This window comes from Bradyrhizobium glycinis (assembly GCF_016031655.1).
GTDB lineage: Bacteria > Pseudomonadota > Alphaproteobacteria > Rhizobiales > Xanthobacteraceae > Bradyrhizobium > Bradyrhizobium glycinis.
Genome location: NZ_JACCHQ010000010.1, coordinates 169146 through 211668 on the forward strand (window position 1 = coordinate 169146; position 42523 = coordinate 211668).

Here is a 42523-nt window from a genome sequence, read left to right on the forward strand (position 1 = left end):
GCGGCGCTCGCCAACGTCGTCGAATATTCGCCGTGGATCGCCGAGCAGCTCGCGGCAAAGCGGCCGTTCGCCGGCATCAACGAGCTGCACGCCGCGCTGATGGCGGCGATCCAGAGTGCCGAGCCTGACGTGCAGCTGGCGCTGATCCGGGCGCATCCCGATCTCGCCAACAAGACGCAGCGCGCCGCCGGCCTCACCGCGGAATCGACCGACGAGCAGAACAGCGCCGGCCTCGACCGGCTGTCGGATGCCGAATACGCCGCGTTCGAGCGGGCCAACAACGCTTATCGCGACAAGTTCGGCTTTCCTTATATCGTCTGCGTGCGCCGTCACACCAAGGATTCCGTGCTGCGCGATTTCGAGGCGCGGCTGCTCAACATCGCCAAGTCCGAGATTAGGCGTGCGATCGAGGAGATCGGCCGCATCTCCGCGCTGCGCCTCGACCAGCTCGTCGTCGCTGACGACAGGCTGAAGGTGCACGGGCGGCTCTCGACCCATGTGCTGGACAACCAGATTGGCAAACCCGCGCCGGGCATCCCGATTGAGCTCGTGGAGCTCGCGAGCCTTGGCGAGAACCGCGTCATCGCGCGCGCGCTGACCAATGTCGACGGCCGCACCGACCAGCCGCTGATCGGCGGCCGTCCGCTGCCGATCGGCCGCTACGAGCTGCGCTTCAGCGTTGCCAAATATTACGCCGCGCGCAACGTGCCGTTGTCCGATCCGCCATTCCTCGACGAGATCCCGCTGCGCTTTGCGATCAGCGAGCCGGAAAGCCATTACCACGTGCCGCTGCTGGTCACGCCCTGGAGCTACTCGACTTATCGCGGCAGCTAGAGCATGATCCGGAAAAGTGCGTAGCGGTTTTCCGATAAGATCATGCACAAACAATAACCTAAAGCGCGATGACGATTCATCCTAGTCGCATCGCGCTTTAGACATGTTGCGCCGATGCGGCGGCTGACGCTGCGTCAGCTTCCGCGCTAGCGCCACCGCTCACGCCGTTGAAGAAGGCATTGAGCAGCACGGACACAACCTCGCAGAGCAGTATGCCGGACTCCAGCAGCGGGTGCAGATCGTGCGGCAGATTACGAAAAAAGCCGGGAGCAACGAGCGGGATCAGTCCAAAGCCGATCGAGATCGCGACAATGAAGAGATTGTAGCGGTTGTTGCGGAAATCGACCGAGGTGAGGATGCGTGCGCCGGTGGCCGCCACCATGCCGAACATCACGAGGCCGGCGCCGCCGAGCACGACCAGCGGCACCGCCTCCACCAGCGCGGCGAGCTTCGGCAAGAGCCCGAGCACGAGCATGATGCAGCCGCCCGTCACCGTCACCCAGCGCGAACACACGGCCGTGACCGAGACGAGGCCGACATTCTGCGAAAACGAGGTATAGGGAAACGTGTTGAAGATGCCGCCGAGCAGCGTGCCGAGGCCGTCGGCGCGCAAGCCCCGGCTCAGGGCTTCGCGGTCAACGGCCTTGCCGGTGATCTCGCCGAGCGCCAGGAACATACCGAGCGATTCGATCATCACCACGATCATGACGATGCACATGGTGATGACAGGCACCAGGTGGAATTGCGGCAAGCCGAAGCGGAAGGGAATCACGAGCGCGCCCCAGGAGGCGGCGGCGACCTTGTCGAAATGCATGACGCCCAGAATGCTTGCGAGCACCGCGCCGGCGATGATGCCGAGCAGCACGGAGACGTTGGCGAGAAACCCGCTGCCCCATTTGATCAGGCCGAGGATGAAGAGCAGCACGAACAGCGAGATGCCGAGCCCCTGCAATTGCCCATAGGCCGGATTGGGAAAGCTGCCGGGAACGCCGTCGACCACCTTCGTCAACGTCGGCAGGCCGCCGCCGGCCCAGTTGATGCCGACCCGCATCAGGGAGATGCCGATGATGAGAATGATGGTGCCGGTGACGACGGGAGGAAATAACGGCAGCAGCCGGCTGACGAACGGCGCAACGACGATGCCGAACAGGCCGGCGGCGATCACGGAGCCGTAGATGCCGAGCAGGCCGATGTCGGGTGCAGCCGCCATCGACAGCATCGGGCCGACCGACGCAAAGGTCACACCCATCATCACGGGCAGGCGGATACCGACGCCGGGGAAGCCGACGCACTGGACCAGCGTCGCAAGTCCGCAGGCGAACAGGTCGGCGCTGATCAGGAAGGCGACGTCCTCCGGCGGCAGCTTCAGCGCGCGGCCGATGATGAGGGGGACCGCGACCGCGCCGGCATACATCACCAGCACGTGCTGGAGCCCCAGCGCGAGCAGGCGCGGGACCAGCAGGACCTGGTCGACGGGATGGACGTCGTTGCTCATGGATGTATCCCCCGAAACATGCATCTAGCCAAATTTATCATGGAGCGCCGGAAACAGCCGGTCCGGCTTGAAGGGCGGCGCGGTGAAGCGAATGCCGGTGGCATCCGCGATCGCGTTGCCGAGCGCGGCGGCGACCGGATTGTAGGGGCTCTCGCTCATCGACTTCGCGCCCAGCGGGCCGATCGTGTCGGACGTCTCGGCGAAGAAGACCTCCGTCCGCGGCACGTCGGCGAAAGAGGGCAGGTGGTAGTCGCGGAACTTCGGATTGGTGACGCGGCCGCTCGCGTCGATCACCATCTCCTCGTAGAGCGCAGCGCCGAGCGCCTGCGCCACGCCGCCTTCGACCTGACCCCGGCACTGCATGGGATTGGCGACGACGCCCGCGTCCGCGGCGTGCACGCTCCTGAGAATCCGGAGTTCGCCGGTGCCCCTGTTCACCGCGACGCGAAAGCCCTGCACGTTGAACCCGACCGATCGCGGCGTGCCGCCGGACGTGCCGCTGCCTGCGAACGGCCGGCCGCGCTCGCGGGCGAGCTTCGCCAGCTCCGCAAAAGGCATGCGGCGGACGCCGCTGACGACGGTGTCCGCATCGAGCGCGCAAGTCTCTACATCGCACAGCCAGGCGCCGGCGGCCGCCGCCTTCAGCTCGCTCGCAAGCTGCATGGCTGCCGCATGCGTCGCCTTGCCGGCGACGAAGGTACCGGCGCTGCCATAGGCGCCGGTGTCGTGGCCGCCATGGGCGGTGTCGGACTGGCGCAGATGGATCCTGTCGACGGTCGTCGCCAGCGTGGTCGCCGCGATCTGGCGATGCACAGTGCTGGTGCCGTTGCCGAACTCGGCGGTGCCGACGGTGAGGTCGAAGCCGCCGCCGTCGTTGAGCGCGATCGTCGCGTCCGCGAAGTGGCCGGCCGGCGGCACGGTGTCGATCATGGTCAGCGCGATGCCGTCGCCGACCAGCCAATCCGGCGACAGCTCCGGCTGTGGGGCATCGGCCTGCATCGCGCGCTCGACGAGATCGAGGCACTGGTCGAGCCCGTAGGAGCCGTAGAGCACGTCGTGATATTCGGACGGCGGCGGCGACAGCATGGGATCGCCGGGCCTCACGATATTGCGCCGGCGCATCTCGTAGGGACTGATGCCGAGCTGCCTCGCCAGTTCGTCGATCGCCGCTTCCACCGCGATCAGCGCCTGCGGCAAGCCATAGCCGCGAAATGCCCCTGCCGGCACAGTGTTGGTGTAGACGGCGACGCCGTCGACCCGCTTGTTCGGGCAATTGTAGACGGCAATGGACTCCGCCAGCGCGTGGAACATCACGGGGCCGGCGTGATTGCCGTAGGCGCCGGTGTTGGAGAGCACGTCGAGCTGGAGCGCGGTGAGCTTGCCGTCGCTGTCCGCGCCCGCCTTGACGTGGATTCGCATCGGATGCCGCGTCGAGGTCGCGATGAACTGCTCCTCGCGTGTCAGCTCAAGTTTGACCGGCCGCCCGGTCTTCAGCGCGGCAAGCGCCAGGATATCCTCGACGAACATCTCCTGCTTGCCGCCAAAGCCGCCGCCGACGCGTTCGCAGAACACGCGGACCTTGTCCATGGGAAGCTGAAAGATGTCCGACAGCGCACGCCGGGTCAGGAACGGCACCTGCGTCGAGGTGCGGACGTTGAGCATGCCGGAATCATCGAGCCAGGCGAGGCCGCCATGGGTCTCCAGTGCGGCATGCTGCACACGGTGACTGTGAAAGGTGGCCTCGTAGGTAGCGGCGGATGTGGCGAGCGCCGCCGTGACATCGCCGAGCTCGCCATGCGTCTCCGCGACCAGGTTGCTCTTTGCATCGGCAACGCGGTTCGCAGTGGTGCGGTCGGGATGAACGACCGGCGCACCCGGTGCCATCGCCTGCTCGGGATCGATCAGCGCCGGCAGGATCTCGTAACTGACTTTCAGCTCGCGGCACGCCGCCTCGGCAGCGGCTTCGGTGTCGGCGACGACGGCGGCAACCTTCTGGCCGATGAAACGAACGACGTCATCCAGGACGCGGGTATCCTCCGGGTCCATCCAGTCCTTCTCGTGCCGCGCCGTCGACATCAGGACGGATGGTGCATCCTCGTGAGTCAGCACGGCGTGAACGCCGGGGATGCTCAACGCGTCCGACGTGTCGATCGCGACGATCCTGGCGTGCGCGTGCGGCGAGCGCAGCAGCTTGATGTGCAGCAGGCCATCGATTGCGGTGTCGAAGGTGTAGCGTGCCGTGCCGCGGACCACGTCGGGGCCTGCGGGGGCCGGCAGACTCCGTCCGAAGGCGGCGCCGGCCTCGACGCTCGCCTCGACATTGGTCTTGCCGAGGATCGCATCCTCGATCGACCGATAGCCGGTGCAGCGGCAGATATTGCCTTTCAGCGCTGTGCCGAGATCAGTGCGCTGTGCCTGGTTCAGCGAAGCGCAGGTCAGGATCATGCCGGCGGTGCAGAATCCGCATTGAAAGGCCTGCGCATCGAGGAAGGCCTGCTGCATCGGGTGCGTGCCGTGATCACCGCCAAGGCCTTCGATCGTAGTCACGGTGCGCCCTTCGGCCCGGAACGCCGGAATCAGGCAGCTGTGCACAGGCTCGCCGTCGAGCAGCACCGTGCAGGCGCCGCAATCGCCGGCATCGCAGCCTTTCTTCACGCCGAAATGGCCGAGCTCGCGCAGGAACGTGCGCAGGCACTGGCCGGCGCGCGGCTCCTGGGAGAACGCCTTGCCGTTGACCTCCAGGCTCATGCGGGTGTCGCTCCGAGCAGCTCGCCGCGAATTTCCTCGGCCAGGCGCAGCGTCATGTGCTTGCGCCAGAGTGGCGCGCCATGGATGTCCGTGTGGTACAGATCATCGGCAATCTCCTGCATGAGCGCGGCGCGCAGCGCGCTTGCGTCCGGCGCTTTGCGGAAGCGCAGCTGGATCGGCCGCACCGTCGACGCGGTGACTGTGACTGTCAGCATGCCGTCGGCTTCGAGGCTGCCGATCAGCAGCGCCGCCGAGCGGCCGACCGGCGCCAGCGAGATCTGGCGGAAGGCTGTACGGCGCTTCAGTGCGGCGATCGGAATGTCGATCTGCCGAAGAAGATCGCCTGGCGTCAGGCGATTGCGCTGGTTGCCGGTGACGAATTCGGCGACCGGAAGCCTCTGTTCACCGCCGCCGGCCTTCCAGATGGTGCAGACGCCGTCGAGTGCCGACGTCAGCGAGATCATCGGTCCCGCCGGCAGCGACATGCAGAGATTGCCGCCGACGGTCGCGGTCTTCCAGATCTTGAACGACGCAAGGAAGGCCCGGCAGCACTGGTTGATCAGCGGCGCTGCGAGCCAATCGGACGGGCAGGCGAGTCCATCGAGCTCTGCGATGGTGCAGGTGGCGGCGATCGAGAGGTGGCTCGCGGTGATCGTCAGCGCCGGCCATTTCAAATCGGTGAGATCGATCAGTCGCGTCAGATGCGTTTGAGGCTCCGAGAACAGCCAGGTGCCGCCCGCGAGCCAAGCATCACCTGCCGTCCAAACGGGCAGCTGCGCGCGCGTTTGCGGATGGACGACGGCTGTGATGGTATTCAAGTCCATGGCTGCGCCAACGCTTCCGACGGTTGAATGGTCCGAGCGAAGTGTTGCAAGACGGGAGCCAAGTGGCAACAACAAGTCGAAGCAAGGGCGCGATCGTCCTCGGCCTTGCAGGCCCGCCGTCAGCGTGGGTGAGGAGAAGCAGGATCATGAGTGAGGCAAGTTCGACCTGGATCAGGGATCCCCTGGCCATCCTCGCCGACGGGGCCGAGCGCGGCATTGTCGTGAAGGGCGGCCGGATCGTCGAGCTCGTGCCGGCGGGCGGTGTGCCTGCAACCGCGGATGTCGCAGTGTTCGATGCGGGCGAACACGTCGTGCTCCCGGGCCTGATCAATACCCATCATCACTTCTACCAGACGCTGACGCGGGCGCTGCCGGCCGCGATGGACCGCGAGTTGTTCCCATGGCTCCAGGCGCTCTATCCGGTGTGGGCGAGGCTGACGCCGGAAGCGCTCGAGCTCGGCGTCACCGTGGCGATGTCCGAGCTTTTGCTCTCCGGCTGCACCACCACGACGGATCACCACTACGTCTTCCCGGCCGGACTCGAAGACGCCGTCGATATCGAGGTGGCGGTGGCGGAGCGCCTCGGTGTGCGCGTGCTGCTCACGCGTGGCTCGATGAACCTGTCGCAGCGCGACGGCGGCCTGCCGCCCGACAGCGTCGTGCAGGACGAGGACACCATTCTCGCCGATAGCGCCCGCGTGGTCGCCAAGCATCACCAGCGCGGGGCGGATGCGATGGTGCAGATCGCGCTGGCGCCATGCTCGCCGTTCTCGGTGACGACGTCGCTGATGCGCGCCACCGCCGATCTCGCTGCCAAGCTCGATTTGCGCCTGCACACCCATCTCGCCGAGACCGAGGACGAGAACAGATTCTGTCAGCAGATGTATGGCTGCCGTCCGCTCGACTATCTCGAGCAATGCGGCTGGCTCAACGCGCGGACCTGGCTCGCCCATGGAATCTTCTTCAATCCGGACGAGATGAGACGGCTCGGAAAGGCCGGCACGACCATCAGCCATTGTGCTTGCAGCAACCAGCTGCTTGCGTCCGGCTGTTGCCCGGTGTGCGATATGGAAGAGGCCGGCGTCGGGATCGGTATTGGTGTCGACGGCTCGGCATCCAACGACGGGTCCAACCTGATGCAGGAGGTCAGGGCCGCGTTCCTGCTGCAACGGGCGCGCTATGGCGTCACCAAGGTCAGCCACAAGGATGCGCTGCGCTGGGCGACCAAGGGCTCGGCGGCGTGTGTCGGCCGGCCGGAACTCGGCGACATCGCCGTCGGCCAGGCCGCCGATCTTGCGCTGTTCAGGCTCGACGAGCTGCGCTTCTCCGGCCACGGCGATCCGCTGGCTGCGCTCGTGCTGTGCGGGGCGCATCGCGCCGACCGGGTGATGGTGGCTGGAAAATGGGCGGTGATCGATGGTGCGATCCCCGGCCTCGATGTGGCAGACCTCATCCGCCGCCACAGTTCGGCGGCGCGGGCGATGCAGGCTGGTTAGTCGGGCGAAATAGAAAGAGGGGGCAGCCACAAGTGCCGGGTGCTTCTGGCCACCCCCTCCGAACCTCCTCCGGGAGGAGCAGGTGATTTGGTCAATGCAAGAAGCGTGCTACTTGCCCGGCAGCTTGTCGTCGATGCCTTTCACGTAGAAATTCATGCCGAGGATCTGGCCGTCATCCAGGTGATCGCCGCCCTTGCACTCGACCGGCTTACCGTCCTGCCCAACGATCGGGCATTTGAACGGATGCAGCTTGCCCGCGGTGATCGCGGCCTGGGCATCCTCGGCCATTTTTTTCACATCGTCGGGCATGTTCGTGTAGGGCGCCATCGTGAACATGTGGCTGTCGAGGCCTCCCCACGTGTCCTCGGACTTCCAGGTGCCGGCGAGCTCGGCCTTGACGCGCTCGATGTAGTAGGGGCCCCAGGTGTCGAGGATCGAGGTCAGCTGGGTCTTGGGCCCGAACTTGATCATTTCGGAATCCTGGCCGAAGGCCAGCTTGCCGCGTTCGCTGGCGATCTGCATCGGGGCGGGCGAATCCGTGTGCTGCATGATGACGTCGGCGCCCTGGTCGATCAGCGCCTTGGCGGCGTCGGCCTCCTTGCCGGGGTCGAACCAGGTGTTGGCCCAGATGATCTTGACCTTGATGTTCGGATTGATGGTCTGCGCCGCCAGTATCGTCGCGTTGATGCCGGAGACGACCTCCGGAATCGGGAACGAGCCGATATAGCCGAGCACGCCCGACTTCGACATCTTGGCCGCTATCAGGCCTTGAATGTAGCGGCCCTGATACCATTTCGCCGAATAGGTCGACATGTTCGGGTTACGCTTGTAACCGGTGGCGTGCTCGAAATGCACGTTCGGATATTTCTTGGCGACCTTCAGCGTCGGATCCATGTAGCCGAACGACGTGGTGAAGATCAGCTTGTTGCCGGCGCGGACAAGCTGCTCGATCGAGCGCTCGGCGTCCGGGCCCTCGGGCACGTTCTCGAGATAGGTGGTCTCGATCTTGTCGCCCAACTCCTTCACCAGCGCCTGGCGACCGAGGTCGTGCTGATAGGTCCAGCCGAGGTCTCCGATCGGACCAAGATAAACGAAGCCGACTTTCAGCTTGTCGGCGGCGGAGGCCGCACTGACGCTCCCGGCGAGCAAGAGCCCGGCAGCCAGTGCAAGAAGTGATTTCCTCATGATCAATCTCCAAACATCGGGGAAAGCCACAATCCGCCACATGCGCGCCCCATCGTGCACACGGCAGAAACGAAATTCAACGGTCGGGCACGAACACCGTGCCGAGCGCGGCCGGTGCCGTCGAGCCGCCCGTGCGCGCGCGGGAGAGCAGGACCAGCACGATGACGGTCGCGAGATAAGGCAGCGCCGACATGAATTGCGATGGAATGCCGACGCCCCATCCCTGCGCATGCAGTTGCAGAATCGTCACCGCCCCGAACAGGTAGGCGCCGACGACGAGCCGGCCCGGCCGCCAGGACGAGAACACCACCAGCGCCAGCGCGATCCAACCACGGCCGGCGGTCATACCCGGAATGAAGAACGGCGTATAGGCGAGCGGCAGATAGGCCCCCGCAAGGCCCGCGCAGGCGCCGCCGAACATCACGGCGAAGGTGCGGATGCGCAGGACGGGATAGCCGAGCGCATGCGCGGAAACGTGATTGTCGCCGCAGGCGCGCAGGATCAATCCCGCCCGTGTGCGGTACAGGAACCACCACACCGCGACGATCAGCGCGATCGAGAAATACACGAAGCCGTTCTCGCCGAACAGCACGCGGCCGATAAGGGGGACATTAGTGAGACCGGGAATGGCGAGGTGCACGGCCGGCGTGATGCGTTCGCCGACGAAGCCGGCGCCGATCAGGCCCGAGAGCCCAACGCCGAGGATGGTCAGTGCGAGGCCTGTTGCGACTTGGTTGACGGCAAGCCCAAGCGCCATCAGCGCGAAGACGAGCGACATCAACGTGCCCGCGAGGATGCCCAACAGCGCGCCGATCAAGATCGATCCGGTCAGCCACGCGCCGGCAAAGCCGCAGGCCGCGCCGACGATCATCATGCCCTCGACCCCGAGATTGAGCACGCCGGAACGCTCGGCCACGAGCTCACCCGTCGCCGCAATCAACAGCGGCGTCGACGCGGCGAGCACTGCCAGGATGATGGCCTCAACCAGCTCCACGGGCCACCTGTCGATTCGGGAACTCCAGCCTGAAGCGGTAGAGAATGAGGGAGTCGCAAGCGAGCACGTAGAACAGCAGAATGCCCTGAAAGACCTTGGTGACATCCAAGGGAATCTTCATCGCGATCTGCGCCTGCTCGCCGCCGATAAAGGTCAATGCGAGGAAGAGGCCTGCGATTAATATTCCAAGCGGGTTCAGCCGGCCGAGGAAAGCGACGATGATCGCGGTAAAGCCGTAGCCGGGCGAGATGCCGGGCTGGAGATGCCCGACCGGACCCGCCACCTCGATGATGCCGGCAAGCCCGGCCAGCGCTCCGGAGACGGCGAAGGTCAGGATGATCAGCTGGTTGGCGTTGAAGCCGCCGAACCGCGCTGCACGCGGCGCGGCGCCGACCACGCGGATCTCGAAACCCTTGATGGTGCGCCCGAGCAGGATCGCGGCTGCCGCGACGACGAGCAGGGCGATGATCGAGCCGAGATGCAGCCTGCCGCCTTCGATCAGCAACGGCACGGTCGCGACCGGATCGAACTCGGCCGTGGTCGGGAAATTGAAGCCGTGCGGATCGCGCCAGGGGCCGCGCACGAGATAGTCGAGGAAAAGATCGGCGACATAGACCAGCATCAGGCTGGTCAGGATCTCGCTGGCGCCGAATTTCACCTTGCAGATCGCCGGGATCAGCGCATAGAGCGCGCCTGAGGCGGCGGCGAGGCCGAGCATAGCCGGCAGCACCCAGGCGCCGGCATCGGTACCTTGCGTCTTCACCGCGATCCAGCTTCCCGCAACTGCGCCGATCAGGAATTGCCCTTCGGCACCGATGTTCCAGGCGTTTGCGAGATAGCAGAGCGACAGGCCAATCGCGATCATCACCAGCGGCGTCGCCTTCACCGCGATCTCCTGGAGCGAATAGCCGTCGGTGAGGGGCGCAATGAAATAGGCGTGCAGGGCAAGCAACGGATTCTTGCCCAGGATCGCGAACAGAATGACCATGGTGACGATCGTGAGGCCAATCGCGATCAGGGGCGAGACCAGCGCGATCGTATCGGAGCGCTCGGCACGCTTCTCAAGCACCAGCTGCATGCGCGATCTCCTTTGGCTCAAGGCTGCTGCCTCCCATCAGAAGGCCCAGCTTCTCGCGGCTTGCGTCGCGTGCCGAGAGCGGAGCCGACAGCTTGCCGTGGAACATCACAGCGATGCGGTCGGCAATCTCGGCGAGCTCGTCGAGATCCTGGCTGGTCACGAGCACCGCGGCGCCTGCGGTGGCAAGATCAAGCAGCGCCTGACGTATGACCGCGGCGGCGCCGGCATCGACGCCCCAGGTCGGCTGGCTCACCACCAGCACCGCGGGATTGCGCAGGATCTCGCGTCCCACGATGAACTTCTGCAGGTTGCCGCCGGACAGGCTCGCGGCCTCGGGATCGCGCTTGGCCTTGCGGACGTCGAAGGTTTCGGTCGCGCGGTCGACCGTTCTCAGCGTGGCCGCCGTATCGATGAAGCCGCGATGGACCATGCCGCTGGCGGCGTGGCCGGTGAGCAGCGCGTTCTCCGACAGCTTCATCCGCGGCGCGGTGCCGTGGCCGAGCCGCTCCTCGGGAACGAAGGCCGCGCCCAGCTTGCGCCGCTGGGTGATCGAAAGGTGACCGGCAGCGATGCCTTCTATCAGCACCGTTCCGGGGTCCTTCGCGAGGCGCTCGCCGGAGAGCGCGGCGAACAATTCGTCCTGGCCGTTGCCGGCGACACCGGCGATGCCGAAGATCTCGCCGCCCTTCAGTTCGAATGAGATGTGCTCGAGCCGCACGCCATGCGCCTCGGCGGGGGCGAGCGAGAGATCGTTGACGACGAGCCGCGGCACGGTGGTCTTGCGGCCGGATGCGGCCTTCACCTCCTTGACCTCGCCGCCGACCATCATCCGCGCAAGTGAGGCGGCAGTTTCGAGCCGAGGGTTACAGGTCTCGACCTTCCTGCCGCCGCGCAGGATCGTCGCCGTATCGCACAGCCGCTTCACCTCCTCCAGCTTGTGGCTGATATAGAGGATGGCGCGGCCCTCGGCCTTGAGGCGCTCCAGCACGATGAAGAGCTGGTCGGCTTCCTGCGGCGTCAGCACCGCGGTGGGCTCGTCCAGGATGAGGAATTTCGGATCCTGCATCAAGGCGCGGACGATCTCGATGCGCTGACGCTCGCCGACGGAGAGTTGCCACACCTCACGCCTGGGATTGAGCGGCAGACCGTAGGTCTTCGATACCTGTTCCAGCCGGGCCGACATGTCCTTGAACGATTCCTTGCCATCGAGGCCGAGCGCGACGTTCTCGGCAACGGTGAGATTGTCGAACAGTGAGAAGTGCTGGAACACCATGCCGATGCCGCGGCTGCGCGCCTCGGACGGGCCGGACAGCGCGATTCGGTGGCCTTGCCAATGAATCTCGCCGGCGCTGGGCTGGATCAGTCCGTAGATCGCCTTGACCAGCGTTGACTTGCCGGCGCCGTTCTCGCCCAGCAGGGCGTGAATTTCCCTCGGCCAGATCTCGATATCGATGCAATCGTTGGCGATGAAATCGCCATAACGTTTGGTGAGGCCGATGGTCCTCAGGAGCGGGGACTTGCCGGAATGCTGGCCGTTGGGCGTCGGATCTAACATTCGCTGATGCGCTTGCATGGGTGAAGTGCCTCAATACTGGGCCAGTTTGAACCGCGGCGTAAGATGTGAAAAAGCATCATCCCTTGCTCAACGCTTCGGCAGGCGCTCGGCCCAGCGCTCGTCGTCGATTCCGAACGATCAAACCCGGCAAACAGCACCTGGACAGCGGCGGCGATTTGCGTCTGCGGGTGGGTCCCTGTTGCAAATTTGTGACGGTTCAAGGCAAATCGGAACCCGCTGTGCAGGCCTGACGCCATGTTGAGCAATGGACGCGTCGGTCGTCCGTCGCACGCAGTGCAGTGGCGCCGACAGCTGCGTCACTGCGGCACTGCGTTCGGGCGCGATCAGAAAATCCGAACAGAAACAATCGGGAATGTTCGGCAGCGGTGCCCCTCGCCTTGCGTGTTCGTGCCACCTCGGGGCGCTGCAATTCTTCCGTCGTCCGTCGCGTGCTGCTGCAGCATGCGGCACGCCATGTGAAAAGTTGAGGCTTCTCGGTCCGGGAGATCGGCGCAAATGTCGCACCCAGGGGCGCGCGTTTTTGCTTGCCCAAACGAGGGGGTATTCAGGATGTCGTTTCGTTACTCGGCAATGGCAGCAGCGGCGCTGGCACTTGCTACGCTGGCCACCGGTGGCCCAGCTCAGGCGGCGGATCTGCCGGTCAAGGCGGCGAACAAGGCTCCAGACCTTCCATTCTTCCTGGTGATCGATAACCGCGTCACGTTCTCGTACATCTTCAACGCTGCGCAACCCGGCGCGTGGTCATTCCGGCCAGATGGGTCGATCGACAGCAAGACAACCAAGCAGGTCTATTCGTTCACGCATTTCGACCTCTGGGCGTACGGCACGAACTTCTTCACTATCTCGATGTTCAAGTCGGATCACAATGATCCGGCCGGGCCGTGCACCAATGCTGGGACAATCTTCGGTACGCCGGCCACCTGCGCAGGTGCGACCGAAATCTACGGCCTGTTCCGCTCGACCTTCGGCTGGAACGAGCTCTTCAACACCAAGGCGTTCAGCGCGGGCCCGCTGCACAACATCTCGTTCGAAGTCGGCATGGATGCCAATACCGAGAACCGGTATTTCGGGGCTGCCAAGCGCGACGTCGTCGGCGGTCTGCAATTTGCATTCGACCTGCCCTACAAGGGGTACATCAACGTCGCGCCGCTGGTCTATTGGGAGTTCGCCAACCACAATTCCTTCAGCCAGTGCGGGCTGTTTGGTCCGGGCCTTCCCGGCGTCACCTGTCTTGCGGACGGCAACACCTCGTTCAAGCCGACCTGGGCTGTCGAGGTCAATTACTACATGGACCTCGGCTTCCTGCCGCCGAACATGCAGTATTTCTCGATCAGCGGCCGCGCCGGCTGGTACGGCAAGAAGGGCACGGACACTGAGCCACTCCCCTACAGCCCGGCCAATGGTGTTTACAATACTGCAGTCGAGTTGAATTCGGAGCCCATCCGTCTGACCCTCGATGCTTCGAAGGCGGCCTGGGGCGACAAGTACTCGCACTTCGTGGACGTTTGGGTTGCCTACCGCTACTGGCAGAACAAGTTCGGCCTCGATCACAACCTCGCGGTCGGCTGTACCACGCCGGTCGGTGGCGCCAGGGTGAGCACCGGAGCGTGCACGGAGTCCTCGCTCTACTCCGGTATCACCGTGAAGTTCTGATCGCCTGATGCTCTGCAGGTGAAGGACGATGGCGCCGCGTCAAACCTCCGCGGCGTCATCTCCTTTGGGATTTGCTGCTACTTGGTCCAAACGCTGTCGTGCAGAGCTTCGGCTTCGTCTTCGAGCAGCGGCCCGACGACTTCCGTCGGCCGCTGGCCGCTGGCAAAGACCTTGCGGCATGGCAGGTTGAGGGTCGGATTGTCCGGATGGTTGCCGGTGATGCCGCGCAGGCGATGCTCGCTGAGGCCGTAGACGACGCGGCCGATGCCGGCCCAGTAGATCGCGCCCGCACACATCGCGCAGGGTTCGGCGGAGGAATAGAGGGTGGCTTTCGCCAGCACCTCGCGATCGAGCGTGCGGCAGGCCTGGGTGGCTGCGAGGCGCTCGGCATGCGCGGTGCCGTCGCGATCCGGCATGTAGCCGTTCTCGGTCTCGATCAGGACCTTGCCGTCCGCATCGACGACGATGCAGCCGAAGGGATGGTTGCCATGAGTGAGGGAACGGCGGGCGACCGCGAAGGACAGGCGCAGGAAGTGCTCGTCGCGCCCTGATGCGTCGTCCATCGATCCTCCGTTCAGTGCCCTGCCATATGCCGGCCGACCACGGTGAGGTCGGCCTCGCTGGTCCGTGCTTCATACACGAATTCGCCGTGGAACATCACCACCAGCCTATCCGACAATTCGAGCAGTTCGTCGAGGTCCTCGCTGACGAGCAGGACTGCGGCGCCGCGGTTGCGCGCGGCCATGATCTCGGCGTGGATCTGCGCCACCGCCGCAAAATCGAGGCCGAAGCAGGGGTTAGCGGCGATCAGCACCTCGACGTCGCCGCCGAGCTCGCGGGCCAACACAGCGCGCTGCACGTTGCCGCCCGACAGTGCCGAGATCGGCGTGTCCGGCGTGCGGGTCTTGATCTTGTACCGCGCGATCCTCGTCCTCGCGTCGTCGCGAAAAGCGCGTGGATTGAGCCACCAGCCACGAGCGAAGGGCGCGCGGTCGAAATCACGGAAGGCGATGTTGTCGGCGACGCTCATGCCGCCGACGCAGGCGTTCTTCAATGGCTCCTCGGGCAAGAGAGACATCTTGTGGCGCCGCATCTCCTCACGGCTGGCGCGGTAGGGATCGCCGGCGACACGGATCTCGCCGCTTTCGGCCTCGCGCTGGCCGGCCAGCACCTCGACCAGCTGGCGCTGGCCGTTACCGGAGACACCGGCGATGCCGACGATCTCGCCGGCACGGACGGTGAGCGAAACATCATGCACGGCGACCGCGCCGGTATCGTCGAGCGCGCGGAGCTTTTGCAGCTCGAGCCTGGCTTGGCCAGGCTTGCCAGTGCGCGGCGGCTGCACCGTCAACTCCTCGGCACCGATCATGGTGCGGGCCATCGCGTCCGGCGTCAGCTCGGAAACCTTGCCGGCACCGGCGAGCTTGCCGCGGCGCAGGATCGTGACGTCATCGGCAAACGCCATGACCTCGCGAAACTTGTGCGTGATCATCAGGATCGTCAGCTCGCCCCTGACCACCATCTCGCGGAGCATGCCGAGCACCTCGTCGGCTTCCGCCGGCGTCAGCACCGAGGTCGGCTCGTCCAGGATCAGGAAGCGGCGCTTCAGGTAGAGCTGCTTGAGGATCTCGCACTTCTGCCGTTCGCCGGCAGAAATGTCCGAAACTTTCGCGCCGAGCGGCACCCTGAATGGCATGCGGCCCAAGAACGCCTCGAGTTCCTTCATCTCCTTCGGCCAGTTCACCACGGCCGGCACGTCGTCGCGCGCCAGCACGAGGTTTTCGGCAACTGTCATCGCCGGCACCAGCGTAAAATGCTGGTAGACCATGCCGAGGCCGAGCGCGTGGGCGTTCTTCGGGTTGGCGATCGCCTGCTCGCGGCCGCCGACGATGATGTCGCCTTCGGTCGCGTGGTAGTATCCCATAATGCATTTGACCAGGGTGGACTTACCGGCGCCGTTCTCGCCGAGCAGGGCGTGGAACGAGCCCGGCCGCACCTTCAGCTCGACATTGTCCAACGCCAGGAAATCGCCGAAGCGCATGGTCATGGCGACGGCGTCGACGCCGAAGGCGCCAGAGGGCGGCGGTGTTTCGCCGATGATCACGAAATCGCTCCGATGAAGGCATCAGAGGTCGAGACTGCGCCGAATACGCCGCCCTGCATCTTGATCATCTTCAGCGCATGGTCGTGGTTGCTTTTGTCGGTCGCGCCGCAACAATCGTGCAGCAGGATGCATTCGAAGCCGCGGTCGTTGGCCTCGCGCATCGTGGTGTGGACGCAGACGTCGGTCGTGATCCCTGTCAGCACGATGTTCTCGATGCCGCGCACGCGCAGGATCAGCTCCAGGTCGGTCGCGCAGAACGAGCCCTTGCCGGGCTTGTCGATGATCGGCTCGCCCGGCAGCGGCGCCAATTCGGGAATGATGTCCCAGCCGGGCTCTCCGCGCACCAGGATGCGGCCGCACGGACCGGGATCGCCGATACCGGCGCCGATCTGGCGCGAGCGCCAGCGCTTGTTGGCGGGCAGGTCGGAGAGATCGGGGCGGTGGCCCTCGCGGGTATGGATGATATGGAAGCCTTGCTTGCGCATCGCTGCGAGCAGCCGCTTGATCGGCTCGATCGGCGCCCGCGTCAGCGAGAGGTCATAGCCCATCTTGTCGACATAGCCGCCGACGCCGCAGAAATCGGTCTGCATGTCGATGATGATCAGTGCCGTATTCTCGGGGCGGAGATCACCATTGTAGGGCCAGGCATAGGGCTCGGATTTGATGTAGCGCTCGGGCTCGGGCATGGACGACCTCGTGCGTGTTACCGTGTGATCGAGAGTTCGGCGGGCGCGCCGGTCAGCGTCCGCTTCGGCGAGCAGGTGATGATCATGATCGCCAGCGTCAGGATGTAGGGCGCAGCGTTGAAGAGGTGATAGCCGGAGGTGATGCCGACTGATTGCAGCGCCGGACCCAGTGCCGCCGCGCCGCCGAAGGCGAGCGAGGCCCACAGGCAGAGCAGGGGATCCCAGCGCGCGAAGATCACGAGCGCCACTGCGGTGATGCCCTGGCCCGAGGAAAGGCCCTCGTTCCAGCTTCCGGGATAGAACAGCGACAGGAACGAGCCGCCGATGCCGGCGAGGAAACCGCCGGCCATGGTGGCGCGCAGGCGGATCAGCAGCACGGAATGGCCCATCGCGCGTGCGGCATCCGAGCTCTCGCCGGCGGTGCGGATGAGAAGGCCCCAGCGGGTGGTGCGGAATGCCCAATACAGGATTGGCGCCAGCACCACGCCAATCAGGAACAGCACGTTGATGCGCAGCGCTGCCCGGACTTGCGGGATGTCGCTCCACCAGCCGAAGTCGATGGCGGGCAGCCGCGGCGCTGTCGGCTCGATCAAGGGCTTGCCGAGATAGAACGCAAGGCCGGTGCCGAACAGCATCAAGGCGATGCCGACGGCAACGTCGTTGACACGCGGCAGCGAGCAGATGCCGGCATGCAGCGCACCCAGCAGCGCGCCGGTGATGCCGGCGGCAAGTACGCCGAGCCACGGAGAGCCGGTGAGATAGGAGATGCCATAGGCGCTCATCGCGCCCACCACCAGCGTGCCTTCGAGGCCGAGATTGATACGGCCCGCACGCTCGGTGATGCATTCGCCCAGGCTCACGAACAGGAATGGGGTGGAGACGCGAATGGCGCCGCCGAGGACGGCGAGCGGGACGGTCCAGAGGCCGATCGATCCGTCTGCCATCTCAGGATTTTCCCTTCAGGAATCCGATGCGGCCGTAGAGCGCATCGCTGGCGAGTACGAAAACGAAGATGATGCCCTGCAGCACCAGCACGGACGCATCGGGCAGCCCCAAGCGACGTTGCAGCAGGCCGCCGCTGGCGCTGATGCCGCCGAGCAGGATCGCGACCGGGATGATGGCGAGCGGATTTTGCCGCGCCAGAAAGGCGACGAGGATGCCGGTGAAGCCGTAACCGGCGGCGAGATTGGCGTTGGTGCGTCCCTGCACGGCGGCGACCTCGACCATGCCGGCGAGGCCAGCCGCGCCGCCGGCAAGGAAGCAGACGGTCAGGATCAGCTTGTCGACGCCGAGACCGACGATCTTCGCAGCGCGGATGTTGCCGCCGGCCACGCGCGCGGCGAAGCCGAACACGGTGTGATAGATCAGGATGTAAGAGGCGATCGCGGCGATCAGGCCGAACGCGAGGCCCCAATGCACGTCGGTGCCGGGAATGGAGCCGATCATGTTGGCGGCGCCGATCTCGCGGGTGGACGGCTTGTTGAGGCTGGCGGGATCGCGCATCAGCCCTTCGACGAGATGGTTGAGGATCGCGAGGGCGATGTAGACCAGCAGCAGGCTCGAGATGGTCTCGTTGACGCCGCGATATTGCCGCAAGCCGCCTGAGAGCATGATCCACAGTCCGCCGCCGATCGCGCCGGCGCAGACCATGGCGATCTGGACGACGAGCGGCGGCAAGCCCTGAAGCGCAAGTGCGGCGCTTGTCGCCGACAATGCGCCGATCAGCAGCGCGCCTTCGCCACCGATGATGACCATGCCGAGTTGCGCCGGCAGCGCGGTACAGAGTGCGGTGAGGATCAGGGGCGCTGCACGCGTCAACGTGTTCTGCCAGGAGAACCAGGTGCCGAACGCGCCGTAATACATGTAGAAATAGAGATCGAGCGGGTTCTTGCCGAACATCGCGACGAAGATGCCGAACACCGCGAGCGCGCCGACCAGCGCCGCGCCCGGGATCAGTACATATTCGATCGTGCCGCCGTGACGCTGGAGGAAACCGGGATCGGCGGCCGGGGCAACTGTCCCGACCGCGTCCGTGGAATCCGCCGCTTCCGTCGTCACGAAGTGGCTCCGAGCACGCCCTCGACGAGGTAGTCCATCTTCTCCAGTTCAGGATCTTTCTGGCCGCGATCGGTACCGGCAGGGATCACGGTCTTGCCCTTGTTGTCGACCAGCCCACCCTTGAAGATGGCGAAGCCTTCTGCCGACAGGAATTTTGCCTTGGCCTCGTCGGCCGCCTTGCGCGCTTCGGCCGAGACCGCTTCGCCATAGGGCGAGGTCTTGACGATGTCTTCCTTCAGGCCGCCGCGGTAGAAATTCGGGATGCCCTCGCCAGAGGCGATCATCTTGACGAACTTCGGATAGAGCGCTTCCCAGTTCCATTCCGCGCCGGTGAGATAGGCCTTGGGTGCCAGCGCCGACTGGTTGGTGTGATAGCCGCAGACGAAGGCGCCGCGCCGCGCGGCATTCTCGACCATGGTCTTGGGCCCATCGACGTGGCAGGTGAGCACATCTACGCCCTGATCGATCAGGCTGTTGGTGGCTTCAGCCTCCTTGACCGGCATCGACCAGTCGCCGGTGAAGATCACCTGCGTGGTGGCCTTTGAATTCACGGACTTGGCGCCAAGCGTGAAGGCGTTGATGTTGCGCAGCACTTGGGGGATCGGCTTGGCCGCGACAAAGCCGAGCTTGCTGCTCTTCGACGTCAGGCCGGCGACGATGCCGGAGACGTATTGAGCCTCGTCGATATAGCCGAAGTAGCTGCCGGCGTTCTTGGGGTCCTTCTCGCTCCAGAGGCCGCCGCAATGCTCGAAGCGGAGCTTCGGGTACTTGTTGGCCATCTTGATCATGTGCGGATTGTAGTAACCGAAGGAGGTCGGGAAGAGCAGGGTGGCGCCGTCGAGATTGATCATGGACTCGATCGTCTTCTCGACCGCGTCGGTCTCCGGCACCTTCTCCTCCTCGACCACCTTGAGGCCGGGAATCTTCTTCAGCGCCGCCGCGCCCTGCGCGTGCGCCTGATTGTAGCCGTAGTCGTCGCGCGAGCCGACATAGATGAAGCCGATGGTGGTCTCGGCCGCGAAGGCCGGGCGGAGGCCCGCTGCCGCACCGAGGGTGAGGGCCGCGCCGCCCTGCAACACATGACGTCGTGAAATCCTGCCAGAATCCATTGCTCGCTCCCCTTGGCGGATGCCCCGCCTTGATCTCGTAGCCGCGCCGGTTTGGCGGAGCCGGGATCAGATGTCGCAAGCTTCGTGCCAGAGATTATGAAGAGTGCAGTTCGTTATAAGTGGTTGAAAGAAATGTGAGATAAGGAGTGGGCTGAACTTGGTGAGGAAAGTGACAGACTAATCTTTAGGCAATCTCAAAGTATTGTATGCAGTGGACTTGAGCAGCCCGAACCTGCGTGGTCATGTGCATGACCCGCGTCGGACGGTCGGCCGGCGAGGCGCATTCATGCTAACCACGCGCTGACTGGGACGGCGCCGGAGGATGTTCGCTGGCACCGAACTTGTATCGATTGTCGTCAGGACCGCCGTGTCCGCAGAAGATGGAAAGCTCGCCGAGATGGGCGCTGGTACCGTTCACGATGCATCGCTCGGCAATGAGATCGTTCGCCGGATCAACGAGCTCGGCGCGATCTCGGAAGAGCCTGAAAAACTCACCCGCATCTTCCTCAGCAAGGAGCTGCGCCAGGCCGCGGACCTCATCATGGGGTGGATGCGCGAGGCCGGCATGAGCGCCCATCTCGATGCCATCGGCAATGTCTGCGGCCGGTACGAAGGCGTCCGGCCGGGCATGCCCTGCCTGATGCTCGGCTCGCATTACGACACCGTGCGCGATGCCGGCAAATGGGATGGACCGCTGGGGGTGATCACGGCGATCTCTTGCGTCGCTGATCTCAACCGCCGCGGCAAGCGCCTGCCGTTTGCGATCGAGGTGATCGGCTTTGCCGACGAGGAGGGGGTGCGGTTCGCTTCGACCTTGCTCGGCAGCCGTGCGGTGGCCGGCACCTTCGATGAGAGCGTGCTGAATACGCGCGACCGCGACGGCGTGTCGATGCGCGAGGCGCTCGTGCAGTTCGGCCTCGATCCCGACCATGTCGGTGCGGCCGCGCGCGCGCGGCGCGAGCTGCTTGCCTATCTCGAATTGCACATCGAGCAGGGGCCGGTGCTGGAAGCGCAGAACCTGCCGGTGGGCGTCGTCACTGCCATTGCCGGGGCCACGCGCCTTGCGGCCCGGCTCACCGGTATGGCCGGTCACGCCGGCACCGTGCCGATGGCGCTGCGCCGTGACGCGCTCGCCGGCGCGGCCGAATGCATCAATGCGATCGAGCAACTTTGCCGCACCGACGAGGGCGGCCTCGTCGGCACCGTCGGCTACATCCAGGCGAGGCCCGGCGCGACCAACGTCATTCCGGGCGAAGTGTCGTTCACCATCGACATGCGCGCGCCGACCGATATGCACCGCAAGCGCGCGGTGGCTGACGTCGTCCGCCAGATCGAGGCGATCGCCAAGCGGCGGCAGCTGGCGCTTCAGCTCGACGTCACCCATGAGAATCGCACCGCGCCCTGCGCAGCGTGGCTGAAGCAGCGGATCGCACAGGGGATCGAAGCCGAAGGCTTCTCCGCGTTCGAGCTGCCGAGCGGGGCAGGGCATGACGGCATGGCCATGATCGACATCGCCGATGTCGGCATGATCTTCGTCCGCTGCCGTGGCGGCATCAGCCATCACCCGGACGAGCACGTCGAGCTCACGGATGCCGACGCCGGCGCGCGGGTGCTGCTCAGGGTGATCGAGAATTTCAGGCCGCGTAAGGGTTAGGCGAGCGTCACGAACCCGCAAGTCACCGGGTAGAGATACGAATCAGTCATGATTAAAATGGTGGCCATTATCGCGAGGGTCACGAGACAATCAGCCGATTGAAGGACATGAACAGCGACATCTCTTTTCCATCACATCGTGAGAACCGGTTTTATCAGGGGATGGCTGCGACCTTCCTCGCCAACGCCCTTCAGGCGGTCAATTTTCTTGGTGATCGATTCCTGAGACAATCGCATCATTCGTCGTCGGCCATCGAGGATCTTTACCGGCATTCGATGGACAGCGCCTTTTCGGTGACCGAGGCCTTCCTCGTCACCGGCGCACCGCACGCATCGGCCTATTACCCCCGCGACTTTGCCTGGTTCTATCCCGACGTTCTCGATCCTGAAACCATCATGGATGCGCAGGACGCGGTGCGGCGGGTCCGTCTGCTCGAAAGGAGCGTTCGCCTGTTGATGGAAGCGGTTCGCGCCGACGTCGTTACCACGACCATCGTTCCGGCCGGGCAGGGCCGGTATCTCGGCGTGAACTATTTCTCGCGGCCCTCGGATACGCTGCTCGGTATTCTCGCCGGCCTCCATCAGATGATCTCTGCCGAGGAGAGAGCGTCGTCCTATCTGGCGATGTCACAATGCGCGCATGCCGGCCGCTTGTTGCTGGCCGAATATGGCGGAGACCTGAAGCGCGCGATCCTGAAGCTTGCGAGCGAGCTGGAGTCATTCGACGCTTACGGTACCAGATATTTGCTGTGCGATGCCAGCGGCCCGCGCTCCGCGGCGACGGATACCCGCGCCGAGCGCCGGCGTTTCGTCACCAACGCCTGCGTCTACACGACCTTCGTATGGGGCGTGCAGCTCGGGATCGTCGACGAGAACGAGTTGAAGCGGCTGCTCGGACGCGACCTCGCGCAGTACAAGAGGGATTTGCTCCGCCTCTTCGGCAAGGACGGCTATATCAGGCATTCCCTGGACGGTCCGGCGAGCTCACCGGCATCGTCGGTCGCATTGGATTTCGTCAGCGTGCATCGCGGCTTCTGGGATATGAGCGAGGCGAGCGAGCGCGCGCTGTTCGCGGCGACGACGGATCTGATCATCGCCGAACCGCGGTTTCGCATCCCCAGCACGTTCCACTTCCTGGTGTCGGCGGATAATCCGCGCAACAAGATCATCCACAAGATCGCGGCGCCAGCCTATCAGGGGCGCTCCTCCTGGCCGACGTTCAATGTCGAATTTGCGGATCGTATGCTGGACTTTGATGAGGCCTCAGGGAGCGAGATCTACCGGGCCTGCGCGCAAGGAATCCTGAAGGACATTCGCACCGCGACCGAGGTTCACGGGGGCTATCAGGAGCTGATCTCGGAGCAGGGGCTGAAGTATCGTACGTGGGCCTATAAGGGCGCCGTGGCCCACTCGTGGTTTCCGCGCTTCCTGTCGGTCTGGAGGAGGGCGTATGGCACGCCACTCCTCAAGTGGAATGACTGATCCGCGAACCGCTATCCCGCCGTCACGTCGACCACCTCGCCGCCCTCCAGCACCTTGGCCGCCTTGGCGCGGTCGAGATCGCCTTCCCAGGCCGCGACCACGATGGTTGCGACGCAATTGCCGACGAGGTTGCCGAGCGCGCGGGCTCCGGTGCCAATTGTCGCGGTTTCGCCCGAGAAACTGGGTTATTCCGCCGCCTTCGCCGTCTTGCCGAACATCCGCGTCGGGGCCGGGAAGCCGCACGAGGTGCCGTCGGTTACTTTGACCTGGTTTTCCCACGGCAGTCGGAAGGTGCCGGCGACCATGTCTTGCATGAAGGTGTAGGGGCAGTCCATCGCGCCTCCCTTCACCGCGACATAGCCGCGGTGCCAGAGCTGGTAGATGTTGTTTTCGACGCCCCAGTTGATGCGGGCTTCGCGCACGAGATCCGGCCGGACCTCTGCGGTGATGATCTCGTCGGCACGGCCGGTCGTACCATGCGCCAGTACGGTGCCGTCGAAATTGATGATCATGCCTTCGCCCATGGAATCGAACGAGCCGTCCGAGCCGCACATGCAGACATTTGCGGTGATCATCAGATTCTGAAACGAATTGGCCTGGTTGGTGAAGCGCCAGGCTTCGCGGATCGGCGCGGTGTAGCCGGCGGTGCGGATCATGATCTCCGCGCCTTTGTAGGCGCATTCCCGTGCCATCTCCGGGAACATGCCGTCATGACAGATGATCAGCGCGACCTTCACGCCCTTCGGACCCTCGATCACGGGAATGCCGATGTCGCCGGGCTCCCACGGCTCGACCGGAATCCAGGGATGAAGTTTGCGGTAGTAGAGCTTGATCTCGCCGTGATCGTCGATGATCAGGCCCGAGTTGTAGGGATTGCCATGCGGGTTGAACTCCATGATGGAGAAGCAGCCCCAGATCTTGTTGTCGACACAGGCCTGCTTGAAGGCCGCAACCTCCGGTCCGTCAAGCCGACACATGATCTCCGGATTGGTGTCCATCGAGAGGCCGTGCAGCGAGTATTCGGGGAAGACCACCAGATCCATGGTGGAGAGATTGCGGCGGGCCTTGCCGACCATCCAGACGATGCGCTCGGTCTGGCTAGCGAGATCGCCGGGCTCACCACGTTAGGCAGTTGCAGTTGCACAAGTCCGACAACCACCCCGTTGGGGGATTTGTTCAGCCCGCCAAGCCCGTTCATGACCAGCTCCCTTGCCTGTCTGGCGTAGCGTCGTTGCGCGCCGGATCCTGTCGCAAGAAGCAAATCCGATTTCGATGAAGAGCTAAAGACTATTTTTCAGGCGATGGCGCAGTTACAGGGCTGCGGGCGATCTCGTCACGCCACGAGATCCAGCAATCGGCATGAGCCGCGCACCAGCACCTTGCGTCCTGTGGATGTTATCGCAGGCACGCCGTCATTCATGACAACGAGGCCGAGCTTGACGAGGCTTTCGACGAGATAAGCCTTCGCGAGGCGATTGTTCGACACCGGGTTGCGAAGCGCCTTTAGCGCTTCCCACTGGTCGGTTGAAAGATCGAAGTCGAAATCGTTGCTCATGTTGCCTCAGGCGATCGTCCGGTTCGGATGCCTCTGTTAGCGGCGCCGCGTGAAGACCATGCGACGATAATGAGTCGGGAATCCGGTCAGCTGTCTAGAACATCTCTTCACAAATTGCGGCACTTCGTTGCGCCACAAGAGTTAAGATCGTTTGCGCACGAATACCGTCACGATCTCCGATCACTAATTGATGATCCGCACTTGATGTTGCGATGCGAACTGCCGCAGTGCACGGCAAGCACTACTGTCCTATTCGGCGTCGCGATATGCGCAGAAATGATGAGGCGGGAGGTTGAGGACTCTGTTACCTTGCCTGCGGGGAATGGCTTCACATGGCAGGAGTGGAGTGCATGAACAGGCTGGTTGAAATTCGCAGTCAGGAATTCCTTTGCCGAGAGCGCGCGGCGCTCGATTCGAAGCGTCGGCTGTTCTGGCTGGCGCAGGCAGAAGAATGGGAGCAGCGTGCGCTCGACGAAATCGCGCATCACTTTCGAGAGTGCAATCAGGCGGAGCTGAACGCCGCCTGACGGAGGCGGCTGTTATTGCTTATTGATAAGTCGCCACGATGTCGGAAACAGCGCGTTCGAGCTGTTGCGCGGTGGCGCATTGGCGAACGACGCTGCAGAAAGTTGCGTAGCGGGGCATCTCGGAATCGCCAAAGCCCCAGGCGAGCCGCCCCTCGGGATTGAGCCAGACCAGCCGCTTCGAGCGCTCGGAGATCCGGCGCAAAATGTCGGCGCGTGGGTCGAGATTGTTGCTGCGGGCATCGCCGAGCACGATCACCGTGGTCTGCGGCGTCAGCGTGCTCATGAACTCCTTCTCGAAATCGACCAGCGAGGAGCCGTAATCCGAGGAGCCGAAGCCGACCTTGGACATGATCTCGGACATCGCCTCCTCCGGCGACTTCGTCTCCAGGACCTCGCTGACCTCGATCAGGTGCGAAGAGAAGGCGAAGGAGCGGACATCGTCGACCACCTCGTGCAGCGAGTGGATCAGCAGCAGAAAGAAGTCGGAGACTTGCGCAACGGAGCCCGAGACGTCGCAGAGCGCGACGATCTTCGGCCGGTCGCGATGCTTGCGCTTCCATGCCGTGAGGAAGGGCACGCCGCCCCAGGCCGCGTTGCGGCGGAGCGTGCGGCGAACGTCGAGATGGCCGCGGCGCTGGCGCTTGCGTGGCTTGGAATAGCGCTCGCGCAGCCGGCGTGCGATCTGGCGGATGAGAGCACGCATCTCGGCGACCTGGCGCCGCTCGATGCGGGCAAGCGGCGCGTTGCGCAGGATCTCGTTGCGGAGGTTTTCGGCCTCCTCGCGGGCATAAAGTGCAAGCCCTTGCGAGACCGTATCGCGCACGGTTTCGCGCAAGGCATCGAGCGCGGCGCGCAGGCGCTCGGCCAGCGACGGGTTGGTCGCGGTCAGCTGATCGAGATCGTCGCGCAGGCGCTGGAGGCCCATGGCGTCGAGGATGCGGCTGGAGAATATGCCGCGCTGGGTGGAGTAGCGGATGTCCGACAGGGAGGCCGCGCCGGAGGCGCTGGCAATCGCGGCAGCGATCGCGTTGCGATCTTGCGACAACAGCATCTGCGCCAAGGGACCCAGGCCCTGGGGAGGCTGACCTTCACCCGCCTCGCTCGCCGAGCCGGAGGAGGGCGGCTGATCCTCACCTTGCGCAGCATCGTCTTCCGCGGCAGCCTCAGGCTGATCCTGTCGCGGTTCCGGCTGGCTGAAGAACAGATCAAAGCAGTCGCCGAGCGCGAGCTTCTCGTCTTGCGACTTAGCGAGCGTCAGCAGCAGCGCATCGCGCAGCACGGCGCGGTCGGAGATGCCGACCTGCGCGACGGCGCGCATCGCATCGATGCTTTCGGCCGGCGAGACGCGAACCCCGGCGCCGCGCGCCGCCCGAAAGAAGCGATGGAGATTTTCGCGCATCGGCGTCAACCGAAGACGTTGGACCGGGCCGCCTTGGCAATGAAGGTCGTCACTTGCGGCGTCGCGGCCTCGATGTCGGCTTCGTATTTCAGGAGCACGTTGAGCGTGTCCTTGACGATCTCAGTATCGAGTTCGGAGGCCTGGAGCAGCACCAGCACGCGCGCCCAGTCGATGGTCTCGCTGACCGACGGCAGCTTCTTCAGATCCAGCGAGCGGATCTCGTGGATGAAGCCGACCATCTGCCGGCGCAGCGTCTGCGAGATGCCGGGCACGCGGCTTTCGACGATGCGCTCCTCGAGTCGCTGCTCGGGGAAGCCGATATGCAGGTGCAGGCAGCGTCGCTTCAGGGCATCGCCGAGGTCGCGTTCGCTGTTGGAGGTGAGGATCACCGTCGGCGGCGTGATCGCCGAGACGGTTCCGAGCTCGGGGATCGTGACCTGGAAATCGGAGAGGATTTCCAGCAGCAGCGATTCGAATTCGGCGTCCGACTTGTCGATCTCGTCGATCAAGAGCACGCAACCGCCCGGCTGCTCAAGCGCCTGGAGCAGCGGCCGCGGCTCGACGAATTCCTTGGCGAAGAACACGTCGCCGAAATCGTGAAGCTGGTCGAGTGCGGCATGCAGCGTCTGCGCGCCGCCGAGAACCTCGCCGAGCTTGTCCTTGAGGATCTGCGTGTAGAGAAGCTGCTTGGCGTATTTCCACTCATAGAGCGCCTTGGCCTCGTCGAGGCCCTCATAGCATTGCAGGCGGATCATCTTCTTGCCGCGCCAGGCCGCGATCGCCTTGGCGAGCTCGGTCTTGCCGACGCCCGCGGGGCCCTCGACCAGGATCGGCTTCTCGATCTGCTGCGACAAATAGACGGCCGTCGCGATCTGCCGACTCGCGATATAGCCTTGCGCGGCGAGGCCGCTCTCCACTGCCTCGATCGAGGTCGAGGCCTTCTGATCAGCCACGAAAGGGCGCTCCCAAAGGTCTTGCTTGAGGCTTGTTCTGCCTGCGTTCCCGGCAAAGAACAAGCCACGTTTGGGAGACATCAGACCCGCGTGAACGGCGTTTTTTCCGCTAAACGCAAATAGTTGAGCGGTTCGCCGTCGGCGCGGTCAGTGCCGCAGCAGCTCCGGCTTGCGGATCGTCTGCCTCAGCTCGGCGCCGCAATCGGCGCATTCATAGACGAAGTCGATCTTGGCAAGGCTCCAATGCGGCTCGACCTCGCGCACATACATCGGCAGGAACCCCATACAGGTGGGGCAATTCACTGGCGCGATTTCGACGTCCTGATGATGCTGAACGTAAGCTGGCATCTCGGCTCTCCTTCGCAGGCGACCATTAAACCCCGCGCAAAGGCTACTGCCGGTTGCCGCGGGGCCCTCATCAACTCTTTCGAACGGAGGCGGAACGGCGGGTGTTTGTGGTTCGCTGTGACATTCTTGTTACGCTTGTTACGGCTCTGTACTGTAAGGGGCCGACCAAATGCCTATTTCACAGGCCGATCCGGTATTCGGACTTTCATCTCAACGATAAGGGAGCACGCCCATGACGCATGCCATTCGCTTTCACAAAACCGGCGGTCCGGAAGTCCTGGTCTGGGAGGAGGTCAGCGTCGGCAAACCTGGGCCCGGCGAGGCGCGCATCCGCCACACCGCGGTCGGCCTCAATTTCGTCGACATCTATAACCGTTCCGGTCTTTATCCGGCGCAACTGCCGAGCGGGCTCGGCAGCGAGGCGGCCGGCGTTGTCGAGGAGGTCGGCCCCGGCGTCACCGATCTGAAGCCGGGCGATCGCGTCGCCTATGGCGCCTCGCCGCTGGGGGCCTATTCGGAGGCGCGGCTGATCCCCGCCGACCGGCTGTTGAAATTGCCCGACGGCGTCGACGACAAGACGGCGGCGGCGATGATGCTCAAGGGGCTCACCACGCAATATCTGATCCGCCAGACCTATCGGGTGAAGGCCGGCGATACTATCCTGCTGCATGCCGCGGCCGGCGGTGTCGGCCTGATCTTGAGCCAGTGGGCCAAGCATCTCGGCGCGACCGTGATCGGCACCGTCAGCAACGACGAGAAGGCGAAGCTCGCCAAGGCGCATGGCTGCGACCATGTCATCATCTATACCCGGGAAGATTTCGTGAAGCGGGTCGACGAGATCACCGGCGGCAAGAAGGTGCCGGTGGTGTATGATTCCGTCGGCAAGGACACGTTCCTGAAATCGCTGGATTGTCTTGCCCCGCTCGGCGTCGCCGCGCTGTTCGGCCAGTCCTCCGGCGCGGTGGAGCCGCTCAATCTCGGCCTGCTCGCCCAGAAGGGCTCCCTCTACGTCACGCGTCCGACGCTGTTCACCTACGCGGCCAAGCGCGAAAATCTGGTGGCGATGGCGGGCGAGCTGTTCGACGTCGTCAAGTCCGGCGCGGTCAAGATCGAGGTGCATCAGACCTATCCGCTGAAGGACGCCGCCAAGGCGCACGCCGATCTTGCGGCACGCAAGACGACGGGATCGACCGTTCTCCTGGTGTAATGCCCTACGGGCGGTGGCGCGGGCTCTAAAGCGCGATGCAATTAGGATGAATCGTCATCGCGCTTTAGGCTATTGATCGAGCATGATCTTTTCGGAAAAGCGCGGCACACTTTTCCGGATCATGCTCTTGGCCTGCGTCACGTCCTCTCGTGCTTGCGCAAATCCCGGATGTGATCGAGGCGGATTGCCTGGAGATCGACGTCCTCGGGCTCGATCTGTGGGAGAGCCGCCTCGGCCAGGATGGCCTCGGTGACATCCTCGACCGAGTTCTCCACAATCTCATGGATGAACGAGACGTTCCGATACTCACCCGAGGCAAGGCGGGAAATGACCTCGCGCCGGGTGATTTCGGGATCGACGACCGCCTCGCGGCCGCGCCGTCCATAATCGATCATCACGACAAAGTATTGCATAAAACGATCCTGCCGCGCCCTGTGGTCGGGATGCAGCAGATCATTTCCGAAAATCGGAATTATGTCAAGTGCGATTTCTATTAATCAGAAACGGCGGCCCTCTCATTTGCCCTTTCTGCGCGGCCGCGCCGACTTCGCGCGCAGCCGCTCAAGCTGTCCCTTGGGCATGGACAGGCAGATCTCCCCGACCCAGTCGAGCTTGACGCCGACGATCGGCTTGGCATTGAAGCTCGTAAGGTTGACCACGGAGGGGGATTTGCCTCGCTCGATGGTCTTCAGATAGCGCTCGCCGGTCTTGAGGCGGACCACTGCCTCTTCGCCGTAGAAGCTCGACAGCGGGTGGCGCTGGTCCTTGTAGACGACGATGACGTCACCGCTTTCGTACTTGGGCAGCATCGAATCGCCTACGATCTCGAATGCGATCGTCTCTTCCATGATCGGGAAGGGCAATGTGACGTCGCCGAGACCTTCCGGCGGAACCTGCTCGTAATCCGGCTCGATCACCGCGCCGGCTCCGACGCGGCCCATGATCGGCGCGAGATTGAGCTCGAGATATTCCATGATCGGAATGATCTCCGAGGCCTTCACCAGGCGCTCGCCGCCGAGAATCTCCGAGACCGCGCCGGGTCGCACGCCCATGGCCGCAGCCAGGCCGCCCTTGCTCTTGCCCGTCTTCTCCAGGCCCCGCTCGATCATTGCTACGTCCAACATGGTGATTCCCTCGATTGCGCACCGTTTCGCCTCTTGTAATCCGAAATTCGGAATTGATGCAATTATGAATATCAGAAATACGACCTTGACTCTGTATTCGGAATAACGGAATGTGCGTCTCGCCTTCCGGGTGGAGGCGCATCACAGGACAGCAGCATGGAACCGGGCCATTGGCCGTCGGAGCACTCCGACGCGCTTCGCGACTATTTTCACAAAGGCATGTCTTATGCGGAGATCGGAAGACAATTAAACGCAAGGTTTGGAACGGCTTATACGCGCAGCGCGGTGATCGGACGCGCCAAGCGGCTCGGGCTCATCGTGCCGCAATGGATGACGAGCCCGGCGCTCGCGCCGCCCTTGCCGGGTGAACCGAGCCTGCTTTCGCCGCGTCGGGTGGCGTGGCCCAGCCTCAATCTGCCGCCGAAGTCCGCCATGAAGCCTGTGCCGCGGGTGAAGTTGCGCTGTGTCGGCATCCAGCCGCGCCTGATCCAATTGGTCGACCTCGAGCCGGCCGACTGCCGCTATCCCTATGGCGGCGACAAGGACGGTGAGGAGATCACCTTCTGCGGCCACCCGCGCCAGCCGGGCTCAAGCTATTGCGCGCCGCATGGCCGCCTGACCCGCCGTTCCGAGGCTGCATCGGCGGCCCGTGCCGCAGGCCCGGTCGTGCTGAAGCTGGTCTCGGCGCTCTGACGGTGCCGCCCTCCGTTCAACTCTCAGTCTTGCAAGGAATATCCGAGTGGCTCGTGCCCGACGCAACAAGTCCTACAAATTGGCGCAGATCTACGACCGGCGGTCGCGGGAGGTGCCGTTCAACGCCGAGATCGCGGAGGTGGAGGTCGACAATCCGCTCGGGCTCGATTCCGGCGAGAAGATCCTGGCCATCCGGTCAATCCGCGGTGATCCGCTTGGCCGGCTGCACGCGCACCACCAGATCGACGAGGCGCAATACCGCGGCGGGCGCGCCTTCCAGAACGATTGGGAGCGGGCGGAGCGGGGCCCTCAGGCGGTGGATACGACGCGCGAATATGTCGATAGGACGGGCACGCGCGAGCCTGTCACCGAGAGCCAGCGCCAGGCGGTGCTACGGCTCAATCGGGTCGAACGAGAGCTCGGCACCGACGGCGCCGCGCTGGTGCACGACGTGCTGGTGCTGGGTCTGACTATGGATCAGGTTGGGCAGCGTCGTGCCGTCCGCACGCAACGCTGGAACGATTATTTCGCGCGGCGTTTTCGCGAATGTTTGGACCGGCTGGCGCTGATCTACGGCTTCGCGACGGAGACGGCACGCGGGGACCGGCGTGGATGATTGCGGGCGCCGGCGGTTCGGCCGCCGGCGTCCCGCCCATTGCTTAGGGGTGAGGGACAATCTGGTAGGGCGTGGTGTAGGGCTCGACGCGCAGCGAGGCATGGGCCAGCAGCCCGATCTTGGCTGTCGGTGCCTGCTGTAATTCGCCGTTGGGGCCGCGATGCACGTTGTATTGCCAGACGGTGAGATCGCCTTTCTGTGCCAGCGCATGTGCAACGGCGCTCGCATCGTTGCCGCCGAGCGCGTGAAGCTCCTGCGCCGACAGTCCGACGACGATTTCGTCCTTGATAGTCACGATCTTGAACAGGTTCATCTTGGTTTCCTGCGCCCACGCGCCTTGTGTCGAGAGGGTGAGAAGAGCGATTGCGGCGCCCTTGATGAGATCGCAGCGAGAAAGCATGCCGTCGTCCTTTTGGTGCTGAGGCGCGCCCAAATCGAAGAGTTTTCAGCCATGGCGCCCGTGTCTGCGTGGCCGTGCCGCAACGGCTTGGTCGCGCGCGCGTGGACGGCGGTTCACGGTGAACCGGCCGCGAGATCGATTTTCACGGGCTTAATGCAACCGCCGGGACCGAACTCAACAAATGCGTGTATCTTGCCGAAGAATCGCCAATTCGTGCGCGCTAAGTGCATTCACATCGGCAACACGACGAAACTCCGTGTCGATTGATAGCAAGAGGGGCTGTGTGCGTGATTGTTGCCGCTTCTTGACGCAGGTGGGTGACGGCGATCGATATTCCTGTTATCCGGAAACGCCGTGGCGCGATGCAGACCAAGCATCGCTACACCCACGGTTGGGCTTGCCGGATCGGTTGTTGCTTGGCATAGTTGCAACCAAAATGGAGGCCGTCGTCTGGACGCGGTTCAGCCTGCAACCCGGCGGGTCCGTTCGGCCGAACGTTCGCCGCCATGGTTCTGTTGCGGCGTTCGGTTTTCGAGCGGATCACGACCGATGCTTGTCATAGGTGCGAGATGAAAAACCTCAATTTCGCGGCTGAGCTGCATCTCAAGCTCGGTGTGCCTGCAGGCAGCACTATGGAAAGTCTGCGCCTGCTCCGCGCCTTCCTGAAGCTCGCGCCGCGACAGCGTTTCGAGGTGATCAAGCTGGTCGAAGATCTCGCCACCGAAGAAGCTCTTCCCGAGCACCCCTTATCTTAGAGCCCGGCTGCGCGCCGGTCCCAGGCCGTTTCCCGCCCCTTTTCCCGCCAGAGCAGGGCTCCGTGGCATCGTTCGCCGGAGGGTTGGCGGCTGGATGGCGGTCGGGCAAATGTGGTATTCAGACGGAAAAAGGGAGGAGCGAGACCATGATCGAACCGAAAATCGAAGTTCCGGCCGAACTGCGTGACTTGGCCGAGAAGACCATCGACCAGGCGGAAAAGGCCTTCGGCATGTTCTTTGAAGCGGCGACCAAATCGATGTCGTCCGTTCCGGGCGCGGGGACGGAGGTGTCGAAGCAGGCGCTGGCTTTCACGGAGCAGAACATGAAGTCGGCCTTCGAGCATGCGCGCAAGCTGGTACACGCGACCGACCTCCAAGAGGCGATGCGTATCCAATCCGATTTCCTGCGCAGTCAGTTCACCAGCGCCGGAGATCACATGCGTCAGATGACCGGCAGTCTCATGCAACCCGGCAAGGGCAAGTCCTGACTTTCGGTGTGTGTGTACAACGTGCCCACAAATTGATCTTGTCTGACCTGAAGATCCGCGCTTCGATACCGGTGCAGGTCCATGATGGGCCACCGAATGACCTCATTCGCCGTCCGTCATCCTTTCTGCTGATCCCTGCCGGTCCACCGGCAGGGATTTGCATTTGCAGCCTTCGTGCTGCCCGGCGTGACTATCCGGGATGAAGCTCAGACTATTGCTGAAGCATGACCTTCGGAAAAGCGCTGAACGGTTTGCGCGAGCGCGGCCTTCGGCGGCCGATCAGGCATCTAACGCAGCGATGCGATGTAGGCCGAGATATCGCCGGCTTCGGTTCGGCTCAGGGGAAAATTCGGCATCTTCGGGTGCGGATCGAGCAGGAAGAATGCGAGCCTTTCCGCACTGAAATCCGGCCTGCGCGCGACGGACGCAAAGGAAGGGACGTCGGCGCTCGCCTGGGCCTGTCCGTTCGCCACAACGTGGCAGCTCGCGCACCAGCGCCTGGCGAGTTCGGCGCCGTGATCGGCATCAGCGCCGAGAGCGGACGACGAGCCGAAGCCAGAGAGGAGGCCAAGCAGCAGAAAAATCCGTCTCACATGCCGGAGCATAGGGCAATCTTTCTGCATTCACTTGCGGCTGCCGCGCTCATCCGCAGCAGGATCCTGGAAACTGCGAAAGATCGATGCGAGCGACGATCGAGCGCAGCAGCCTGCGAGTCAAACGATAGAGATGCCGGATCAATGCCGGCACTCTCGCCGCGGGTAGGCCCTTCGGAACAAGGCTTTTCGTATCAAGACTTCCGATATAGTGCGACACGTGTCTCTCCGACGCCATGTGGTTTTCTACCGTGCCGCGTAGGGGCCGCCTTGATCTGCCGCAAAGCGTCCCGGCTAATCGTCGCCCGGGTTCATGATCATTGGGCTCTTCGTATCCGCCGGCGCGAGCGCGCTGCTGGCCTCTTCCGGCCCCGGAACGGGGCGGCTAAAGACAGCTCGCCCGGCCGCGTTCGGGGCAGAGCCGGAATGCACTCGACAGCGTGAAAAGGAAGCGTGGGCTGCGACGCTCGTTGTCCGGCGCCCGGTAGCTCAGGGGGACAGCGACGCCGAAATCGGCCTGGAGGTCGTCCGGCAGGATGAAGCGCACACCGGCTCCGGCCGATGTCAGCGACAGGCCGTCGCTCAGGCGATAACCGTGGTTCCAGACCGCGCCGGCGTCGCCAAAGGCATAGAGCTGATAGCCTGTCCAATAGCGGAAATTCAGCTTCTGGTCGAAGCGCAGCTCGAGCGAGCCGGCAAGGCCGTTGTCGCCGCTGATCTCGGCTGCGCCATAGCCACGGCCGAAGGCCGCGCCGCCGAGATAGAATTGCTGCGAGGTGAACAGCGGACGCGACGCCGTCTGGCTCGCCGCAGCAAGCTTGAGCGACCAGACATCGTTGAGTGTCTGATAGCGCGTGAACCAGAGATTCAGCACCGAGAAGTTCGAGGAGGCGCCGTCGCGCGACAACAGATCGTCCTCGAAATGTGAGGCGCCAAAAACGTCCAAGCCCTGACGGTAAGCCAGAGTCGCAAAATTGGTACCGCCAAAAGGATCCAGCAGCCGGTAGTCGGCGGTCAGGCTCGCCGTTCTGATGTGGTCGTTGTACCAGGGCCCGTAAAGGTCATGCTCGGACACATTGCTGAAGGTCGTCGCAGCGGTCAGCGTGAGCGTGGACGATTGCGACTGCAACGGGACGACGCTGGCACGCAGCTCGAACGCCTCGGTCGTGGTGATGTCGCTCTCGAGCCGGCGCATATCGCCCGGCCGTACCGCGCTGTACAGCACGGAAGCACCGAGGCGGACACCGTCGACGCCAACGGGCGCATCGTACGACAGGCGTGCAAAGCCGAGCTGGCGGGGATCGTTCGCAATGGTCGACAGGTTGACCGCCAATGTATCGCCGGGCGTGAAATAGGAGTTGAACGCGCCTGTGGCGTAGGTTTGCCAGGGACCGACCGACGAGGATCCGAGATTGTCGAGGCCGAACGAGGAGAAGACGTGCCAGGTTTTCAGATAGATGGTCAGGCGGAAGCGGCCCGTCGTACCGCCGATCTCCTCCAGCGCAGTGTCGGTGATCCGGACGCCCGGCCTGCCATTGATCAGGAAGAGCTGGCGTTCGAGCGTTGCCAGTCGCGAAGGCTGCTCGGTCAGAACCGGCGCCAGCATCGGCCTTATGCCGAACTGCTCGGCACCGTCGCCCTTCAGCTCGGCCTGCACGATGGCGCCTTCCAGGACCTGAATCTGGACTCGGCCGCCGGCGATGTCCTGCGGTGGCACGATGGCGCGGCTCAGATGAAAGCCGGCTTCGCGGTAGAGGTCGCTGATGGCGCCTGCGATCGTGGCCAGATCCGCCTGCGAGACCTTCCGGCCGAGATAAGGCCGGTACACCGCGGCAATGCGATCCGGGGAAACGGCATGGGCGCCGCTGACGCTGACGCCGCGCAGCACGAATTGCGGCTTGGTATCGCCACCCGTCGTGGGCTGTCCGACGCTCGGCAACCAGACCGGCGGCCGGCCGAGCGATTCCTGCTCGGTCTGGTTATCAAAATATTTCTCAGGCTGGCGCGGATCGAAACCCGGCTGGTTCGCCTGTTGCGCGAATGCCGTTGGAATTGCCGCGAAAATTGCTGCCAGCGATACCAATGCGGTAAGGCGATGCCGCTTCTCACCGCGCGCGGCGACTTTGTCTCCGTACTTCAACGGAGGATCTGCCACGGGGCGGTAAGGGTTCGTTAGCCGCATGATTTTTCATAGTTTTTTATGGTCAACGATTGGTTAATCAGGCCGCGCCGCTGGCCGCTTTCCGATAATCCTATCTTGAGCGATTTCGGATACCCCTCAGGCTTGGCTGTAAACGCGGGCTGAGGATCATCATGTTCGGCAAAGTTGGAATGCGGCGCGCCCTGGCGGCGGCGCTGATCCTGGGCACGGCCTCTAGTGCCTTCGCTGCGGACGACGGTGTGTGGTCCGTCAGCAAATCCTCGGGCGAGGTCTGGCTGGCAACGAGCGGCGCCCAACAGGTGTCGTTGACGCCCGAAGGAACGCTGAAACCTGGCGATACCATTCGCACCGGTCGCAACGGCCGCGTCCTGCTCGTTCGCGGCGAGGAAACGATCCTGATCTCTCCCAATTCGGTGGTGGGCCTGCCGGCCGCGAAGAAGGACGGCCTGTCGACCACCATCATCCAGCAGGCGGGTTCGATCCTGCTCGAGGTCGAGAAGCGCAACGTCAAACATTTCGAGGTCGAGACGCCCTATCTCGCCGCCGTGGTCAAGGGAACGCAGTTCAGCGTCACGGTCGGTGCCGGTAGCACCAAGGTCGGCGTGCTCCGCGGCCAGGTCGAAGTCTCCGATTTCAAGACGGGGCAGATTGCGCAAGTGATGCCCGGACAAGCGGCCACTGTCTTCGAACACGGCCAAGCCGGTCTCAGCCTGAGCGGTGCGGGGACGCTCAATCCGATCGAGCAGGGCAAGCCCCGCGCGCCCACAATCGAGCGTGTCCCAGTGCCGAAGTCGGGCCTGTCGGCGCCGCGCCATGCGGCCAATGGCCTTGCCATCCATGCGCTCGGTCCGATCGACAAGGGCAACAAGACGAGCGGCGCGCCGAAGCCGTCGCATCAGGCGGCTGCTGGTCACGTCGCCAAGGCCGGCGTCGTGCGGATCTCGAGCTCGCTCGGCGAGGTCAAGCTGAACTTCCACAAGGTCACGCGCGGGCTTGCCCACGGCGCCGTGGCACCCGGCCAGGTACGCAACGCCAATGCCGGCGCGAGTGGCGACACGGTCTGGAGCGACAGCAAGACCAGTACGATTGCCTCCAACAGCGCGATCGAGACTGCCGCAACGCCTGGCGCCGGCAGCTCGTCGAACCCGGGCGCTGCGATAGCTGCAGCGGCAGCCAATAACGGAAACGCCGGCGGCAACGGCAACGGCAATTCCGGCAACGGCAAGAATGACAATAGCGGCAACAACGGCGCCACCGGCAACGGCTGGAACAACAGCGGTAATAGCGGTTCGAACGGCGGCGGTCCTGGCGGCAACGGTCACGGCCGCAACCGGCATTAAGGCGGTCTGGTAGGGGAAGAGGGGCGCACCCGCTGGTTCGGGTGCGCGGGAGGATCGGGTGAAACGCTATCGGCCGCATATTCTTGTCGTGATCGCGCTCGCGGTGGTGTTGTCCACGGGCTGGCACGCTGCGCTTCGCAATGCGCTCACGGATCTCCGATTCAAGTGGCAAACGCGTGCGGCCACCGGCGATATCGTCGTGGTCGGTATCGATGCGCCGTCGATCGATCAGATCGGGGTGTGGCCCTGGCCGCGGCGTCTCCATGCCGAAATGCTGCACAGGCTGGAAGCGGCAGGCGCGCAGGACGTTGCCTTCGATGTCGATTTCAGCACGCCGTCGGACCCCGCCTCCGACGAGGCCTTCACCAAGGCATTGCGAGACGCCGGCGGCTCGACGATCCTGCCATCCTTCAAGCAGCCGACACCGAGGGGCGGCCCGGCCCACGTCAACCGGCCGCTGAAGCCGTTCGGCAACCAGTCGTGGCCGGCCGTCGTCAACGTCGCGATCGAACCCGACGGGCTGGTTCGCCGCTATCCGTTCGGCGAGAAGCTCGGCGACGCTTTCATGCCTTCGATGGCCGTCGTGCTGGCGGGACAGGACGCCAATCGGCGGCCGCCCTTTCTGGTCGATTTCAGTATTCGTGCGGCTTCAATTCCAACCGTCTCCTATGTCGACGTGCTGCGTGGCGATCGCGCCACGCTCGACAAGCTGAACGGCAAGAAGGTCATCATTGGCGCCACGGCGCTCGAGCTCGGCGACCGTTTCAGTGTTCCCAACGGCAGGATCATCTCGGGGCCGGTCCTCCAGGCGCTCGCCGCTGAATCGATCCTTCAGAACCGGATGCTGCGCTGGACCTCCGATATCGGCATGGTGCTCGGGCTGGGCGCCATCTGGCTGCTAATGATGTATTCGTGGCGCCGCGCCGCGCCGGGACTTCGCGTCGCAATCCTCCTCGCAACCGGGGCGGCGGTCGAACTGGCCGCAATCCTTGTGCAGGCAAGATGGCCCCTGGTCATCGATACGTCGCTGTTCCACATCGCGATCGTCGCTTACCTGACCGCGATTGCGCTCGACGAAATCGACTTCCGCAGCCTGCTCGGACGCATCGCCGAGAGCCGCTTTCATCGCATCGCGATGTCGCTCGGCGACGGGCTGGTCTGCACCGACGAGAATCACCGGATCACGGTCTGGAATCCCGGCGCCAGCGCGATCTTCGGCTACATGCCGGCCGAGATCATCGGCCGCCCGTTCGAAACGCTATGCGCTTTGCCGGCCGACGGCGGTGCAAGGCCATCCATGCACGATGCCGCGCGCCAGGCGCTTCTGGTGCCGGGCGGCGCCGTCGTCGTCGAGTTCGAAGGCCGGCGCAAGACCGGGGAGACCTTCCCGGTCGAGGCGAGCTTCTCGGGCTGGCAGGGAACGGACGGCTTTCAATATGGTGCGATCCTGCGCGACATTTCGGCGCGCAAACGTGAAGCCGAGCGCATCAGGTATCTGGCTGAACACGACGCGCTAACCGGCCTTGCAAACCGGAACATGCTGCACGTCGGCCTCACCGATCAGATCGCCGCGGCGGAGCGGCAATCTTCGGGAGTTGCTCTGCTCGTGCTCGGGCTCGACGGCTTCCAGGAGATCAACAACATGCTCGGACACTCCGCCGGCGATCTCGTGCTACGCGCCGTTGCTGAGCGGCTCCGGAGCGAAGTCGATGGCAAGGCGATCGTGGCCCGGCTGAGCGGCGACGAGTTCGCCATCGCGGTCGATTGCGCTGACCTCGGCGAGCCGGTCCCGGCGTTCGCCGAGCGGATCGCGCGTGCGTTCGAAACCCCGCTTGCAGCTGGCGCCCGGCAGCACCGCGTCAGGATCAGCGTCGGCGTCGCCGTTTATCCCGAAGGCGGGCAAAAGGCCGACGATCTCCTGAGCAATGGCCATCTGGCGCTGAGCCGCGCGAAGACGACGCGGCGCGGCGGCCATGTGGTGTTCGAAGCCGCGATTCGGCAGGAGCTCGAGAACCGGCTGACGCTGGAGGGCGAGCTGGCGCTTGCCGCCGATCGCGGCGAATTCGAGCTGTTCTACCAGCCGCAGGTCCGGCTGATTGATGGCAACCTGATCGGAGCCGAAGCGCTCATCCGCTGGCGGCATCCAGTGCGCGGCTACGTCTCGCCAGCCGAATTCATGCCGGTGGTCAACACCTCGGCGCTGTCGGAGCGGATCGCGAATTGGGTGATGGAGACTGCCTGCCGCCAGGCGCGAGCCTGGGAATTGTCCGGCAACGATGTGCGCGTCGCGATCAACCTCTCACCCTCGCAACTTCAGTCCGGCGATCTCGCCCATTCGGTCGCAGCACTGCTCGACGAGACGGGGCTGACGCCGTCGCTGCTCGAGATCGAAGTCACCGAAGACATCCTGCTGCATGACGAACGCCGCGTGCTTGAAATGTTCAAGCGAATCCAGGATCTCGGCGTCCGGATCTTGTTCGATGATTTCGGCACCGGTTATGCGAGCCTGAGCTATCTCAAGAAGTTTCCGCTCGACGGCCTCAAGATCGACCGGTCGTTCGTCTTCGGTATTCTTTCGAATTCCGACGACGCTGCCATCGTCGGCTCGACCATCGGCCTCAGCAAGCAGCTCGGCCTCACGGTCGTCGCTGAAGGCATCGAGAACCGCGCAACGGCCGACTTCCTGGTCAGCATGGGATGCGAGGAAGGGCAGGGATATTTCTTCGGCCGTCCGATGCCCGCCGAGGCATTCGAGAAGCAGTTCCTGGCGGCTGAACTTCAGACTGTCAGCGCCGCCTGAGCGAGCAGCTTTGCTGGCCTGTTTCCGACCTCGATGGTCTAAGCTGAATTTGGCGGGCTCTTCTGCCCTCGTCTGCCGGAGGTCTGGTTACTGCGCCAGTATCGGCTGACTCCCGGACAGAGCCAGTTAGTGATCCTGGCTCGGATCGTCCTGATGTCTGCTTCGCTGATAGCCGAGACCGCCGCGCGAGCGCCTCTGAAAGCGACGTATGTCCCCCTCCAGACCCCGCAAGGCTCGATGAGAGGCTCGGAACGTTGCGCAGAGCCGCGCGTGTTCTCGAGAAGAACCGACGACCCCAGGCGGGAGTATCCCTTCCTTCCCGCCTCAGCTCAACGACCTCTCCTTTGCTCACCGGCCTTCGTTCCCCTTCAACCATATCGCGCTCGGCCTGCCTCAACGCTCACGGACGAAGGTCTTGTCCGTCGGTGTGCTCAATGAGCACCGCGAAGCGCTTCTTGTTCGATCAACCTAAGCACCATCGCAACGTTCCGCTCGCTCCGACTTTTTCCTAGGCCGATATCAGGATTGGCGTCCCCTGAGAGCCTACATGACACGTCTTCAAGCGAGCTTCGGCTTAGGGCCAGAAGCGGTCGTCGGCTCCAGTCAATCTACCAGCAACCATAAGGAAGTAGGCGCGAGCGGTTCCATCTAAACAAGAATAGATTGCGCTTCTCCATCTCTGGGTAGTCTCGGCCGATTTTGAGAAGGTGGAAAGCATGGTGGCAGCAGACTACGTCTTTGGATTCGCTATCGCGTTGGTCGTCGGGATGAACCTGTATCTTGGCCCGCGTATCGCACGCGAGCGTGTTGCCATGCAATGGGGGCCCAACGGCGAGCCGACTTGGTACGCCCCAAAATGGCTCGCAATGTGGGGGATGATTGCCTTCATGGCTGCGGTCCGGCTCTTCATTTGGGCGGCTTCAACATATGCGCCGCAGCATGTGCACGGTGCTGAATTGGGAATAGTAATTTTCTCGTTGATCGCCGCCGGTTCTCACATGTTCGTTTTGATGAAGGCGAGAGCGCCCCTCTGAAAAGCTCGCGCAAGTCAGCTCTGGGTCAAAATCGGCCGCTTGGATCATCGTGATCCGCTTCTGCTCTGCATCCGACAGCCTACACAGGATTGTAGCCGGGAGAATGCTTACGTCAGCTCGTCCAACCACCTCTGAGCCAATTTCGGCTCACCCGGAGTGTTTGAAAGGCGAGTGCCCATCTGCAGGAACCGTGCATGAAGCGCGAAGGGCTCCATACCGCACTTGTCGCGCAGGCGTTCGATTCTTGAGCCCAATTCAAGCAGCTCCTCCCTTGCCGAGTTGCGCAAGCCGACCCGTTCATATGAGCCGAAGAGACCCCATTCTCCCTTGGCGCACTCTTGCAAAGCCGAGAGAAGCAATTCGCCATACGCAGCTTCAAAGGCCGCGAGCTGCCGTTCGTACGAGGGTCTCATCAGCTCGAATAGGTTCTTGGGTCAAAAAATGCAGCGAGACCGGAGACGACTGCGACAACCGCCAAGAATAGGACGGTGGTAGGATCGATGAACAAATACACAACTGCCACTATTCCGGCGATGGTCAGAGCTGGTCCAATGTGCGCAGGGTGCGTCTTAAGCCAGTTGATCACCGCGTGGCGGACCTGAGGGATATAGGCCGTAGCCACGAGGAGAGCGACAAGTACAACAAGCCACTTCGGCATGGGATGATGCGCCCTATTTGCCTAACCACAATAGCTAAGCACGCTTTCGCCCGCATGAAGAATAGAGTTCAAATTATAGCGACTACCCGGCCTGTACGCTTTGGGGCAAGCGTCGGCTCTAGGCAATCCGGCATTCAGGTCCGGGCTACTCCCAAATCCGGCGGGCACAAACCATCGCGAGGGATGAGAATCCGACTCTCTCCCCCACAGTAGGGGCTGCTGAAACGGAGAGAACATGAACCTGCCGGAAATCATTAGACGAGCCATCGAGATGGGTAAACTTGACGGTAGGATTACTTTCGATGAGCTGAATAAGCTTTGTGAGGGTGCAGTGCTTGATCCCAAAGACATAGAGCGCATTCTCAACGCCCTGAGCGAAGCAGGAATTTGGATCGAAGGAGACTGAGGTCCGCTTCGGGTCACTTGCAGACATCGCTCGGCTGCGCGTTGAGGTCAGCTATGGGTCAATTCCGGGCGTCCGCCGCCTGTAAGTCTCTGACAATGATCTGTTGATCGTGAGCGCGTGCTTGACGTGCGATTAGATCTATTACTGCCTAGGTTGTGACCGACAAAATCAAAAGCGTCAGTGCAGATCGCATGAAAGTAAGCGTCGTTTTGATCCCACCTTCTCGTGGCGTGAAGGATAAGCGAGGTTCACGATCTCTTTGAAGGGATCGGCTCGTGTCTATGCTTGACCATACGCTTAAGTCGGATGTGGCAACGGGCCGGTTGGAGGTGATCACAGAGACCGGACGACGCCGTTGGTTCTCCAAGGACGACAAGGTCCGGATTGTCGAGGAGACGCTGGTCCCAGGCGCGGTCGTTTCCGACGTTGCCCGCCGACACGGGCTGACACCCCAACAAGTGTTCACCTGGCGGCGGCAGGCGCGCCAGCTG

38 protein-coding genes and 2 pseudogenes (1 of these 40 running past the window's edge) are annotated in these 42523 nt (G+C 63.6%); 16 read left to right on the forward strand and 24 right to left on the reverse strand.

Going from position 1 to position 42523, the window contains the following annotated elements; genetic code table 11:
* A protein-coding gene (uraD, locus tag HZZ16_RS17205) for a 2-oxo-4-hydroxy-4-carboxy-5-ureidoimidazoline decarboxylase (protein ID WP_197949881.1) crosses the window boundary here: on the forward strand, positions 1-834 show its 3' portion. It extends 54 nt beyond the left edge of the window; 834 of the gene's 888 nt are visible here — the last part of the coding sequence; its start codon lies off the left edge, out of view; the stop codon is at positions 832-834.
* A gap of 97 nt (positions 835-931) precedes the next feature.
* Here uraD and HZZ16_RS17210 read toward each other — a convergent pair whose 3' ends face one another.
* From HZZ16_RS17210 to HZZ16_RS17220, 3 genes are read right to left on the reverse strand one after another with little or no spacing between them, the layout of a single operon-like run.
* Positions 932-2329, reverse strand: a complete 1398-nt coding sequence (locus tag HZZ16_RS17210) for a nucleobase:cation symporter-2 family protein (RefSeq protein WP_197949800.1) — start codon at positions 2327-2329, stop codon at positions 932-934.
* Between the two features lie 24 nt (positions 2330-2353).
* Positions 2354-5077, reverse strand: coding sequence for a molybdopterin-dependent oxidoreductase (locus tag HZZ16_RS17215; RefSeq protein ID WP_197949802.1), 2724 nt, complete (start codon positions 5075-5077; stop codon positions 2354-2356).
* Complete coding sequence (locus HZZ16_RS17220; protein WP_197949804.1) at positions 5074-5901, reverse strand: FAD binding domain-containing protein; 828 nt, start codon at positions 5899-5901, stop codon at positions 5074-5076. Before HZZ16_RS17220 ends, HZZ16_RS17215 begins: the two co-directional genes overlap by 4 nt.
* A gap of 146 nt (positions 5902-6047) precedes the next feature.
* On the opposite strand from HZZ16_RS17220, the gene HZZ16_RS17225 reads away from it, so the two are divergent.
* On the forward strand, positions 6048-7397 hold the full coding sequence (locus HZZ16_RS17225; RefSeq protein ID WP_197949806.1) for an 8-oxoguanine deaminase: 1350 nt from the start codon (positions 6048-6050) through the stop codon (positions 7395-7397).
* Between the two features lie 108 nt (positions 7398-7505).
* Here HZZ16_RS17225 and HZZ16_RS17230 read toward each other — a convergent pair whose 3' ends face one another.
* From HZZ16_RS17230 to HZZ16_RS17245, 4 genes are all read right to left on the reverse strand, one after another.
* Positions 7506-8582 carry a BMP family ABC transporter substrate-binding protein gene (locus HZZ16_RS17230; RefSeq protein ID WP_197949808.1) on the reverse strand — a complete coding sequence of 359 codons (1077 nt, stop codon included), beginning with the start codon at positions 8580-8582 and terminating at the stop codon, positions 7506-7508.
* A gap of 76 nt (positions 8583-8658) precedes the next feature.
* A complete protein-coding gene (locus HZZ16_RS17235) occupies positions 8659-9576 on the reverse strand; it encodes an ABC transporter permease (protein WP_197949810.1) in 918 nt (305 codons plus the stop codon).
* A complete protein-coding gene (locus HZZ16_RS17240) occupies positions 9563-10654 on the reverse strand; it encodes an ABC transporter permease (RefSeq protein ID WP_197949812.1) in 1092 nt (363 codons plus the stop codon). Before HZZ16_RS17240 ends, HZZ16_RS17235 begins: the two co-directional genes overlap by 14 nt.
* A complete protein-coding gene (locus tag HZZ16_RS17245) occupies positions 10638-12209 on the reverse strand; it encodes an ABC transporter ATP-binding protein (RefSeq protein WP_197949814.1) in 1572 nt (523 codons plus the stop codon). The genes HZZ16_RS17240 and HZZ16_RS17245 overlap by 17 nt, the downstream gene beginning before the upstream one ends.
* Before the next feature lie 570 nt (positions 12210-12779).
* On the opposite strand from HZZ16_RS17245, the gene HZZ16_RS17250 reads away from it, so the two are divergent.
* Positions 12780-13883 carry a hypothetical protein gene (locus tag HZZ16_RS17250; RefSeq protein WP_197949816.1) on the forward strand — a complete coding sequence of 368 codons (1104 nt, stop codon included), beginning with the start codon at positions 12780-12782 and terminating at the stop codon, positions 13881-13883.
* Positions 13884-13960: 77 nt separating this feature from the next.
* Here the strand turns inward: HZZ16_RS17250 and HZZ16_RS17255 are convergent, their stop codons facing one another.
* From HZZ16_RS17255 to HZZ16_RS17280, 6 genes are read right to left on the reverse strand one after another with little or no spacing between them, the layout of a single operon-like run.
* On the reverse strand, positions 13961-14446 hold the full coding sequence (locus HZZ16_RS17255; RefSeq protein WP_197949818.1) for a nucleoside deaminase: 486 nt from the start codon (positions 14444-14446) through the stop codon (positions 13961-13963).
* Positions 14447-14457: 11 nt separating this feature from the next.
* Complete coding sequence (locus HZZ16_RS17260; protein ID WP_197949820.1) at positions 14458-15987, reverse strand: ABC transporter ATP-binding protein; 1530 nt, start codon at positions 15985-15987, stop codon at positions 14458-14460.
* Positions 15984-16673 (reverse strand): biuret amidohydrolase, encoded by a 690-nt coding sequence (gene biuH / locus HZZ16_RS17265; RefSeq protein ID WP_197949822.1) that lies wholly within the window; start codon positions 16671-16673, stop codon positions 15984-15986. The genes HZZ16_RS17260 and biuH overlap by 4 nt, the downstream gene beginning before the upstream one ends.
* Positions 16674-16690: 17 nt before the next feature.
* On the reverse strand, positions 16691-17617 hold the full coding sequence (locus HZZ16_RS17270; protein ID WP_197949824.1) for an ABC transporter permease: 927 nt from the start codon (positions 17615-17617) through the stop codon (positions 16691-16693).
* A gap of 1 nt (position 17618) precedes the next feature.
* The gene (locus HZZ16_RS17275) at positions 17619-18731 is read right to left on the reverse strand and encodes an ABC transporter permease (RefSeq protein ID WP_197949826.1); all 1113 of its coding nucleotides are present in this window, start codon (positions 18729-18731) and stop codon (positions 17619-17621) included.
* Positions 18728-19840, reverse strand: coding sequence for a BMP family ABC transporter substrate-binding protein (locus tag HZZ16_RS17280; protein ID WP_197949828.1), 1113 nt, complete (start codon positions 19838-19840; stop codon positions 18728-18730). The genes HZZ16_RS17275 and HZZ16_RS17280 overlap by 4 nt, the downstream gene beginning before the upstream one ends.
* Before the next feature lie 397 nt (positions 19841-20237).
* On the opposite strand from HZZ16_RS17280, the gene HZZ16_RS17285 reads away from it, so the two are divergent.
* Complete coding sequence (locus tag HZZ16_RS17285) at positions 20238-21494, forward strand: allantoate amidohydrolase (protein WP_197949883.1); 1257 nt, start codon at positions 20238-20240, stop codon at positions 21492-21494.
* Positions 21495-21601: 107 nt separating this feature from the next.
* On the forward strand, positions 21602-22975 hold the full coding sequence (locus HZZ16_RS17290) for a hypothetical protein (RefSeq protein ID WP_197949830.1): 1374 nt from the start codon (positions 21602-21604) through the stop codon (positions 22973-22975).
* Between the two features lie 11 nt (positions 22976-22986).
* On the opposite strand, the pseudogene HZZ16_RS17295 reads toward HZZ16_RS17290, so the two are convergent.
* The 3 genes and pseudogenes from HZZ16_RS17295 to HZZ16_RS17305 all read right to left on the reverse strand — a co-directional run.
* Positions 22987-23121, reverse strand: a pseudogene (locus tag HZZ16_RS17295) (C4-dicarboxylate transporter DctA); the annotation flags it as partial.
* Between the two features lie 39 nt (positions 23122-23160).
* Positions 23161-24173: pseudogene (locus HZZ16_RS17300) on the reverse strand (formamidase).
* Positions 24174-24308: 135 nt separating this feature from the next.
* Complete coding sequence (locus HZZ16_RS17305) at positions 24309-24530, reverse strand: hypothetical protein (protein WP_197949832.1); 222 nt, start codon at positions 24528-24530, stop codon at positions 24309-24311.
* A 350-nt stretch (positions 24531-24880) separates the two neighbouring features.
* On the opposite strand from HZZ16_RS17305, the gene HZZ16_RS17310 reads away from it, so the two are divergent.
* Positions 24881-25057 carry a hypothetical protein gene (locus HZZ16_RS17310; RefSeq protein WP_197949834.1) on the forward strand — a complete coding sequence of 59 codons (177 nt, stop codon included), beginning with the start codon at positions 24881-24883 and terminating at the stop codon, positions 25055-25057.
* Between the two features lie 19 nt (positions 25058-25076).
* Here the strand turns inward: HZZ16_RS17310 and HZZ16_RS17315 are convergent, their stop codons facing one another.
* The 3 genes from HZZ16_RS17315 to HZZ16_RS17325 form a co-directional block, all read right to left on the reverse strand.
* Entirely contained in the window at positions 25077-26456 is a 1380-nt protein-coding gene (locus HZZ16_RS17315) for a vWA domain-containing protein (RefSeq protein WP_197949836.1), read from the reverse strand.
* Positions 26457-26461: 5 nt separating this feature from the next.
* Entirely contained in the window at positions 26462-27409 is a 948-nt protein-coding gene (locus tag HZZ16_RS17320; protein ID WP_197949838.1) for an AAA family ATPase, read from the reverse strand.
* 147 nt (positions 27410-27556) lie between these two features.
* Positions 27557-27757 carry a hypothetical protein gene (locus HZZ16_RS17325; RefSeq protein ID WP_036007702.1) on the reverse strand — a complete coding sequence of 67 codons (201 nt, stop codon included), beginning with the start codon at positions 27755-27757 and terminating at the stop codon, positions 27557-27559.
* Positions 27758-27989: 232 nt separating this feature from the next.
* Between HZZ16_RS17325 and HZZ16_RS17330 the strand changes: the two genes are divergently transcribed.
* Positions 27990-28964 carry a quinone oxidoreductase family protein gene (locus HZZ16_RS17330; protein ID WP_080136330.1) on the forward strand — a complete coding sequence of 325 codons (975 nt, stop codon included), beginning with the start codon at positions 27990-27992 and terminating at the stop codon, positions 28962-28964.
* Positions 28965-29101: 137 nt separating this feature from the next.
* Here HZZ16_RS17330 and HZZ16_RS17335 read toward each other — a convergent pair whose 3' ends face one another.
* Both HZZ16_RS17335 and HZZ16_RS17340 read right to left on the reverse strand, forming a co-directional pair.
* The gene (locus HZZ16_RS17335) at positions 29102-29377 is read right to left on the reverse strand and encodes a hypothetical protein (RefSeq protein ID WP_197949840.1); all 276 of its coding nucleotides are present in this window, start codon (positions 29375-29377) and stop codon (positions 29102-29104) included.
* Between the two features lie 102 nt (positions 29378-29479).
* Positions 29480-30088 (reverse strand): S24 family peptidase, encoded by a 609-nt coding sequence (locus HZZ16_RS17340; protein WP_197949842.1) that lies wholly within the window; start codon positions 30086-30088, stop codon positions 29480-29482.
* 156 nt (positions 30089-30244) lie between these two features.
* Between HZZ16_RS17340 and HZZ16_RS17345 the strand changes: the two genes are divergently transcribed.
* On the forward strand, positions 30245-30781 hold the full coding sequence (locus HZZ16_RS17345) for a GcrA family cell cycle regulator (RefSeq protein ID WP_197949844.1): 537 nt from the start codon (positions 30245-30247) through the stop codon (positions 30779-30781).
* A 46-nt stretch (positions 30782-30827) separates the two neighbouring features.
* Positions 30828-31397 (forward strand): hypothetical protein, encoded by a 570-nt coding sequence (locus HZZ16_RS17350; RefSeq protein ID WP_197949846.1) that lies wholly within the window; start codon positions 30828-30830, stop codon positions 31395-31397.
* Between the two features lie 43 nt (positions 31398-31440).
* On the opposite strand, the gene HZZ16_RS17355 is transcribed toward HZZ16_RS17350, so the two are convergent.
* Complete coding sequence (locus HZZ16_RS17355) at positions 31441-31797, reverse strand: hypothetical protein (protein WP_197949885.1); 357 nt, start codon at positions 31795-31797, stop codon at positions 31441-31443.
* 569 nt (positions 31798-32366) lie between these two features.
* Here HZZ16_RS17355 and HZZ16_RS17360 point away from each other — a divergent pair.
* Positions 32367-32552, forward strand: coding sequence for a hypothetical protein (locus HZZ16_RS17360; protein ID WP_197949848.1), 186 nt, complete (start codon positions 32367-32369; stop codon positions 32550-32552).
* 146 nt (positions 32553-32698) lie between these two features.
* On the forward strand, positions 32699-33040 hold the full coding sequence (locus tag HZZ16_RS17365) for a phasin (protein ID WP_036007681.1): 342 nt from the start codon (positions 32699-32701) through the stop codon (positions 33038-33040).
* A 287-nt stretch (positions 33041-33327) separates the two neighbouring features.
* Here HZZ16_RS17365 and HZZ16_RS17370 read toward each other — a convergent pair whose 3' ends face one another.
* Both HZZ16_RS17370 and HZZ16_RS17375 read right to left on the reverse strand, forming a co-directional pair.
* Positions 33328-33645, reverse strand: a complete 318-nt coding sequence (locus HZZ16_RS17370; protein ID WP_197949850.1) for a c-type cytochrome — start codon at positions 33643-33645, stop codon at positions 33328-33330.
* 373 nt (positions 33646-34018) lie between these two features.
* The gene (locus HZZ16_RS17375; protein ID WP_197949852.1) at positions 34019-35815 is read right to left on the reverse strand and encodes a ShlB/FhaC/HecB family hemolysin secretion/activation protein; all 1797 of its coding nucleotides are present in this window, start codon (positions 35813-35815) and stop codon (positions 34019-34021) included.
* Between the two features lie 131 nt (positions 35816-35946).
* On the opposite strand from HZZ16_RS17375, the gene HZZ16_RS17380 reads away from it, so the two are divergent.
* The 5 genes from HZZ16_RS17380 to HZZ16_RS17400 form a co-directional block, all read left to right on the forward strand.
* Positions 35947-37134 carry a FecR family protein gene (locus HZZ16_RS17380; RefSeq protein WP_197949854.1) on the forward strand — a complete coding sequence of 396 codons (1188 nt, stop codon included), beginning with the start codon at positions 35947-35949 and terminating at the stop codon, positions 37132-37134.
* Between the two features lie 58 nt (positions 37135-37192).
* Positions 37193-39934: an EAL domain-containing protein gene (locus tag HZZ16_RS17385; protein ID WP_197949856.1), complete on the forward strand. Its 2742-nt coding sequence runs from the start codon at positions 37193-37195 to the stop codon at positions 39932-39934.
* A gap of 716 nt (positions 39935-40650) precedes the next feature.
* On the forward strand, positions 40651-40968 hold the full coding sequence (locus HZZ16_RS17390; RefSeq protein WP_197949858.1) for an SdpI family protein: 318 nt from the start codon (positions 40651-40653) through the stop codon (positions 40966-40968).
* Between the two features lie 893 nt (positions 40969-41861).
* The gene (locus HZZ16_RS17395) at positions 41862-42032 is read left to right on the forward strand and encodes an RNA polymerase sigma factor region1.1 domain-containing protein (RefSeq protein WP_197949860.1); all 171 of its coding nucleotides are present in this window, start codon (positions 41862-41864) and stop codon (positions 42030-42032) included.
* 281 nt (positions 42033-42313) lie between these two features.
* Positions 42314-42523: transposase (locus tag HZZ16_RS17400; RefSeq protein WP_197949887.1), on the forward strand; the 210-nt coding region annotated here is incomplete at its 3' end.

Excerpts from the sequence above, each read along its gene's own strand:
- HZZ16_RS17210 (WP_197949800.1), bottom strand. The coding sequence starts at position 2,329 with ATGAGCAACGACGTCCATCCCGTCGACCAGGTCCTGCTGGTCCCGCGC.
- HZZ16_RS17215 (WP_197949802.1), bottom strand. The coding sequence starts at position 5,077 with ATGAGCCTGGAGGTCAACGGCAAGGCGTTCTCCCAGGAGCCGCGCGCC.
- HZZ16_RS17220 (WP_197949804.1), bottom strand. The coding sequence starts at position 5,901 with ATGGACTTGAATACCATCACAGCCGTCGTCCATCCGCAAACGCGCGCG.
- HZZ16_RS17225 (WP_197949806.1), top strand. The coding sequence starts at position 6,048 with ATGAGTGAGGCAAGTTCGACCTGGATCAGGGATCCCCTGGCCATCCTC.
- HZZ16_RS17230 (WP_197949808.1), bottom strand. The coding sequence starts at position 8,582 with ATGAGGAAATCACTTCTTGCACTGGCTGCCGGGCTCTTGCTCGCCGGG.
- HZZ16_RS17240 (WP_197949812.1), bottom strand. The coding sequence starts at position 10,654 with ATGCAGCTGGTGCTTGAGAAGCGTGCCGAGCGCTCCGATACGATCGCG.
- HZZ16_RS17245 (WP_197949814.1), bottom strand. The coding sequence starts at position 12,209 with ATGTTAGATCCGACGCCCAACGGCCAGCATTCCGGCAAGTCCCCGCTC.
- HZZ16_RS17250 (WP_197949816.1), top strand. The coding sequence starts at position 12,780 with ATGTCGTTTCGTTACTCGGCAATGGCAGCAGCGGCGCTGGCACTTGCT.
- HZZ16_RS17255 (WP_197949818.1), bottom strand. The coding sequence starts at position 14,446 with ATGGACGACGCATCAGGGCGCGACGAGCACTTCCTGCGCCTGTCCTTC.
- biuH (WP_197949822.1), bottom strand. The coding sequence starts at position 16,673 with ATGCCCGAGCCCGAGCGCTACATCAAATCCGAGCCCTATGCCTGGCCC.
- HZZ16_RS17270 (WP_197949824.1), bottom strand. The coding sequence starts at position 17,617 with ATGGCAGACGGATCGATCGGCCTCTGGACCGTCCCGCTCGCCGTCCTC.
- HZZ16_RS17280 (WP_197949828.1), bottom strand. The coding sequence starts at position 19,840 with ATGGATTCTGGCAGGATTTCACGACGTCATGTGTTGCAGGGCGGCGCG.
- HZZ16_RS17285 (WP_197949883.1), top strand. The coding sequence starts at position 20,238 with ATGGGCGCTGGTACCGTTCACGATGCATCGCTCGGCAATGAGATCGTT.
- HZZ16_RS17290 (WP_197949830.1), top strand. The coding sequence starts at position 21,602 with ATGAACAGCGACATCTCTTTTCCATCACATCGTGAGAACCGGTTTTAT.
- HZZ16_RS17305 (WP_197949832.1), bottom strand. The coding sequence starts at position 24,530 with ATGAGCAACGATTTCGACTTCGATCTTTCAACCGACCAGTGGGAAGCG.
- HZZ16_RS17310 (WP_197949834.1), top strand. The coding sequence starts at position 24,881 with ATGAACAGGCTGGTTGAAATTCGCAGTCAGGAATTCCTTTGCCGAGAG.
- HZZ16_RS17315 (WP_197949836.1), bottom strand. The coding sequence starts at position 26,456 with ATGCGCGAAAATCTCCATCGCTTCTTTCGGGCGGCGCGCGGCGCCGGG.
- HZZ16_RS17325 (WP_036007702.1), bottom strand. The coding sequence starts at position 27,757 with ATGCCAGCTTACGTTCAGCATCATCAGGACGTCGAAATCGCGCCAGTG.
- HZZ16_RS17330 (WP_080136330.1), top strand. The coding sequence starts at position 27,990 with ATGACGCATGCCATTCGCTTTCACAAAACCGGCGGTCCGGAAGTCCTG.
- HZZ16_RS17335 (WP_197949840.1), bottom strand. The coding sequence starts at position 29,377 with ATGCAATACTTTGTCGTGATGATCGATTATGGACGGCGCGGCCGCGAG.
- HZZ16_RS17340 (WP_197949842.1), bottom strand. The coding sequence starts at position 30,088 with ATGTTGGACGTAGCAATGATCGAGCGGGGCCTGGAGAAGACGGGCAAG.
- HZZ16_RS17345 (WP_197949844.1), top strand. The coding sequence starts at position 30,245 with ATGGAACCGGGCCATTGGCCGTCGGAGCACTCCGACGCGCTTCGCGAC.
- HZZ16_RS17355 (WP_197949885.1), bottom strand. The coding sequence starts at position 31,797 with ATGCTTTCTCGCTGCGATCTCATCAAGGGCGCCGCAATCGCTCTTCTC.
- HZZ16_RS17360 (WP_197949848.1), top strand. The coding sequence starts at position 32,367 with ATGAAAAACCTCAATTTCGCGGCTGAGCTGCATCTCAAGCTCGGTGTG.
- HZZ16_RS17365 (WP_036007681.1), top strand. The coding sequence starts at position 32,699 with ATGATCGAACCGAAAATCGAAGTTCCGGCCGAACTGCGTGACTTGGCC.
- HZZ16_RS17370 (WP_197949850.1), bottom strand. The coding sequence starts at position 33,645 with ATGCTCCGGCATGTGAGACGGATTTTTCTGCTGCTTGGCCTCCTCTCT.
- HZZ16_RS17375 (WP_197949852.1), bottom strand. The coding sequence starts at position 35,815 with ATGCGGCTAACGAACCCTTACCGCCCCGTGGCAGATCCTCCGTTGAAG.
- HZZ16_RS17380 (WP_197949854.1), top strand. The coding sequence starts at position 35,947 with ATGTTCGGCAAAGTTGGAATGCGGCGCGCCCTGGCGGCGGCGCTGATC.
- HZZ16_RS17390 (WP_197949858.1), top strand. The coding sequence starts at position 40,651 with ATGGTGGCAGCAGACTACGTCTTTGGATTCGCTATCGCGTTGGTCGTC.
- HZZ16_RS17395 (WP_197949860.1), top strand. The coding sequence starts at position 41,862 with ATGAACCTGCCGGAAATCATTAGACGAGCCATCGAGATGGGTAAACTT.